This window comes from Parvibaculum sp. (assembly GCF_039680535.1).
GTDB lineage: Bacteria > Pseudomonadota > Alphaproteobacteria > Parvibaculales > Parvibaculaceae > Parvibaculum.
Genome location: NZ_JBDKSS010000013.1, coordinates 1 through 55710, shown reverse-complemented (window position 1 = coordinate 55710; position 55710 = coordinate 1). Strand labels below are relative to the sequence as shown.

Sequence of the window (55710 nt, the reverse complement as noted above, 5' to 3'; positions counted from 1 at the left end):
CCGGTTCAACCGAGAATCGGTCCGGGCGCTCCCTCGGGTTTACTGATTTAACAATAACCCTTGGTAAGCAGCATCAACAGCGATCATGACCATTTCGAGGCAGACTGCACTACTGCGAGGCGCCGGGCACCCCTTCGGTCGGCCGCCCCGTGGGCTCGGGCATGGGACGGAGCTTCGTCCCCTCGGGGAGCTTTTCCGACATGTTGGGTTCGCCAACGATCGAGACGATGAGGCCGCCGCCGGCCAGGAGTCTCTTCGCGACGCGGGCGATGTCCTCCTTCGTCACGGCTTCGATCATGGCGTTGCGGCGATCCACATAATCGATGCCGAGATTTTCGGTCTGGATGCCGATGAGCTCGTTCGCGATCTTGCCGTTGGAATTGAAGCGCAGCGGATAGGAACCCGTCAGATAGGTCTTGGCGTCGGCAAGTTCCTTGTCGGTGACGCCGCCAGCCGCCATACGCGCAAGCTCCTTGCGGATCAGCGATAGCGAAAGACCGACGCTCGCGTTCTTGGTGCCGAGTTCACCCATCATCAGCGCGCCGTGGCGGAGTGGCGCGAGATAGCTCGATACCGAATAGGCGAGGCCCCTCTTCTCGCGCACCTCTTCCATCAGCCGCGAGGAAAAGCTGCCGCCGCCAAGCACATAATTCATGATGAAGGCAGGCACGAAATCCGGATCGGCGCGCTTCAGGCCCTGTCGTCCGAAGATCACGACGCTTTGCGGGAAGGGCCGCTTCTCGACGACAATCCTGTCCTTCGCCGCCACCTTCACTTCCGAGACCTTCGGCAGTTGCGCATGCGCCGGCAGCGCGCCGAAGGTCTTGTCGAGCAGCGCCGCAAGCTCTGCGGGCGTGATCGGGCCGACGACCGCAATCTTCATGTTGTCGCGCGCGAGCACGTTGCGCTTGAAGGCGTGAAGGTCTGCCTGGGTAAGCCCGGCAAGCGACTTCAGCGTACCGTCGCTCGGACGCGCATAGGGGTGGTTGCCAAAGGCCGCCTTGTACCAGCCCTGCGCGGCGATCCAGCCGGGTTCTTCCATGTTCCGCGCAATGATGCTGGCGATCTGGGCGCGGATGCGCTCCACCGCTTCCGGGTCGAAGCGAGGTTTTGTAACCGCCAGCCCGAACAGCGCGAAAGCATCGTCACGCTTATCCGCGAGTGTCTTGAAGCTCGCCTCGAAATAATCCCGATCCTCGGAAAAACTCATGACCGCGCCGGTGGCCGCAAGCTTCTTCTGGAACGTTTCAGAATCGAGATCGCCCGCGCCTTCATCGAAGAGACCGGAGGCCAGATTGGCGAGCCCTTCCTTGCCCCTGGGATCGCTGGCGGAACCGCCCTCCCAGGAAACATTCATGACGATGACCGGCACCGCCGTTTCCTCGACGAGCCACGCCTCGATGCCGCCGGGACTCACCACGCGCTCGATCTTCATCGCTTCCGCAGGCGCGGCGACAAGGACGAAAGCCGCAAACGCGGCACAGAAAGAGAGAAGACGCCGGCGCATCATTTCTTTTCCTCCGGCAGAAGTTCGCCCGTGACCGTGTTTGCCTTGTCGAAAATTCCGTGCGCGGCGGCGAGCACATCCTCGGCGGTGACCGCGCGGATGAAGTCGGGCCACTCGAAGACCTCGCGGGCGGAAACGCCCGTCATCAACGCGCTGCCATAGGTATATGCGAGCGTCTGCTGCGTATCGCGGGCATAGATGTCGCTCGCGACAAGCTGCGTCTTTGCCCGGTCGAGTTCCTCCGCGGAGACCCCGTCCTTCAGAAGACGTGCGATCTCGGCCGCAATCGCCTTTTCGGAATCGGCAAGGTTTCCGCCGAGGCGCGGCAGCGCATAAACGCCGAAATCGCCCGCATCGAGATTGCCGCCGTCGTACCAGGACTGGACCGCGGTCGCGACCTTGTCGCGGACGACGAGCGCCTGATAGAGGCGGCTCGTGGTACCGCCGCCGAGAATTTCAGCGAGAACGTCGAGCGCGGCTGCCGCGCGAGGGCCGGCCTGGGCCTGCGAAGGCGCGGGATAGAAGCGCAACCAGGTGGGCTCCTGTACGCGCGGATCGCGCAGCGTGACACGCTCGGGCGACTGCGGCCACTGGACGGCCGGGCGTTTGGGAACATAGGTCGGAGCACGATCGCCGATGTGGCCGTAATATTTCTCGGCCAGCGGCTTCAGCTCGGCGCCGGTGATGTCGCCCGCGACGATCAGGATGGCGTTGTTCGGCGTATAGAAGCGGCGATAGAAATCGAGCGCATCGGCGGTCGAAAGCTTCTCGACTTCCGCCTTCTCGCCGATCACGTCGCGGCCATAGGGGTGCCTGCCGTAGAGCTTCGCGTTCATCGCGGATTGCAGCAGCGCCACCGGCTCATTCTCGATGCGCATGCGAAGCTCTTCGATGATGACATCGCGCTCGGGCAAGACTTCCTTGTCGGTGAGGCGCAGGCCCGTCATGCGGTCCGCCTCCATCCCCATCACGAGCGGAAGGCGGTCCTTCGCGATCGCCTGGTAATAGGCCGTGAAGTCGTAATTGGTGAAGGCGTTGTCCTGCCCGCCATTGCGGGCGACCGTCTTGGAGAACTCGCCGGGCGCGATCTTCTCCGTCCCCTTGAACATCAGATGTTCGAGGAAATGCGCGAGGCCTGTCTTGCCCGGCGTCTCGTCGGCGGCGCCGACCCGGTACCAGACCATGTGGGTGACGACCGGCGCGCGGTGATCCGGGATGACGAGTACATCCATGCCGTTGGAAAGGCGGAACATTTCCGGCGCTTGCGGATTTGGCGCGACAGGACGCGGATCGGCGCCCGGTTTCGCAGACTGAGCAACCGCCGCGGGCTGCGGCGAAAGCGTCGTCTGCGGTGCGGCGTTCGCACCGGAAGCGACGAGAACGGCCAGAATGGCCGAGGCGGTCAGATGCCGGAGGCGCAGTTCACGGGAAAGAAGCAAGCACTCGCTCCACGGCCGGAGGGGCGGGACGGAGAAGGCTCGCCTTTGGAGGCGAGCCTTCGTTCAACTTCTTTATGATGGATCGATCAGAAGATCGACGACCAGAGGCCGCTGAAGAAACCCGGCTTCTCCGGGGCCCTGGAGGGCGTTTCGCCTTCGGTAACCGGCTTGCCTTGTGCTTCGTTCTGCTCGACGCGCTTCTTTTCGGCCGCCGCATCGACCAGACGCTCATCCGGCGGCGTGCGCTGCTGCCAGAAGAGAATGTCGTCGGTGAGCTTCGCGTCCTTTTCGACCAGCGTGCGCGTTTCGTTGTTCACGACCGCGCGAATATTGGGATCGGCATCCGCAGCGCCCGTCTGGGCCAGCAGGGACTGCTCGCCCGAGCTTGCGTCGCCCGATACGGCTCCGCCTTCCTGACCGGTCAGCGCGGCCTGTGCGCGGGCCGACGGCTGCAAATTCGCTTCCTGCGGCCTCGGCGCGCCGGGCTGCGGGGGACGGAGCGAGAATTCCGGCGGGATGACGAGCGGCGCCTTGGTGACGACCGCGAACTCATCCGGCGCATCCTTGGAATAGCCGAGCGCATCCTTGATGCCGCCGCCGCCGCAACCAGCAAGCGCCAGAGACAGGGCGCCAAGCATACCCAGGCTAAAAATCCGCCTGCTCTTCAGCATTACCGTCATGTCCTTCAGCTTTGGGCCCAGTGCCGCTAGCCCTACCGGGCGTCTCAGGCACGCTCGTCCTAGCGCGCCTCGCCCTGGTCACTCTGTTCGGAGTTAACCGGTCCGAACACACCCGGAAGCACGGATTCCAGCAGGATCAGGCCGACGCCCATCACGATCCAGATATCCGCAACGTTGAAGATATACCAGTAAAAGCCGAAGGCGTGAAAACTAAAAAAGTCTGCCACGGCGCCATAGACGAAGCGGTCCAGAACATTGCCGAGCGCACCGCCGATGACGAGGCCGATGGCCACCGCACTTATCTTCAACTGCGCTTTCGCTAACCATAATCCAAGCCCGCCAACGACGAAGAGGGCGAACAGAATGAGGGCGATGCGACCGATTGTCGTTTCCGCCTGAAAGAGGCCGTAACTCACGCCCTTGTTCCAGGCCATGACGAGGTCGAAGAACGAGGTCACCTGATAGCGGCCCCGACCGGCGATCTCGAAGACATCGAGCATCCACCACTTATGGAGACGGTCGGACGCAAAGCCCAGGACGGCGACAAGGGACCCGAGCCCCGAAAGGGGGCCCCAGACCGGCCTTCCGGCAATGGAGAGCGCCATGGCTTATCCTTTTCGGCGGGCGTCGAATTCCTGAACGGCAGCGGCGTCGCGCGGGGTCAGGTCCGGAAAACCCGGCACGGAGCCCACTTCGGGAAGGATTTTCCATGAGCGCGCGCATTTCTTGCCCTGCGCGAGCTGCGGCACGACGGCGACCCCCGGCACATCCTCCAGCCTGAACGCATCGGCGGGGCCTTCTCCGTCGATGAGCCGGGCCTGAGAGGTGATCGCGATTTCGGCGAGATCGAGACCTTCCATGGCCGCGAGCAGTTCGGCATTCGTGACATAGACATCGGGCGCGGCTTCGAGGCTGGCGCCGATGCGCTTCTCGCGGCGTTCGACTTCCAGTGCGCCGGTAACGACGCGGCGAAGCTCGCGGACCTTGCGCCACTTCTCGGCCAGCGCATCATTGCGCCATTCGGCCGGCAGATCCGGGAAGAGGCGCGTATGAACCGTGCCGTCTTCCGACGGGAAGCGCGTCAGCCATGCCTCTTCCGTGGTGAAGCAGAGGATCGGCGCGAGCCATGCCGTCAGCGACATGAAGAGGTGGTCGAGCACGGTGCGGCAGGCGCGGCGGCGCGTCGACGACAGCGCGTCGCAATAGAGCGCGTCCTTGCGGATGTCGAAATAGAAGGCCGAGAGATCGACCGTCATGAAGTTCGACACCGCATGGAAGACGCGCTTGAAGTCGTAGTCATTGTAGGCCTTGCGAACCAGCTCATCGAGTTCGAACAGGCGATGCAGGATCGCGCGTTCGAGTTCCGGCATGTCCGCAAGCGGCACGCGCTCCGCATCGCTGAAGCCGGTGAGGCTGCCCAGCATGTAGCGGAAGGTGTTGCGCAGCTTGCGATAGGCCTCGACGTTCGACTTGATGATTTCCGGCCCGATGCGCTGGTCTTCCCAGTAGTCGGTGGAGGCAACCCAGAGGCGCAGAATGTCGGCGCCGTTCTGCTCGACGATCTTCTGCGGCACGATGGTGTTGCCGAGCGACTTCGACATCTTGCGGCCCTGCTCGTCCAGCGTGAAGCCGTGAGTCAGAACCTGCTTGTAGGGCGCATGGCCGCGCGTGCCGCAGCTTTCCAGCAGCGAGGAATGGAACCAGCCGCGATGCTGGTCCGAACCTTCGAGATAGAGATCGGCGGGCGAGCGCAGATCCGCGCGATCTTCGAGCACGAAGGCATGCGTGCAGCCTGAATCGAACCAGACGTCGAGAATGTCCGTGACCTTCTCGAAATCGTCGGGGTTGTAGGCCTCACCGAGGAAATAGCTCGCGGGCTTGTCGAACCAGGCATCGGCGCCTTCGGCCTTCACAGCCTCGACGATGCGATTATTGACCGCCTCGTCGCGCAGGATCGCGCCGTCGTTCTTGCCGACGAACAGCGTCAGCGGCACGCCCCAGGCGCGCTGGCGGGAGACGACCCAGTCGGGGCGGCCTTCGACCATCGAATAGATGCGGTTGCGGCCCGCGGCAGGCACGAAGCGCGTCTTGTCGATTTCAGCGAGCGCGATTTCCCGCAGGTTGTTCGTCTCCATGGAGATGAACCATTGCGGCGTGTTGCGGAAGATGAGCGGCGCCTTGGAGCGCCATGAATGCGGATAGGAATGGGTGAGCTTGCCCTGCGAGAGCAGCCTGCCCGCCTTCTGCAATTCCTCGATGACGGCGGCGTTGGCCGTTCCTTCCTTGCCCTGACGGGTCAGCACGAACTTGCCCGCGAAGAGCGGCACATGATCGTAATAGACGCCTTCGGCATTCACCGTGTCGGGAATGCCCTTCTGGCCGAAGCTCGACATCCAGAGCTCGTAGTCGTCCTGACCGTGGCCGGGCGCGATATGGACGAAGCCGGTACCCGTCTCGTCGGTGACGAAATCGCCCGCGAGCAGCGGCACGTCGAACTCATAGCCCTGACCGGCGAAGGGGTGCGCGGTGGTCGCAATCGTCGAAGGATCGACGGCCTGCTTGCGTTCCCATGCGGAAACCTTCGCCGCCTTGAACACTTCATCGGCAAGACCATCGGCCAGCACCAGAAGATCGCCAACCTGCGAAAGGCTGCCCTCGTCCACGGCTTCGATGCGATAGAGGCCGTATCCGATGGTCTTCGAGAAAGCGATGGCGCGGTTGCCCGGAATGGTCCAGGGCGTGGTGGTCCAGATGACGACGCAGGCGCCGTCGAGCTCCGCCGGACCCTTGCGGACCGGGAACTTCACGAAGATCGTGCGCGACACATGGTCGTGATATTCGACTTCGGCTTCGGCGAGCGCCGTCTTTTCGACGATGGACCACATGACCGGCTTCGAGCCGCGATAGAGGCCGCCGCCTTCGCGGGCGAATTTCAGGAATTCCTCGACGATCTTCGCTTCCGCGCCGAAGGCCATGGTGGTGTAGGGATTGTCCCAGTCGCCGGTGATGCCGAGGCGCTTGAACTCAGCCTTCTGGATTTCGATCCAGCCCGCGGCGAAGTCACGGCATTCGCGGCGGAACTCGGACGAGGGAACCTCATCCTTGTTCTTGCCCTTGGCGCGGTACTTTTCCTCGATCTGCCATTCGATCGGGAGACCGTGGCAATCCCAGCCGGGAACGTAATTGGCGTCCTTGCCCATCATCTGCTGCGAGCGGACGACGATGTCCTTCAGCGTCTTGTTGAGCGCATGGCCGATATGGATGTTGCCGTTCGCATAGGGCGGGCCGTCATGAAGGATGAAGGGCTCTCGGCCCTTGGCTTCGAGGCGCAGGCGGCCGTAAAGGTCCATCTTCTCCCAGCGGGCGAGCCATTCGGGCTCGCGCTGCGGAAGGCCTGCCTTCATCGGGAAGGGCGTTTCGGGAAGGAAGATCGTCTCGCGGTAATCGCGGGCGGGCGTTTCGTTATCGGTCTTGCTGTCGCTGGCCATCAGGGTCTCGAGCAGTTCGGGGTTTGCGTCATGGGTTCTCGTCCCGGCCCGAAGCGCTGGATCGGGGCCCTTGGGACCCTCAGCGGCAGGCCGGGCCGCTAATTCGCGCGGGCCCTATGGCAAAACGGCTCAAATGACGCATTTTCATGGGGCGCTTTCTAGCAGCAGGCCCCCTAACAGTCCAGTAAAGGGCATTTATCCCCGGCTCGGGGCAGTGGGTTAGGCTCCGGGCAGGATCGATTTGGAGGAACGGGTCATGGGTTTTCGGGTTCTGGCGCTTTTCCTGGGGCTGATGGCGCTCGCGCTCCCCCTTCCGGCGGGTGCGGGGGCCCGGCTCGACGCCATCCGGGCGGCAGGCGAGCTTCGGATCGGGCTCACCGGGGATTACAGGCCCTTTTCGGCCTTTGAGGGGGCCGAATTTTCGGGGCTCGACGTCGATCTCGGGCGTTCGCTGGCGGCTTCGCTGGGGCTCAAGCCCCGCTTCGTCAAGACGAGCTGGCCGACGCTTTCGGCGGACCTCGAGGCCAGCAAGTTCGACATCGCCATGGGCGGGGTCTCGGTGACGCCCGCGCGGGCGAAGATCGGGCTCTTTTCGGCGCCGGTCCTCAGCGACGGGAAAACGCCGATCACCCGCTGCTCGCTGGTGGAGCGGTTCCAGACGCTCAAACAGATCGACCGCCCCGGCATCCGCCTCGTCGTCAATCCGGGCGGGACCAACGAGAAATTCGCCCGCGCCCATATCCATCGCGCGACGGTGATCCTCCACAAGGACAACAGCACGATCTTCGACGAGATCGTGGCGGGCCGCGCGGACCTGATGATTACCGACGCCGTGGAAACGCGGGTGCAGTCGAAGCTCCACCCGACGCTTTGCGCCGTGCATCCCGACCGTCCCTTCGACCATGCGGAGAAGGCTTACCTCATGCCGAAGGATGAGGAATTGAAACGCGCCGTCGATTCATGGATCGCGGAGGCGAAGCGTTCGGGCGAGTTTGCGCGGGCGTGGAGGAAGTGGGTGGAGTGAAAGCCTGTCACCAACCCAACCGTCATGGCCCGCTTCATGCGGGCCATCCACGTCTGTGCCACACGCCTTGACGAAAGACGTGGATGGCCCGGACAAGCCGGGCCATGACGAGACGAGAGTCCTCAAGCCGGAATGATGCGCTCCACCGCCCTCGCCTTCAGCGCGATCTTGCCGTCGGCATTGGTGAAAGTCGCTTCCACATAGGCCTGCGTCTTCGAGACATTCACCACATGGCCTTCACAGGCGAGAATGCCTTCCGTCACGGGGCGGAAGAAATGCATCTGCAAATCGCTGGTGGTGAAATTCTGGTCGTCCTTCAGCATGGTCATCAGCGCGAAGGAGCAGGTCTGGTCGGCGAGCGTTGCGAGATAGCCGCCGAAGATCGCGACCGGGTTCATGTATTGCTGATCGACGGGCCAGTCGTAGCGGATGCGGCCGGGCTCGATCACGGTGAGCTTACCCGCATAGAGATTGAGCGCCGTCACATGCGGCGGAGCCTTTTCGACCTCGCCCGCCGCGATGCGCTTCAGGATGTTCGACCAGCTCGGCATTACTTCCCCTCGGCTGCGATGCGCGCGGCGCTGGCAAGCATTTCCGGCAAGCCGACGATCTCGTTGTAACGCTGGAAGGTGACGCGGGTATCGTCCGCGGGCAGACCCTCGCCCTTGAGAAGCGTCGCATAGACGTCCTGCAGGCGTTTCGTCACGGCGAGAAGGCTTGCCACCGGGAAGATGGCGATCTTGAAGCCGAGTTCTTCCAGAACCTTCGTCGAGAGATAGGGCGTCTTGCCGTCCTCGACCATGTTGGCGAGCAGCGGCACGCCCTTGAACGTCGTGGTAACGCGTTCAAGCTCGGCCATGTCGCGCGGCGCCTCGATGAAGAGAATGTCCGCGCCCGCCTTGAGGAAGGCTTCGCCGCGCCGCAGCGCCTCGTCGAGATCATGCGTCGCGCGGGCATCGGTGCGCGCCATGATCTTGAAGTCCTTCGAGTTGCGCGCTTCGGCGACGGCGCGGATCTTCTGCGCCGCGTCTTCGGTCGAAACGACTTCCTTGCCTTCCATATGGCCGCAGCGCTTGGGGAAGACCTGATCCTCAAGCTGGATGCATTGCGCGCCCGCCGCCTCGTAAAGCCGCGTCAGCCGCGCGGCATTGAGCGGGCCGCCATGACCATTGTCGCCATCGGCAATGAGGGGCGCAGGCATCGCCGCGTCGGCAATGGCGCGAACGCGGTCGGCCATTTCGGTGGCGGACATGAGGCCAATATCGGGCAGGCCGAGCGTGGAACCGGCGACGCCGAAGCCCGTCATGTAAACCGCGGGGCTGCCTGCCTGCGCGGCGACCTTGGCCGACAGCGCGTCATAGGCGCCGGGCGCGACGATGATGCCGGGTTCGGCGAGAAGCGTGGCGAGAGATTTGGTCTGGGTCATGCTGGGTTCCTCCGGGCGGGGACCATGGCAAAAATGGAGCGGCTTGTCATGGGCTCGACGGATTACCTCGCGTCACGCATGCCCCGCTTCCCGCCTTCGCCCGTCATGCCCCGCTTCAGGCGGGGCATCCACGTCTTCACGGCACCTCGGTAGAAAGACGTGGATGGCCCGGCCAAGCCGGGCCATGACGAAAAACACTCAAAAGCTCGGCGGGCAACAGGCCGAAACGATGACGCAGTCGATGGTGCCGGGATTGCGGAAGCGGTGGGGAAGGCGCGAGTCGAAGTAATAGGCGTCGCCGGGCATGAGCTTGCGCGTCTCGCCGCCCACTGTCAGTTCGATGAGCCCCGAGACGACGATGCCGCTTTCCTCGCCGATATGGGAGAGCATGTCGTCGCCCGTGTCGGCGCCGGGGGCGTAGCGCTCATGCATCATCTGGATGGCGCGGCCCTGCGTGTCTCGCCCGACCAGACGGAAGGAGATGGGCCCGCCCGCGATCTCGCGCAATTCCTTGGCCTGATAAAAAACCCTCGTGCGCGGTTTCAATTCCAGCGTCAGGAAATCGGCGATGGAAATGGGGAAACCGTCGAGCACCTTTTTCAGCGAGCCGAGGGACGGGCTCACCCGATTCTGCTCGATGAGGGAAATGGTACCGTTGGTCACGCCCGCGCGCTTGGCGAGTTCGCGCTGTGAAAGGCCGTGCATGGTGCGGAAGGCGCGGAGCCGCGCGCCGATGTCGGGCATCTCCCCGTCGATATCCAGCGAGGCGGGCATCTGCGCAGCGCCATGGGCGCGGCGGAAATTCCCCGCCGCCGGCTTCGCCGCACTCTTTCCGCTCTTCGTCGCGCCCTTTGCCATGGCGTTTAAAATACTCGACATATAGCCAAAGTCACGCCCGAAACCCCTTGATTTGCCCACGCCTGAGGCTTTGAATTGTAAGGCTTTCGTCAACAGGAGTGACCTTCCATGAGCGCCGACGCCGCCGCGCCGAACGACCTCGAGTCGAACTGGCTGCCCTACACGCCCAACCGCCAGTTCAAGCGCGAGCCGCGCATGATCGCGCGCGCCAAGGGCGTCCATTATTACAAGCCCGACGGCACGGAAGTACTCGACGCCACGGCCGGCCTCTGGTGCTGCAATGCGGGCCATTGCCGCGAAGACATCGTGAAGGCCATCCAGGACCAGGCCGCCGAACTCGACTTCGCGCCGACCTTTCAGTTCGGCCACCCAAAGGCCTTCGAGCTCGCGAGCCGCATCGCGAACCTCGCGCCCGGCGATCTCGACCATGTGCTTTTCTGCAATTCCGGTTCGGAAGCCGACGAGTCGGCGCTGAAGATCGCGCTCGCCTATCACCGCATCAATGGCGAGGCGAGCCGCACACGCCTCATCGGCCGCGAGCGCGGCTATCACGGCGTCAATTTCGGCGGCACGGCGGTGGGCGGCATGGTCGCGAACCGCAAGTGGTACGGCAATCTGGTGGCGGGCGTCGACCACCTGCCCCACACCTATAACCGTGCCGAGCAGGCCTTCACCATCGGTCAGCCGGAATGGGGCGCGCATCTCGCCGACGACTTGCAGCGGCTCATCGACCTGCATGACGCCTCGACCATCGCCGCCGTCATCATCGAGCCGATGTCGGGCTCGACGGGCGTGCTGCCGCCGCCCAAGGGCTATCTGCAGAAGATCCGCGAAATCTGCACGAAGCACGGCATCCTGCTGATCTTCGACGAGGTCATCACAGGCTATGGCCGCCTCGGCTACGGCTTCGCCGCCGAACGCTTTGGCGTGACGCCCGACATCATCACCTTCGCCAAGGGCATCACCTCTGGCACGGTGCCGATGGGCGGCGCGATCGTGCGCAAGCACATCTACGACGCGTTTCAGACCGGCCCCGACCACGCAATCGACCTTTTCCACGGCTACACCTATTCGGGCCATCCGCTGGCCGCTGCCGCGGGCCTTGCGACGCTCGACCTCTATCGCAAGGAAGGGCTTTTCGAAAAAGCCCGGGCGCTCGAACCCTATTTCGCCGATGCGCTGATGAGTCTGAAGAATCACAAGCTCGTCGCCGATATCCGCGTGATCGGCCTTGCAGGCGCGGTCGACCTCGTTCCGGTCGACGGCACGCCGGGCAAGCGCGGCTTCGAAACCATGCGTCACGCCTTCCACCACGAGAACATGATGGTGCGCGTCTCGGGCGACTGCATCGCCTTCTCGCCGCCGCTCATCATCGAAAAGGCGCAGATCGACGAAATCTTCGGACGCTTCCGCAAGGTTCTCGACCACGTCGCCTGAGGCGTTCCTGACCAACGCCTGCTGTTACGCCCTCCGCGCATTCTCCACGCGGAGGGCTTTTTTATCAGCCCTTGATGAGGCCGGTCGCCTTGCCGATCATGCGATCGACAAAGCGCTTGGGGAGAAGCTGCGGAATCGTCCAGTTCTGGAGCCGCTGCGGCACGACGGCGTAGCGCACCTTGGGGTTCTTCACCGTCAGCGCCTTCAGAATGGCGCCGCCGAGGCGTTCAGGCGTGAGGCCTGTTTCGGCGCTCTTGAGGAAGAAGTCGCGAAACTTCACCAGGCTCGGGTAGTAGGGACTGTTCCGATAGGGCGTGATGTCGACCTCTTCGGCCTTTGCCCAGATCTGTGTTTTCACCGCGCCGGGACCGATGACGATGACGTCGATGCCGAAGAGAAGGAGTTCGCGGCGGAGACTTTCGGAGAGGCCTTCAAGCGCGAATTTCGACGCCGCATAGGGGCCGATGAAGGGGGCGGCCTGCTTGCCGCCGACCGAGCTGATATTGACGATGCGGCCCGGCGCGCCCTTGAGCGAGGTATCGGCGCCGAGAAGCGGCGCGAATGCCTGCGTGACGATCAGGGGCCCGGTGAGGTTCACTTCCATCTGCTGGCGGAACTCGTCGAGCGGAAGCTCGAGCAGGGGCCCGGAGACCGCGATGCCCGCATTGTTGACGAGGCCGAAAAGCTTCTCGCCCTTCAAGGCGGCGCGAACCTCATCGGCGCCGCGCTTCACCGCGGCAACATCGGTCACATCGAAGCGGAGCGGCGTGAATTTATCGCCGAATTCCTGTTTGAGACGCTGCGCATCGGCTTCCTTGCGGACGCTGCCGAAGACGTGAAAGCCCGCATTCGTCAGAACCTTGGTCGCGCCCCAGCCGATGCCGGTCGACACACCCGTTACCACCACGCTTTTCATCGCACCCTCCCCCGAAACGCTTCATCAGAAGCGTTTCAAATGTTGCATGGCGCATTTTCGGACGGCGAACCGGGGTCCACTTCGCCTGAAAATGCGCGATGACCGAAAAGAAACAAGTGGTCATTCGGGACTAAAGATCAAGGTCGTAACGCAGCCAATTCGTCCGGGTGGCGAGTTTGTCGTAAAGCGCCTGGGCCGTCACATTGTCCCGCGCGGTCTGCCAATAGAGCCTGAGCCAGCCTTCGGAACGTCCGCAAGCGGCGAGCGCCTCGATGAGGGCGCGGGCCGCCCCCTGTCCCCGCGCCTGCGGAAGGACGAAGAGGTCTTCGAGATAGCAGAGCGGCTTCGGGCTCCATGTGCCCGCATGAAGAAGCGCGTGAGCGAAGCCGAGCGGCCTGTCTTCGCCATCCACCGCGACAAGGCCAATGAGTTCGCCCGAGAGAAGGCGCGCCCATGTGTCCTCGGTCACGTCCGGCGCAAGCGCCGTTTCGTAGAAGGCGAGATAGCCCGCCCACAATTCACCCCATGCGGCGCGGTCGCGCGCTTCGAGCGGGCGGATGGTGAGCGGGCTTTTCTCCATGGGCTCAGGCGATCGTGACGCCGCCATCGATGACGAGCTGCTGGCCCGTCATGAAGGCGCCCGCCTTGCCCGCGAGGAAGACGGCTGCGCCCGCGATTTCATCCGGCATGCCGATGCGCTTCAGCGGCGCGTTCGATGTCGACTTTTCGAGAATGTCGGGATTGTCCCAGAGCGCCTGCGCGAAGCGCGTCTTGATGAGGCCCGGCGCGATGCAGTTCGCGCGCACATTATGATGGCCGTATTCGACGGCGAGATTGCGCGCGAGCTGGAAGTCGGCCGCCTTGGACAGGCAATAGGCTCCGAGCACGGAGGAACCGCGCAGGCCGCCGATCGACGAGATGATGATGATGGAGCCGTCCTTGCGCTCGACCATCTGGGGAATGACCATGTTGCAGAGCCAGTGGTTCGACTTGACGTTGGACGACATGATCTTGTCGAAAGCGTCGTCGGGAATGTCCTTCGAGGAACCGAAGAAGGGGTTCACCGCGGCATTGCAGACGAGAATGTCGATCTTGCCCCAGGTCTTGTTCGTCGTGTCGACGAGGCGCTGAAGGTCGGCCTTGTCCGCGATGTTGCAGGGAACGGCAATGGCCGCGCCCGCATGCTTCGCGTTGATCTCGCCCGCGACCTTGTCGCAGGCATCGGCCTTGCGGCTCGATACGACAACCTTCGCGCCATGCTCGGCTAGGCGATGCACGATGGCCTCGCCGATGCCCTTGGTCGAGCCGGTGACGACGGCGACCTTCCCGGTCAGATCGAATAGCGACATGGCGACTTCTCCCTTTTGATTATAAGTGCGTCAATTCGGTTCTCGCACTGACGAAGCTTTGCTAGTTTAAGCAACGTCACGCGACGGCTGGGGATCTTTTACACCATTGGCGACCGATGCCACAGGCAGGGACCGTTCCCCTCGTCGCGCTGCGAATTTATAGCGAGCGGAGCCTTCATGCGCGGGGGATGGGCATTTCTATCGATCATGGCCGTGAGCGGCGCGCTCGCGGGCTGCCAGACGGCGCCGCTGGCACCAGCGCCGGCGCCCGCTCCCACGCCCACCTATTCGATGGCAAGCACAGACGCGGCGGCGCTGCGCGTTCAGGCCATGCAGAAGAAGGGCGTGGCGCCGATTCCCGGCCGCGAGGTCGGCGCCTATATGGACGGCGTTGAGCACGATCTCATCTCCGACCTGCTGGACCACGGCTTCAGCGTAACGCGTGTTGGCAATTCGGTTCATCTCAACATGGAGAGGGATATCGCCTTCGCCCCGAACTCGACCGCCATCGGGCCCGATGCCGCGTCGGCGCTGAAACGCCTCGCCCGCATTGCAAGGGAACACGACCGTCTGCTGATCGATATTACCGGACACACCGATCAGGCGGGAACGGCAGAGGCAAACCGCAAGGTGTCGGAGGAGCGTGCGCGAAACGTCGCGCAATTCCTGATCGATCAGGGCCTCGACGGAAAGCGCTTCATCCTCCGCGGCGCGGGCGCGCGCGAGCCCATCGCAAGCAACAGGACGGCGGAAGGACGGGCGCAAAACCGTCGTGTCGAGATCAAGCTCTCGCCCTTTACCGATGCGAAGGATAAGAGCTACAGGCGGTCCTTCGCGCCGTGAGCCTCAGGCGCCGAGCAGCGCCTCGATCTCGCTCACCAGCGCCGCGTCGAGCGGGCTGACCTTGCTCGAATAGATGTTCACGAGTTCGCCGCCGGGCCCGATCAGATATTTATGGAAGTTCCAGCGCGGCGCCGCATTCTCACCGCCGACCTCGGCCACCCATTTGTAGAAGGGATGCGCCTCCTCGCCGATCACGGCTTCTTTCGCGGTCAGCGGAAAATCGATGTCGTAATTCACTTCGCAGAATTCGAGAATCTCGGCCTCGGTGCCCGGCTCCTGCGCGCCGAAATCGTTGGACGGCACGCCGATGACGACGAGGCCGCGTGCGCGGTAACGCTCCCATAAACCCTGAAGCTCGCGATACTGAGGCGTGAAGCCGCAACGGCTGGCCGTATTGACCACAAGGACGGCCCGGCCCTCGAATTGCGAAAGCGGAAGCGCCTCGCCCTTGATGGTGCGGAATTCGAAGCGGTGCGCGCTCATGGTTTCCTCCCGATGCCTGACGGACGAGCCTAGCACGGAGATTTTCACTCTTCACCACCTCGGCACCACCGTTAAGATGCCTCCGACAGGGGGTGCCGATGTGCGACACGATGGTGGCAGGGCCGAAGGCGACGAAGAGCGGCGGGCTGCTCTTTGCCAAGAACTCCGACCGCGGGGCGAATGAGGCGCAATACCTTGCCTTCAGCCCTCGCGCGACACATGCGCCCGGGGCCACGCTGCGCTGCACCTATATCAAGATTCCGCAGGCGTCCGAAACCCATGCCGTTCTGCTCTCCCGGCCCTTCTGGATGTGGGGCGCGGAGATGGGCGCGAACGAGCACGGGCTCGTGATCGGCAACGAAGCAGTCTTCGCCAGGATCGCGCCGCAGAAGCAGGAAGCGCTGCTCGGAATGGACCTGCTGCGCCTCGGACTTGAACGGGCGAAGACGGCGGATGAAGCCCTCGACGTCGTCACCGGCCTGCTCGGCCGGTACGGTCAGGGCGGAAACTGCGGCCATCTCGGCAAGCTCGAGTATCACAATTCCTTCCTGATCGCGGATGCGGGCGGAACGGCCTATGTGCTTGAAACGGTGGGGCGCGAATGGGCGGCGGAACGCGTCGAGGGATTTCGCTCCATTTCCAACACTTATACGATCGGCGCGAAGTTCGACCGGGCGAGCGAAGGGCTGGCGCCCCTCGCTCTCAAACGCGGCTTTACGAAGGAGGGCGCGCCTCTCGATGTCGCGGCAGACTTTTCGGACCGGCTGCGCTCGACGCTTGGCCACGGCATAAAGCGCTGGTGCCGGACGACCGACCTGCTCGGCACATCGAAAGGCCACACGCCACAGAGCCTGATTTCGATCCTGCGCGATCACGGCGAAGAGGCGGCGCGAAATCCGGACTGGCGGCCCGACGGCATCATGGGCGGCGGCGTCTGCGCCCATGCCTCATGGGGACCGATCCGCCAATTCGGCCAGACGACCGCCTCATGGGTCGCCGACCTCGCGCCCGGACGCGCCGTTCACTGGGTAACGGGCACCTCTTCGCCTGACACGTCGATCTTCAAACCGGTGTTTTTCGGCTCCGGCTTCGAAGGGGCGGCGCTCCCGGATTTTGGACCCGTTCCGACCGACCGTTTCGATCCGGCGACGCTCTGGTGGCGCCATGAACGGCTGCACCGCGCCGTGCTGGAAGACTACGCGCCGAGGCTCGCGGCCTTCGCGGGTGAGCGCGACCGGCTGGAGGCAAGCTTCTTCGAGCGGGTGGAGGCCCTTCTCGCCGGTGGTGGGAGCGCGGAGGAGGCAGGGCGGCTATCCCGCACAATATGGGCGGAAGCGGCGGAGGCCGAGGAGCGCTGGCTTGCCCGTGTGCAGGCGATGCCGACGCGGAGGGGCAAGAGCGGCTCCCTTCTTTACCGGATGCATTGGCGCGGACTCGCGAAACTGGCCGGAATGCCTGCCTGAGAGCCGCCAGGGCTCTTCCACCATGGTTAACTTTTTCTCAATGCCTCAGCCCCATGCTTCGACTGGAAAAGTTCCATCGGGGACCGCGCCCTTTCGCGCGGGATTGGGCCATGAAGCAGATCAAGCACATCTTCGCCGCCTTGCTCTATATCCTGCCGTCGGCCGGCCTCGCGCTGGCGCTGCCGCTGCCGGAAGTGGCCGGGTTCGATCCGAAGCTCGCGATACTGGCGGGTCTCATTTGCTGCTTCATCGGCATGGAGCTGCACGCCGCCATCGCGCGGGGCTTCGAGCGCCGCAAGGTCAGGCTTGAGCTTGCCGAACTCACCGGCGTCGCTGCCGGTCTTTCACGCGAACTCGATCAGGCCGCCCGCCGCATCATCCAACTCGAACAGCGCGTCGAGCACGAAACGACGGAGCGCATGGAGCGCATCTTCTCAGAAATCCGCGTCATTGAATCGCTGGTGAAGCGGCTCGCCGAAACGCGCGAGGCGCCGCCCATGCCCGTTCCCTCGCAGCTCATCGGCGCGCCCGCCCTGCAGGCAAGGCTCGCCCGGGAATTCGCCGCGCCCGAACCCGACATTTCGACCCTGAGCGACGCCGAGCTTCTGGAAACGATCCGCCGCTCGCTCGAAGCCAACCGCGTCGACCTCTATCTCCAGCCGATCGTCGGCCTGCCCCAGCGCAAGGTCCGCTATTACGAAGGCCTGTCGCGGCTCCGCTCGGAGCGCGGCGCGCTCATCATGCCGCGCGACTACATGCGCGTGGCCGAACCCGCCGGCATGATGCCGACCGTCGACAACATTCTGCTGTTCCGCTGCATTCAGGTCGTGCGCAAGCTCGCCCAGCGTAACAAGAACGCGGGCGTCTTCTGCAACATCTCCGCCTTCTCCTTGCTCGACGGGGATTTCTTCCCGCAATTCGTCGAATACATGCAGCACAATCAGGATCTCGCGCAGCACCTGATCTTCGAGTTCAGCCAATCGACCGTGAACGGCATGGGTCCGATCGAGGAAGAGAGCCTGAGGGCGCTGGCCGATCTCGGCTTCCGCTTCTCGATGGATCAGGTGACGAGCCTCAAGATCAATGCGGCCGAGCTTCACGACCGCAACTTCCGCTTCATGAAGATCTCGGCTGCGACGCTGATTGACGGCGATCACAGCGCGTCCGACATTCACGCCGCCGACATTCGCGAGGTTCTGCGCCGCAACGGCATTCAGCTCATCGTCGACAAGATCGAGACGGAGCGCGAAGTCGTCGATGTGCTCGACCTCAATGTCGAATATGGACAGGGCTATCTCTTCGGCGAGCCGAAGCCGGTCCGCGAGGAAGTGACACGGGCTGCGATCGACGCGGCCATCGCGGCGGCGGCCTGATCTCCCCGAAAGCACCGTCATGCCCCGCTTCAGGCGGGGCATCCACGTCTTGAAGGCCCGGAATTCCCACACCAAAGACGTGGATGGCCCGGACAAGCCGGGCCATGACGTTGAATGACCAATCTCCGGACACCCCTCGGTTGACAGCGCGGGACCCACAGCTATCTTGCCCGCCTACACCCATCCCCGAGGGAGCCGCCCCATGAGCACCGCCCAACTCAAGTCCGTCATCGAACGCGCCTTCGACGAGCGCGATCAGGTGAATACGGGCACCAAAGGCGAAGTGCGCGAGGCGGTCGAGACCGCGCTCAACCTGCTCGACAAGGGCGAAGCCCGCGTGGCCGAGAAGATCGGCGGCAACTGGGAAGTGAACCAGTGGCTCAAGAAGGCCGTTCTGCTCTCCTTCCGCCTCAACGACATGGGCCTCATCGCCGGTGGCCCCGGCGACAACACCCATTGGTGGGACAAGGTGCCGTCCAAGTTCGAGGGCTGGGGCGAGGCCGAGTTCCGCAAGGCGGGCTTCCGCGCCGTGCCAGGCGCCATCGTCCGCCGCTCGGCCTATATCGCGCCGAGCGTGGTGCTGATGCCCTCCTTCGTGAACCTCGGCGCCTATGTCGACGAGAGCACCATGGTCGACACATGGGTCACGGTCGGCTCCTGCGCCCAGATTGGCAAGAACTGCCACCTTTCGGGCGGCGTTGGCATTGGCGGCGTTCTGGAACCGCTGCAGGCGAATCCGGTCGTCATCGAGGACAACTGCTTCATCGGCGCGCGCTCGGAAGTCGTCGAAGGCGTGATCGTCGGCGAGGGCTCGGTGCTCTCCATGGGCGTCTTCATCAGCGCCTCGACCAAGATCATCGACCGCGCCACCGGCGAGATCCATATCGGCAAGGTGCCGCCCTATTCGGTCGTCGTGCCGGGCTCGCTGCCGGGCCGCGCCAACCCGGATGGCTCGCCCAGCCCGAGCCTCTATTGCTGCGTCATCGTGAAAACGGTCGACGCCCAGACGCGCTCCAAGACCTCGATCAACGAGCTGCTGCGCGACTGACCGGCCCGTCACCCCGGCCTCATGCCGGGAATGACAAGTGTTAACGGGGCACCTCCCAAAATTGACCGCGACGATGAGGAGCGGTACACGGGATGACCATGACCGCAGCCTATGACCCGCTTGAGATTGCCATCGAACTGATCCGCTGCCCCAGTGTGACGCCCAGGGACGAGGGCGCGCTGGCGACGCTGGCGGGTTATCTCGCGCCACTCGGCTTTTCCTGCGAGCGCATGCATTTCAGCGACGAGGGCACGCCCGACGTCGACAATCTCTATGCGCGGCTGGGTTCGGGTGGCCCCCATTTCTGCTTTGCCGGCCATACCGATGTCGTGCCCGTGGGCGACGCCGCCGCGTGGTCGGTCGATCCCTTCGCGGGCGAGATCAAGGCGGGAAAGCTTTTCGGGCGCGGCGCCGCCGACATGAAGGGTTCGATCGCGAGCTTCGTCGCCGCCGCCTCCCGCCTCGTGCGTGAAGGCAAGCTCATCGACGGCGAGGGCTCGATCAGCCTCCTCATCACCGGCGACGAGGAAGGCCCCGGCATCAACGGCACGAAGAAAATGCTTCAGGCGCTCAGCGCGCGTGGCGAAAAGATCGACCATTGCCTCGTCGGCGAGCCGACATGCGTTTCGAAGCTCGGCGACATGATGAAGATCGGCCGTCGCGGCAGCATCAATGGCTGGCTCACGGTGCGCGGCACGCAGGGCCATGTCGCCTATCCGCATCTCGCCGACAATCCCGTTCCGCGGCTCCTTGAAATGCTCAGGCGCCTCGACACGCGTGTGCTCGATCATGGCAACGCGCATTTCCAGCCGTCGAATTTCGAGATCACCTCGGTCGATGTCGGCAACGAGACGACGAACCTCATTCCCGGCACCGCGCGGGCGATGATGAACATCCGCTTCAACGACGAGCATACGGGCGCGTCGCTCGAAGCCTGGATGCGCGGCGTCTTCGATCAGGTCATTCAGGAGATGGGCGGCGCTTACGAATTCAGGACGCAGATTTCGGGCGAATCCTTCATCACCCAGCCCGGCGCCTTCTCGACCCTCATCGCCGACGCCATCACGAAGGTGACGGGCCTCGCGCCGGAGCTTTCGACCAGCGGCGGCACGTCGGACGCGCGCTTCATCCGCGCCTATGCGCCGGTCGTCGAATTCGGCCTCGCCAACCAGACCATGCACAAGGCCGACGAGCATGTGCCCGCCGAGGACATCGGCCGCCTTGCCGACATCTATGAGACGATCCTCAGGGGCTATTTCGCGGGCGCCATCGCGTCATGAATCCGAACGACATTGCGCGACATCTAACCGGCGCGTGGCGCATCGCGCGGCGCGATCCGGAAGCCGCGAAATATTTCGATCTCTCCGCCGCGGGTTTTTTCCGCTCCTTTGCGGCGCTCGCGCTTGCGCTGCCGCTGATCCTCGTGGCCAGCGCCGCGCTCTGGCGCATGGGACAGACCATCGACGCGATCGCCGATCTCGACTTCACCTCCTTTGCGACCGTGCAGATGGGCGGAGAGGCGCTGAACTGGATCGTCTATCTCACCGTCATGGCGGCGGTGGCGCGGCATCTCGAACTCGGCGCGAGCTACAGCGCCTATGTCATCACCTTCAACTGGGGCGTGCTGATGACGTCCGGCCTGATGCTGCTGCCGCTGGGGCTTTTCCTCATCGGCATCATCGGCGACGAATTCGCGGTCATGCTGACGCTGCCGGTGTTCCTGCTTGCCGCCTGGTATCGTTGGCAGATCGCGCGCGAAGTGCTGGGCGCGACGCCGTCCGCGGCCATGGCCATTCTGATTCTCGATTTCGTGCTGGGCGCGCTGCTCGATCAGGGATTGAGCCGCTTGCTGCTGACGCCGGTGGGCGCCTAGTCATAATCCACTTTCAGCAGATAGAGCCCGTCCGGCGGGGCGACGGGGCCGCAGGCGGCGCGGTCGCGGGCTTTCAGAGCGCGTTCGAGATCGCGGGCGGTCCATTTGCCTTCGCCGACGAGTTTCAGCGAGCCAACAAGAGAACGCACCTGATTGTGCAGGAAGGAGCGCGCGCGGGCGATGATCTCGATTTCCTCGCCATAGCGCGACACCGATAGTTCATCGAGCGTCTTCACTGGCGATTTCGCCTGGCACTGCATGGAGCGGAAGGTCGTGAAGTCATGCTTGCCGACGAGCACCTGCGCCGCCTCGTGCATCGCGTCCGCATCGAGCGGCTTGTGGACGAGCCAGGCCTGACCGCGATCGAGCGTCAGCGGCGCGCGGCGATTGATGATGCGGTACATGTAATGACGACGGGTGGCGGAGAAACGCGCCTCGAAATCGTCGCCGACTTCCTCGACCTCGACGATGGCGACGGGATGCGGACGCATATGCGCGTTGACCGCATCGCGCAGCGTGTCGGTGCGAACGGGCTCCGGCAGATCGACATGCGCGACCTGGCCCAGCGCATGGACGCCGGCATCGGTGCGGCCTGCGCCGTTCACGCGAATATCCGCGCCGCAAAAGCCCTTGAAGCCCGCCTCGAGCGCATCCTGCACGGAACCGCCATCGGCCTGGCTCTGCCAGCCGACGAAATTCGTGCCGTCATATTCGATGGTGAGCTTGTAACGGGGCATCAGGCGAGCCTTTCGCCGACCGTGAGCGGAAAGCCGCGCAGGAAATCGTCGGCCTTCATCGGCCCCTTGCCCGCACGCTGCAACTCGGCGATTCGGATCGCCCCTTGGCCACAGGCGACAGTGATGCCGCCTTCGATGGACAACACTTCGCCGGGCGCGCCGCTGCCCGCAACGGGCTTCTCGCGCAGCACCTTGATGCGGACGGGCTTGGCCTCGCGCTCCACCTCGAAGAAGGCGCCGGGGAAAGGCGTGAGGCCCCTGATATGGCAATCGAGCGCCGCAGCATCACGCGACCAGTCGATGCGGGCTTCTTCCTTCTCGATCTTCCTTGCGTAGGTGACGCCTTCTTCCGGCTGCGGCGTCGCATGGAGCTGACCGCGTTCGAGGGCGGCGAGCGCGCGCACCATCAGCGAGGCCCCGATTTCCGAAAGCCTGTCGTGGAGGCCTCCCGCCGTCGCGTCGGGCGCGATGGCGACATGCTCGGCAAGAAGCACAGGCCCCGTGTCGAGGCCCACATCCATCTGCATCACCATGACGCCGGTTTCAGCGTCCCCCGCCATGATGGCGCGCTGGATGGGCGCGGCGCCGCGCCAGCGCGGCAGCAGAGAGGCGTGGAGATTGAGACAACCGAGCCGTGGCGCCTCGAGCACGGGCTTGGGCAGGATGAGCCCATAGGCGACGACGATGGCAACGTCGAGGCCGAGATCGGCGAAGGCCTTCTGCTCTTCTTCCGATTTCAGCGAAACGGGAGTGCGGACCGGAAGCCCGTGTTCTGCGGCGAAGCGATGGACCGGCGAGGGCTGCTCGGCCATGCCGCGTCCCGCCTTGCGAGGTGGCTGCGAATAGACGGCCACGACCTCATGGCCGGCGGCGATCAGCTCGGCCAGAACTGACACGGAAAAATCGGGGGTGCCCATGAAGGCGAGACGAAGGGTCATGCGCGCCTTCTGCCGGCCCTCAGGCCGGTTCCTTTTCCTGAAACTTCTTCGCCTTGGTGAGCTTCTTCAGGATCATCGAGCGCTTGAGCTTCGACAGATGGTCGATGAAGAGGACGCCCTTCAGGTGGTCCATTTCGTGCTGGATGCAGGTGGCGAGCAGCCCCTCGCAATCAAGCTCGCGGATCTCGCCCTGATAGTCGAGGAAGCGCACGCGGCATTCGGCCGGACGGTCCACGTCCTCGTAAAGCTCCGGCACCGAGAGGCAGCCTTCCTCATAGGTCGCGTATTCGTCCGAGGTCCAGATGATCTCAGGATTGATGAAATAGCGCGGCTGCGGCGGCTCGCCTTCGCGGGCGAGATCCATGACGATGACCTGCTTCGGCACGCCGATCTGGATCGCAGCAAGGCCGATGCCCGGCGCGTCGTACATCGTCTCAAGCATGTCGTCCATGAGACGGCGCAGCTCGTCATCCACCCGTTCGACGGGCTTCGAGACCTGCTTGAGGCGCGGATCGGGCGCGGTGAGTATTTCGCGGATAGCCATGGGCCTTGAGATAAGCTGCCGGGCCGCAGCGGTCAAGAATCGGCTATAGTTGCCGAAATGTTCCCGTCATATTCGAGCCGGCGATACGGAGAGAAAATGGAAAACTGGGCCTCCTATACCGGCATTGCGAGTGCCGCCTTCAGCGCGATCGCCGCAGTCTTCGCCATCCTCGCGTTCCTTCGAAGCGGCAAGGCGGCTGGCGACAACGATCTGGCGACAGCCATTCGGACCGAGGCCGACCGGCTGAGAGCCGACAACGCGCTCCAGTCGCAAAGCGTTCGCCAGGAGATCGGCGAGAATATCCGCGGCTTTCAGGATTCCTTCGTCCAGAAGCTCGACAACGGCATCGAAGCCATCCGCGCACCCATCGCCGTGATCGGCCAGAAGCTCGATCAGGACATTGCGAGGATGGGCCTTGAGGCGGCCGAAAACCGCGAGGCGCTGCGCCTCTCGATCGGCGAGAAACTCGACGCCGCCAATGCGCGCTCCCAATCCGCCGCGCGGGAACTACGCGAGGAGCTGACCGGAAATTTTACAAAGACGAGCGAGCAGCTCGCCACGACCCTGCTCCAGCTCGGCGAACACCAGAAGGAGCGGCTGGACAAGGTGGCGCTGGAACTCGGCAACATGGCGGAGAAGCAAACGCTCGCCCAGGAGAGCCTGCGCCAGGGCGTCGAGAACCGCCTCGACGCGCTACGGACCGAGAATTCCGCCAAGCTCGACGAGATGCGCCAGACGGTGGACGAAAAGCTGCAAACCACGCTGGAAAAGCGCCTCGGGGAATCCTTCCGCACGGTCAGCGAACAGCTCGAACGCGTTTATCAGGGCCTTGGCGAGATGCAGAATCTCGCGACAGGTGTCGGCGATCTCAAGAAGGTACTCACCAACGTCAAGACGCGTGGCACATGGGGCGAGGTGCAACTCGGCATGTTGCTGGAGCAATTCCTTTCACCCGAGCAGTTCATCAGGAACGCGCAGGTCAAGAATGGCAGCGCCGAGCGCGTCGAATACGCGATCCGTTTCACGGGCCGCGACAGCGATGATCTTCTGCTTCTGCCCATCGATGCCAAGTTCCCTCAGGAGGATTATGAGCGTCTGATCAATGCGACGGAAAGAGCGGACATCTCCGCCGTCGACGAAGCATCCGCGGCGCTTGAGATGCGCGTTCGCAGCTTCGCCAAGTCGATCTCGGACAAATATATCAATCCGCCGGTGACGACGGATTTCGCGATCCTCTTCCTGCCGACAGAAAGCCTTTTCGCCGAAGTCCTGCGCAGACCGGGCCTCTTCGAAATGCTCCAGCACGATTATCGCGTGACGCTGGCAGGACCGACGACGCTTGCCTCCATCCTCAACGCCTTCCAGATGGGGTTCAGATCGCTGGCCATTCAGAAGCGGTCCAGCGAAGTCTGGCAAGTTCTCGGCGCCGTGCGCACGGAGTTCCAGAAACACGGCAAGGTCGTGGAGAATCTGAAGCGACAGCTCAATGCCGCCACCAATACCGTCGACGCGCTCGGCACGCGCACACGCGCGATGCACCGCACCTTGAAGAATGTCGAGATCCTGAGCGACGCAGACTCGACCAACCTGCTGGGCCTGAACACGCCGGATGCCACCCTGGGCGACGAGGAGGAAGAGGCCGGTTCTGCGGATATGGATCAGGATCGACCGCTGCTCTGAGACGGGAAAATGTGAATCAGGGCGAATGGAGAAGCTCATGCGCATTCTCGCCATATCGGGAAGCCTGCGGAACGCGTCGTCGAACACGCAACTTCTGCGCGCTCTGACGGCTCTCGCACCCGAAGGCGTCGAGGTCTCGCTTTATAACGGCATCGGAGACCTGCCGCATTTCAATCCCGATCTCGACGGCGAGGCGGCACCGGGCGCCGTCACCGACTTTCGCGCCGCGCTCGCGGGCGCGGATGGTGTAGTCTTTTCAAGCCCGGAATATGCGCATGGCGTTCCGGGCGTGCTGAAGAACGCGCTCGATTGGGTGGTCGGAAGCGGAGAGTTCTACGAAAAGCCCGTCGCCATCATCAATGCGAGCCCGCGCGCGGTTCATGCGCTGGCATCGCTCACGGAAACGCTGACCATGATGGCGGCGCGGATCGTGCCCGAAGCGTCGATTGCCGTTCCGCTGCTCGGCCGCGCCATGCCGGAGGGCGGGATTGCGGCAGATGCCGAGATTGCGGATGTGCTACGAAAAGCAGTGTCAGATTTCGCGCAGGCGATCGGGCGTAACTAGAACGGTCGTCGCGATTTCATTGCGGCGGCAAGCGTTCCATCGTCAAGATAGTCGAGTTCACCGCCGACCGGCACACCATGCGCGAGGCGCGAGATGATGACGCCCGTGCCCTCGAGGCGATCGGTGATGTAATGCGCGGTCGTCTGGCCATCGACGGTTGCATTCATCGCAAGGATCACTTCCTTGATGCCATTCTTTGCGACACGCTCGGCCAGCGAGCCGATGTTGAGATCGTTGGGACCGACGCCGTCGAGCGCTGAGAGCACGCCGCCAAGCACATGGTAGCGGCCCTTGTGGACGCCCGCGCGTTCGAGCGCCCAGAGGTCGCCCACTTCCTCCACCACGCATAGCGTCGTCGGTTCGCGTGTCGGGTCCGTGCAGATGGCGCAAGGATCCTGCGTATCGACATTGCCGCAGATGGAGCAGACGCAGGCCTTTTCCGCCGCATCCGCCATGGCGACGGCGAGAGGCGCGAGCAGCGTCTCTTTCTTCTTGATGAGCTGGAGCACGGCGCGGCGCGCGGAACGTGGGCCGAGACCCGGCAGCTTCGAGAGAAGCTGGATCAGCCGTTCGATTTCTGGTCCGGTTACCGGCATGTGAAGTCTTCACTCCAATCGTCATGCCCGGGCTTGACCCGGGCATCCAGAGCCGCAAATGCAGTGCCCGATATGCTGGATTGCCGGGTCAAGCCCGGCAATGACGAGGTAAGTATCCCGCTGCTCGAAACACCGGCCATCAAAGACTGAAGCCGGGCGGAAGCGGCAGACCGCCGGTGACGGCTTTCATCTTCTCGGCGGCTTCCCGGTCGGCCTTGGCCTTCGCATCGGCGGCTGCGGCGACGATCAGATCTTCGAGGATTTCGCCCTCGCCTTCCTTCAGAAGGCTCGGATCGATCGAAACGCGCTTCACGGCGCCCTTGCCGCCCATCACCACGCGCACCAGACCGCCACCCGCGCTGCCTTCGACCTCCAGCGCTTCGAGTTCGGTCTGCAAGGCCTCCATCTTCGACTGGAGAGCCTTTGCCTGCTTCATGATGTCGGTGAAGTTCTTCACGCTACTCAATCCATATATTCGTCGGGAGTAAAATCGTCCGAGCCGAGTTCATCGGCGCTGGCGGACACGACTTCGCCGCTCGGGGCAAGTGGTATGACCGGCAACTCGTCGGCACGCGGATCACGCACATGGACGATTTCGGCGCCGGGGAATGCGGCAAGCGCGGCCTTGACCAGCGGGTCGGCGCGGGCGTCGTCTTTCAGCTTCTGCTCGCGCGTCGTCGCCTGCTCTTTCAGCGTCGGGGCGCCTTCCTCGCGCGAGAGCGAGACGACCCAGAGCGCGCCGGTCCAGCGCTTCAGGCGTTCGGAAAGTTCTGTGGCGAGGCTGCCCGGCGCGCCTTCGAGAAGGCGGATCTCGATGCGGCCCTGCTCGAAGCGCACGAGGCGCACGCCGGTTTCCAGCGCATGCTTGAGCTTGATGTCGCGCTTCTCGGCCAGCAGCGCGATCACATCCTCGAAGCGCTTGAGCGTCGGGCCCTGCGTCGCAACGGCGGGCGCGGGCTCATAGGATTGCTGCGGACTCTGCTGTGCCTGGCCGCCAGCGACGGAGCGCAATTGCGCGCGTTCGCCGCCACCGCCGCCGCCCGAGGGCGCAGCGCCCGGCGCGGGCCGCGAGAGGGCGCCGCCACCCTTCAACTGCTCGATGAGTTCTTCCGGTCCCGGCAGATCGGCGACATAGGCGATCCGCACCAGCACCATTTCGGCGGCCGCGATGGGGCGCGTCGCGCCCTGCACTTCCGAGAGCCCCTTGAGCAACATCTGCCAAGTGCGCGAAAGAACGCGGATGGGAAGCCGCGCCGCCATGTCCTGACCGCGCTGGCGCTCCGTCTCCGACATGGCGAGATCGTCTGCCGCGCCCTGCACAAGTTTCAACCGCGTCAGCCAATGGACGAGATCGGCGAGATCGGAAAGCACGACGGCGGGGTCGGCACCGACATCATATTGGGCGCGAAGCTCGTTCAGCGCGCCCGCCACGTCGCCCTTCATCACGAAGTCGAAGAGATCGAAAATGCGCGCGCGGTCGGCAAGGCCCAGCATGTCGCGGACTTCGGACTCGTGAATGAACGCCTCGCCCATCTGGCTGCCATGCGCGATGGCGCGGTCGAGCAGGGAGAGCGAATCGCGCGCGGAGCCGTCGGCGGCACGCGCGATGAGCTTCAGCGCCGCTTCCTCGACCTCGACATTCTCTTTCTTCGAGATGCGCCCGAGAAGCCCCGACAACTCATCGACAGAGAGGCGGCGCAGATCGAAACGCTGGCAGCGCGAAAGCACCGTCACCGGGACTTTCCGGATTTCAGTCGTCGCGAAAATGAACTTCACATGCGCCGGCGGTTCCTCAAGCGTCTTCAGAAGGCCGTTGAATGCGGCCTTCGAGAGCATGTGGACTTCGTCGATGATGTAGACCTTGTAGCGCGCCGAAACCGGCAGGTAGCGCACGCTTTCGATGATCTCGCGAATGTCGTCGATGCCGGTGCGGGAAGCCGCGTCCATTTCCATCACGTCGACATGGCGGCTTTCCATGATCGCTTCGCAATGGACGCCGAAACCGTCCATATGGATCGTCGGCGCGGTCACGCCCGGCTTTTCGTAGTTCAGCGCCCGGGCGAGGATGCGGGCGGTCGTCGTCTTGCCGACGCCGCGAACGCCCGTGAGCATGAAGGCATGGGCGATGCGGCCCGTCTCGAAGGCGTTCGAGAGGGTGCGGACCATGGCTTCCTGGCCGACGAGATCCTCGAAGCTGGAGGGGCGATATTTGCGGGCGAGGACCTGATAGCCGGAGGCCTGCTGGCGCGCGGGCTTTGCCTCTCCGCCCAGGAGCGCGAAACCGGGCTCCTCGGCAGGGTCCGGCCGGTGCGGCTCGTCTGCCAAGAGCGCCGGATTTTCCTCGCTGCCGTCCATGAGCGCCTTTCAGGAAAATTAGGTGGGAGGCTGGACGAACGACCCGAGCCGAACTCGTTACGGCTGCTTCCTTCCGGACCTGACCGGGTTGGCGAGGGACTCGTCCATCGCCAACCTCCCGAGGCGACTATATCAGGGGAATCGATCCTCATTGCAAGGGCGCGCGTTTCCGGCGGAAATCCGCAGCTTCCGGGGGCCGTGCCGCCCCGCATCGGCATTGAGCCCGCCTCCGGCCTGTGCCACCCTGCCGCCCACCGAATTCTCCATCAGAAACGTCAAAAAGCGGACTTGCCTATGGGCCTTCCTGAAAATCCGAACATCTTCGCCAATAACCCGCTGGACCGTGCGAGCTACCGGCGGACCGACAAGGCATGGATCGCCGAGCAGATGGCCGATCCGCAGAGCCTTTTCGTGCCCTTCCGCAAGCTTGAGCCCTTCATCCTGCCGGAAGCGCAGCCGGGCGACGGCAAGGATGTCGGCTGGCTCCGCATGGGGCTGCTGAAGGAACTCGCAGGGCCCGATCCGCTGGTGATCTTTCTCGGCATCAACCGGCGCGGAAAATCGCTCTTTGCCGCCGACGTCACCGGCCTCAAGGACGCGGAGAACCATCCCGCGCTCAAGGGCCTCGGCGCTTTCGAGGAGCTGCGCGGCCTTGCCATGTCGGGCGACATCACGCCGACCGAGCTCGCAATCCTCGCCCAGGCGAAGAGCATGATCGACTGGCACCTGCGCCACGGCTTCTGCTCGGTCTGCGGCACGGCGAGCGAGTTCATGGAAGCGGGCTACAAGCGGCAGTGCCCGTCCTGCAAGGCCGAGCATTTCCCGCGCACAGACCCCGTCGCCATCATGCTGGCGACCTACAAGGATTCCTGCTTCCTCGGCCGCCAGAAGATCTGGCCGAAGGGCATGCATTCGGCGCTGGCGGGCTTCATCGAGCCGGGCGAATCGATCGAGGAAGCTGTGGCCCGCGAGCTTCACGAGGAAGCGGGGCTCAAGGTTTCCCACGTCACCTATCATTCGACGCAGCCCTGGCCCTATCCCTCGTCGCTGATGATCGGCTGCCATGCGGTGGCTGATACGGACGAGTTCAAGATCGACGGGATCGAGCTTTCGGCGGGCCGCTGGTTCACCCGGGCGGAAATTCAGGCCGTGCTGGCGGGCAAGGGCGATGGAAGCTTCTGGCTCCCGCCGCCCTTCGCCATTGCGCATCAGCTGGTCAAGGCCTTCGCCGAAGAGAAGGTCTGAAGCGGAAATCCGGCGGCTGCTATTTCGGGCAGTCGCCGATCCGCTTGTGATCGATCTTCATGGTCATGACCTGCGACGCGCCGTCGACCGAGCTCGTCGTCCGAGCTTCCTGGACCATATGGCTCGAACTCTCGAAGGTCATGGTGCCGGCAGTGGTCATCGAACCGCCCATGTCTGGCACCGCGCATTCGCTCGTGAAGTGAAAGACGTTGCCGACCCACTTGCCCGAGGTCTTGCAGTTATCCATGTCCTCGCCTTCCGGGCGCAGCATTTCCTCGGCGGATTGCTTGACGTCCTCCGGTGTGAAGCATTCCTTGTCGGTAAAGGTGTTTGTCCCCATCGTCATGGTGCGCTCCCAAAGACCGGGCGCCATCTGCGGCGGGGCGGCAATGGCCGAGACAGGCAGCAGCAGCGCCGTCACCGAAATCAAAATCGCTTTTTTCATATAGGTCCTCCAAACGGCCTGCGCATGGACGGCGCAGATTTGCGGCGCGGAACCTAGCACGCATCACTCGAGGCAAGACAGAACCGTCCGAACTTTAAATTGTGTGCGGACAATTTGTATCGAGACAATCGGTGCTTCAGCGGCCGGTGACCGCCAGCTCGCGCCGATAGGGATGCGACTTGTAAATGCCGAGAATCTTCAGCTCGGTGGTAAAGAATTCCAACTCTTCCAGCGCAAGACGGACATTGCGCGAAGCGGGATGCCCTTCGATATCGGCATAGAACTGGCTCGCGCTGAACGTGCCCTCGAGCTGGTAGCTTTCGAGCTTCGTCATGTTGACGCCATTGGTGGCAAAGCCGCCCAGCGCCTTGTAGAGCGCCGCGGGCACGTTCCGTACACGGAAAATGAAGCTGGTGATCACCGGACCTTCCTCGGGCTCGGCGTCGTTCGGCTCCTTCGCCATGATGAGGAAGCGCGTCGTGTTGTGCGCGGCGTCCTCGATGTCCCGCTTGAGAATGTCGAGGTCGTAGATGCCGGCTGCAAGCTCGGAAGCGATGGCGGCGCGGCTCTTGTCGCCGGCATTGGCGATTTCGCGCGCCGAGCCCGCCGTATCCGCCGCGACGACCGGCGTGAGCCCAAGCTCGCGGATCACCTTGCGGCACTGGCCGAGCGCCATGACATGGCTCTGGATCGTCTTCAGACCGCCGAGCGACGCACCCTTCACGCCGAGCAACTGATGACGAACGCGCAGGAAATGCTCGCCGACGATATAGAGCGACGAATCCGGCAGCAGGTGATGAATGTCCGCGACGCGGCCCGCGACCGAGTTCTCGATCGGCAGCATGGCGAGACGCGCCCTGCCCTCGTCGATCGCCGAAAAGACGTCCTCGAAGGTCGCGCAAGGCAGCTCCACCATGTCCGGGAAGGCTTCATGGCAGGCGATATGCGAATTGGCGCCGGGTTCGCCCTGAAAGGCGATGGTGTTTTCGGGACTTGCGGGAGAAGAGCTCATGGCGTCTTTCATGCGGCGGCGCCGTGACCGAGGGCCGCGCGCGCCTTTTCGAGGTCGGCGGGAGTATCGACACCGAGAGGAACGGTGTCAACGAGCGCCACTTCTATGGACATCCCAGCTTCCAATGCGCGGAGCTGTTCAAGCTTTTCGCGCCGCTCCAGCGGCGACGGCGCGAGCGAGACGAAACGCGCGAGCGCGGCGCGGGAATAGCCGTAAAGTCCGATGTGGTGGTAATGCGGCCCGTCGCCATAGGGCGCAGTCGCCCGCGTGAAATAGAGTGCGCGGCCGGAGCGCGCGCCATCGGGCAGCGCAATCACCGCCTTCACCACATTGGGGTTGGTGCGCTCCTCCTCGACCTTGATCTCGCAGGCAAGCGTCGAGATGTCGGCGCCGGTTTTCACCAATGCTTCGGCGGCCCGGCGCACAAGGTGAGGATCGAGGGTCGGCAGGTCGCCCTGCACATTAAGGATGACCTCGTGACGGCCCTCGGGGTCGACGCCCTTGAGCGCCTGCCAGATGCGGTCCGAGCCCGAGGGAAGGTCGGGGTCCGTCAGCACCGCCTCGCCGCCCGCAGCGACGACCGCTTCCGCAATCTCCCGCTCGGCCGCAGCGACCACGACGCGCCCCAGGCAGGCCTCGCAGGCACGGCGCCAGACCTGGACGATCATGGGCTGACCGGCGATGTCGGCCAGCGGCTTGCCGGGAAGCCTCGTCGAGGCCATGCGGGCGGGAATGACGATAATCGGCTCGGCGGACATGGGGTGCCTCTGCTCGGATGGCGGTCTCGAATTTGCGGGCCGGGCCCGGCGGATTCCGGCCGACGCGGCTGCGACGGAACGCCGCACCACGGGCCCGCTTCGCCGCCTCGTTCCCGAAGGATCGACCCCGCCCGGGGGCTTGCGAATGCGAGAACTTATACGGCTTGCGGCGCAGAGGCGGAAGCGGCTAATCTCCGCGCCAATTGCGGGGTAGGGCAAGGGTGGGCGCGCCTCTTCGGGCGGTTTTCCAGACCTCTGCGCCCCGACTTCGTGAATAGACATTCCGTAAACGAGCCGGGCGGAGCGAGAGCCGATGGATAGTTTTGAACTCAACAAAATCGCAGGCGCAGTGCTGTTTTCTGTGCTCGTCGTGCTCGGCGTGAAAAACCTCGCCGACTACATCTATAAAGTGGAGCCCGCCAGCCCGAAGGCTTTCGTCGTCGAAGGCGTCGCTGCTGCGGGCGGCGAAGGCGGCGCAGCCGCTGCCGCCGCGCCGGTAGAGGAACCCCTCCCCGTCCTGCTCGCCAAGGCCGACAAGGCCAAGGGCGAAGCCCAGTCGAAGAAGTGCCAGGCCTGCCACAACCTGCAGGAAGGCGCCGGCGCCAAGATCGGCCCGGATCTCTATGCCGTGGTCGGCCGTCCGGTCGCCAGCGCTGCCGGCTTCGCCTATTCGGAGGCGATGAAGAAGAAGGGCGGCAAGTGGACCTTCGAGGAACTCTTCCACTTCGTGAAGGATCCGCGCGGTTATGTCTCCGGCACGGCGATGTCGTTTGCCGGCATCAAGGATCCGCAGCAGCGCGCAGACCTGCTCGCCTACCTGAACACGCTTGGCTCAAACCTGCCGCTTCCGGCACCTGAGGCTGCGCCCGCCGCGGCGGCAAAGCCGGCGGAAGCCAAGCCCGCGAAGTAATCATCCGGCTCGCCGGACCTGATCGAAGCGCCCGGAAGAAATTCCGGGCGCTTTTTTCTTGCGCAGAATTCATCAGCCTTTGCGCCAAGGCTCGCGCTAGTCTCAAAAAATGGCCACAATGGCTGACAAGTCTCGAAGCATGACGGCGCGAAGCGATCGCCGCCGCACATGCGACTTCGGAGGGGAAATGACGTTCAGCAAGGCCGCGTTCGTACTGGCGCTCACGATGTCCGTCGCCAGCGCATCTGGAACGGTGTCCGCCCATGCGGCCGACACATCCGCTGAACGCCACGGCGCTTCGCTTTTCGGCGACCTCAAATACGGCCCCGGCTTCAAGCATTTCGACTATGTGAACCCGGACGCCACCAAGGGCGGCGAGCTGCGTTACGCCGCCATCGGTACCTTCGACAGTCTCAATCCCTATATCGTCAAGGGCGAGGTCGGCGCGGGCATCAGCTTCATATATGACACGCTGCTCGAACCCAGCATGGACGAGCCGGGCGCGGAATACGGGCTCATCGCGGAGACGATCTCCTACCCATCCGATTTTTCATCCGTCACCTTCAAGCTGCGCAAGGAAGCGCGCTTTCAGGACGGCACACCCGTCACGCCCGAAGACGTCATCTGGACCTTCGAGACGCTGAAGAAGCTTCACCCCTTCTATGCCGCCTATTACCGCAACATCGAGAAGGCCGAAAAGATCGGCGCGAACGCCGTGCGCTTCGTCTTTTCGGCCAAGGGCAACCGGGAGCTGCCGCAGATTACCGGCCAATTGCCCGTCCTGCCCAAGCACTACTGGATGGCCAAGGACGCCAAGGGCCGCGCACGCGATATTTCGCAAACGACGCTCGAAGCCCCGATCGGAAGCGGCCCCTATCGCATTGCCGAGGTCTCACCGGGACGTTCCATCGTTTACGAGCGCGTGAAGGATTATTGGGCGAAGGATCTGCCCGTCAAACGCGGCACCAACAATTTCGACCGCCTGCGCTTCGACTATTACGGCGATCCCATCGTCGCCTTTCAGGCGTTCAAGGCAGACCAGGTCGATCTTCGCGTCGAGACCAGCGCGAAGAACTGGGCGACGGGCTACGACTTTCCCGCTGTCCGGGACGGGCGCGTGAAACGCGAAGAAATCCGGATGCAAAATCCGGCCGGCATGCAGGGCTTCGCCTTCAATCTGCGCCGTGAGCTCTTTCAGGACGAGCGCGTCCGCGAGGCCTTCAACTGGGCTCTCGATTTCGAGTGGCAGAACAAGAATATCTTCTCCGGGCAATATGCGCGGTCGGACAGCTACTTCGCCAATTCCGAGCTTGCCTCGCGCGGCGCGCCGCAGGGCCTCGAACTCGAAATGCTGAAGCCCTTCGAGAAGGAGCTTCCGCCAGAACTTTTCACGGCGCCCTATAGCAATCCGAAGACCGATGGCAGCGGCAACAACCGGGCCAATCTGCGCCGTGCGGCGGAGCTTCTCGACGCTGCGGGCTGGAAGATCGCCAACGGCACGCGCATGAAGGACGGGAAACCGCTCGCCGTCGAATTCCTGCTCGCCGATCCGCAATTCGAGCGTGTCGTCGCGCCCTACAAGCAATCGCTCGACAAGCTCGGCATCAAGGTGACGCTGCGCAGCGTCGACACGGCGCAATATCAAAATCGCCTCGACAATCGCGACTTCGACATCGTGGTCGAGAGCTTCGGCCAATCGCTTTCACCGGGCAATGAACAGCGTGAATTCTGGGGCTGCGAGGCGGCCAAGCGCGCGGGAAGCCGGAACGTCATCGGCATTTGCGATCAGGTCGTCGAGAAGCTCATCGACCGCGTGATCTTCGCCAGGAGCCGGGAGGAGCTTGTCGCGGCGACCCGTGCGCTCGACCGTGTCCTGCTCTGGCGTCATTACCTCGTGCCGCAATGGTATTCGCCTTTCGCCCGTGTCGCCTATTGGTCGCGACTGACGCACCCCGCAAAGATGCCGGCCTACGCGATCGGCTTTCCCGACATCTGGTGGTACGACGCGACCGCGAAAAAAACGCCGCCGAAGCCATGACATCGAAGTTCGATCTCCCGCGCCGCGACGTGCTCGGCCTTCTGGGTGCGAGCCTGGGGCTGAGCCTGCTGCCGGTCCCGTTGCGCGCGCAGACGGCAGGCGCAGACACGGCGCGCCTGCACGGGCTTTCGATCTTCGGTCAGCTCAAATATCAGCCGGGCTTTACGCATTTCGATTATGCGGCGCCCGACGCGCCCAAGGGCGGCACGCTTTCGCAGACGCCATCCACCGGCGTCTATAACGCCTCGCTCCTGAGCTTCGATACCCTCAACGGCTACATCCTCAAGGGCGACGCGCCGCCCGGCCTCAAATATGTCTTCGACACGCTGATGACGCGCGCCCTCGACGAGGAGGACGCCGTATATGGGCTTGCCGCCGAGAGCGTCGAAATCCGCGACAAGGGCAACAGGCTTCTGTTCCATATGCGTGAGGCCGCGCGCTTTCACGACGGCTCGAAGCTCACCGCCGAGGATGCGGCCTTCTCGTTCAATCTGCTGAAGGCGAAAGGCCATCCGCTCATCGCGCTCAATCTGCGCGAGATGAAGGAGGCAAAGGCGCTCGACGCGTCGACGCTCTCCATCGTCTTCACCGGCAACCAGACGCGCGACCTCCCGATCTACCTCGCGGGAGAACTGCCGATCTTCTCCAAGGCCTGGTACTCTGCTCACGCATTCGACGAAGCGACGCTGGTGCCGCCGCTCGGCAGCGGCCCCTACAGGATTGGTGACTTCAAGGCCGGGTCGTTCATCGCCTATGAGCGCGTCGCTGATTACTGGGCGCGCGATCTCAATGTGAATGCCGGCCAGTGGAACTTCGACAAGCTCCGCTTCGACTTCTATCGCGACCGCACTGCCGCCTTCGAGGCCTTCGCCTCCGGGCAATACAGGTTTCGCGAGGAATTCACCTCGAAGACATGGGCAACGCAATATGATTTCCCCGCCGTCAAGGACGGCCGCGTGAAGCGCGAAACGCTGCCCGACCACACGCCCTCCGGCGCACAAGGCTGGTTCATCAATACGCGGCGAGAAAAATTTGCGGACCCTCGCGTTCGCGAGGCGCTGACCATCGCCTTCGACTTCGAGTGGACCAACAAGAATCTTTTCTACGATCTCTATCTGCGCACGACGAGCTTCTTCGAGAATTCGCCGATGCGCGCCGAGGGCATGCCATCGCCCGAAGAGCTGAAGCTGCTCGAACCATGGCGAACGAAGCTGCCGGAGACTGTCTTCGGCCCCGCCTATGCGCCACCCGCCACCGACGGCAGCGGGCAGGATCGCAAGCTTCTGCGGCGCGCGATGGGCCTTCTCGATCAGGCCGGCTGGAAGATCGTCGATGGCGTCCGGAAGAATGCAAAAGGCGAGGCGCTGACCGTCGAGTTTCTCGGTGACGACCCGATCCTTCAGCGCATCGAAGGCCCCTACATCAAGAACCTGAAGCTTCTCGGCATCGCGGCGCAATCGCGGCTGGTCGATTCCGCGCAGTACCAGAAGCGGCTCAAATCCTTCGACTTCGATCTCACCGTACAGCGCTATTCGCTGGGCCTCACGCCGGGTATCGAGATGCGCGGCTATTGGGGGTCTGAATTTGCGAAGGCCGATGGCAGCCGCAATCTCTCCGGCATCGAGAACCCGGTCATCGACGTGCTGATTGAAAAGGTCATCGCCGCCCCGACGCGCGAGGAACAGATTGTAGCGGCCCGCGCCCTCGACCGCGTGCTGCGCGCCGGGCAATACTGGATTCCGCAATGGTACAAGGCGAGCCATGCGCTTGCCTATTGGGATATCTTCGCCCGCCCGGCAACGCTGCCGAAATATGATCGTGGCGTCGAACGCTGCTGGTGGTTCGACGCGGCCAAGGCAAAGAAGCTCGGGATCGAGGGTTAGACATGGCGGCTTACATCGCGCGGCGTTTACTGCTGATGATCCCGACCATTCTCGGCATCATGTTCATCAGCTTCGTCATCGTGCAATTCGCGCCGGGCGGACCCATCGAGCGCATCATCGCGCAGCTCTCAGGCACCGACGTCTCGGCGACGGCGCGCATCGGCGGCACGGGTAGCGACTTCGCGCAAGGCGCGGGCGGCGCGGCGGACGCGGCGCTCAACAGCAAATATCGCGGCGCGCGCGGCCTCGACCCGGAATTCATCAAGCAGCTCGAAGTGCAGTTCGGCTTCGACAAGCCCTGGTATCAGCGCTTCGGCAAGATGATCTGGGACTATTCGCGCTTTCACTTCGGCAAGAGCTATTTCCGCGACACGGGCGTCCTCGACCTCATTCTCCAGAAGATGCCGGTGTCGATCTCTCTCGGTCTCTGGACAACGCTGCTCACCTACCTGATTTCCATTCCGCTCGGCATCAGGAAGGCGGTGCGGGACGGATCGCGCTTCGACCTGTGGACGAGCGGGGTCATTATCGTCGGCTATGCCATTCCGGGTTTTCTCTTCGCGATCTTCCTGATCGTGCTTTTCGCGGGCGGTTCCTACTGGTCGATCTTTCCCTTGCGCGGCCTCACCTCCGACAACTGGTCGGGACTGTCGCTTGCCGGAAAGGTTCTCGACTATCTCTGGCACATCGTCCTGCCGGTCACAGCCATGACGATTGGCGGCTTCGCGACCTCGACGCTGCTGACCAAGAATTCCTTCCTCGACGAGATCCGCAAGCAATATGTAACGACGGCGCGCGCCAAGGGGCTGACCGAGCAGCAGGTGCTTTATGGTCACGTCTTCCGCAATGCCATGCTCATCGTCATCGCGGGATTTCCCGGCGCCTTCATCGGCGCATTCTTCTCGGGCTCCATTCTCATCGAAACGATCTTCTCCCTCGATGGGCTTGGCCTTCTCTCCTACGAGTCGATCGTCAATCGCGACTATCCCGTCGTCTTCGCCACGCTTTACGTCTTCGGCCTGCTCGGCCTCGTCGTCGCGCTGATCTCGGACCTTACCTATACATGGGTCGATCCGCGCATCGACTTCGAGTCGCGGGAGGTCTGAGGCGATGCCATTCGGAAGGCGCTTCATCCTCAGCCCGATCAACAAGCGGCGCTGGCGCAACTTCAGGGCGAACAGGCGCGGCTACTGGAGCCTGTGGCTTTTCCTTGCGCTGTTCTTCATCTCGCTCTTCGCCGAATTCATCGCCAATGACCGGCCGCTTTTCATCTCCTTCAAGGGCGGCATCTATGCGCCGGTCTTCGTTTCCTATCCGGAAACGACATTCGGCGGCGAGTTCGAGACGGCGGCGGATTACCGCGATCCCTATGTGCAGAAGCTGATCGCGGATGCGGGCGGACATATCGTCTGGCCGCTCATCCGCTACGACTACCGGACCATCAACCTCAACCTGCCGGTCCCAGCACCCGCGCCGCCTTCCTCCGAGAACTGGCTCGGTACGGACGATCAGGGCCGCGATGTCGCGGCGCGCCTCATCTATGGCTTCCGCATCTCGGTTCTCTTCGGACTTATCCTCGCAGCCGCATCCTCGGTGATCGGCGTCGCCGCCGGCGCCGTGCAGGGCTATTTCGGCGGCTGGACCGATCTTCTCTTCCAGCGTTTCATCGAAATCTGGACCAGCGTGCCGACGCTCTATCTGCTCATCATCCTCGCGGCCATGTTCGAGCCGAGCTTCTGGCTCTTGCTCGGCATCCTGCTCGCCTTCAACTGGACGTCGCTTGTCGGCCTCGTTCGCGCTGAATTCCTGCGCGGGCGCAATTTCGAATATGTGAAGGCCGCGCGCGCGCTCGGACTTGGCGACGGCGTCATCATCTTCAAGCATCTGCTGCCCAACGCGATGGTCGCGACGATCACCTTCATGCCCTTCATCCTCAACTCATCGATCACGACGCTGACCTCGCTCGATTTTCTGGGGTTCGGCCTGCCGCCCGGATCGGCCTCGCTCGGCGAATTGCTGGCGCAGGGCAAGGCGAACCTTCAGGCGCCCTGGCTCGGCCTCACCGGCTTCTTCTCCATCGCGATCATGCTGAGCCTGTTGATCTTCATCGGCGAGGCGGTGCGCGACGCCTTCGATCCGCGCAAGGTGCTCGAATGAGCGAGACGAAACCACTCGTCGAAGTGAAAGACCTTTCCGTCGCATTCCGCAGCGACGGGACGGAAACGCTCGCCGTCGACCGCATCTCCTTCGACATCATGCCGGGCGAGACCGTCGCGCTGGTGGGCGAGTCGGGCTCGGGGAAATCCGTCTCCGCGCTCTCGATCCTCCAGCTTCTGCCCTATCCGCAGGCGTCGCACCCCTCGGGCGAAATCATTTTCGAGGGAAAGAATCTCGTCGGCGCGAGCGAGCCGGACTTGCGCAAGGTGCGCGGCGACCGCATCACCATGGTCTTTCAGGAGCCCATGACCTCGCTCAATCCGCTGCACACGATCGAGCGCCAGGTGGGCGAAGTGCTGACGCTGCACAAGGGACTACGAGGCGCAGCCGTCCGCGCCCGCGTGCTCGAACTCCTCACAAAGGTCGGCATTCCCGATCCCGAAACGCGGCTCGGCGCCTATCCGCATGAGCTTTCCGGCGGTCAGCGCCAGCGCGTGATGATCGCCATGGCGCTCGCCAACGAGCCCGATCTTCTCATCGCCGACGAGCCGACGACGGCGCTCGACGTGACGGTGCAGGCGCAGATCCTCGAACTGCTGAACGATCTCAAGCGCGAAATGGGCATGGCCCTTCTCCTCATCACGCATGATCTCGGCATCGTGCGAAAGATGGCCGACCGCGTCTTCGTGATGACCGGCGGCGAGATCGTCGAGCGCGGAGCGACCGAAGACGTTTTTACCCATCCGAAACACGCCTATACGCAACGCCTTCTCGCCTCGGAGCCCAAGGGCCGCGCGCTCGGCGCGCCCAAGGACGGCCCGCTCATCATGGAAGCCGACGATCTGAAGGTCTGGTTTCCGATCAAGGCGGGTTTCCTCAGAAAGACGGTCGGGCATGTGAAGGCGGTGGACGGCGTTTCGATTTCCGTGCGCGAAGGGCGCACCATCGGCATCGTCGGCGAGTCCGGCTCGGGCAAGACGACGCTCGGCCTTGCGCTGCTGCGCCTCATTTCGAGCGAGGGCAGTATCCGCTTTCAGGGGCAGGCGATCGACGCGCTGAGGTCGAAGGAACTCCGCCCGCTTCGCCGCCACATGCAGATCGTCTTTCAGGACCCCTACGGTTCGCTCTCTCCTCGCCTGTCGATCAGCCAGATCGTCGAGGAAGGATTGATCGTCCAGAAGATCGGCGCGACCGCGAAAGAGCGCCGCGCCATCGTCTCGAAGGCGCTGGAGGAAGTCGGCCTCGACCCCGCCATGCAGGACCGCTATCCGCATGAATTCTCCGGCGGCCAGCGCCAGCGCATCGCCATTGCCCGCGCCATGGCGTTGAAGCCACGCTTCGTCATGCTGGACGAGCCGACCTCCGCGCTCGACATGTCGGTACAGGCGCAGATCGTCGATCTGCTGCGAGAGCTGCAGCGCAGGCACAATCTCGCCTATCTCTTCATCAGCCACGACCTGCGCGTCGTGCGCGCGCTCTCCGACGACATCATCGTGATGCGCGGCGGCAAGGTGGTGGAAAGCGGCACGGCGGACGAGATTTTCGAGCAGCCGAAAAGCGACTACACGAAGGCGCTGCTCTCCGCCGCCTTCGAACTCAGGACCGCGCCCGAAGGCATCGTCGCGACCTAGCGCCGGGGCAGCCGCCTGATTGTGGTCACATGGCCTGCCGTGCGCGAGATCCGCGCCATGGCGATGTCGAGCCGCTCGATCACGACGCGCATCTGGAAGCCGCTCGCATGGATCATGCGTTCCGCATCCACCATGATGCCGACATGGCCCTTCCAGAAAACGAGATCGCCACGCGCAAGCGTCGTGAAATCGATGGGCTCCGGAAGGCGCTCGCCCAGCGTCGCCTCTTGCATGTCGGTGTCGCGCAAGGAGGAAATGCCCGCCCGCTCCAGCGATGCCTGAACAAGGCCCGAACAATCGACGCCTGTGCTTTCGCGCCCGCCCCAGAGATAGGGCGCGCCAAGATGCTCCTCTGCGACGGAAACGAAATCGCGCACGAAGGCGTCCACCGGCGCGAGATGCGCCGTGAATATCCAGCCGCCGCGCTCGATTTCACTGAAGTCGCCCTTCGCGCCGACGACCTTCACCTTGGCGTTGAGAGCGAGCGGCGTCGCGGGCCTGCTTTTGAGATCGGCGCGCGGATAGACGAAGGTGCGCAGCGCGGCCACGACATGGCTGGGCTTGTAGGGATGCGGCGCCAATGCCTTCGCATCGACATAGCCGACATAATCGTCATGCGCGGACTGTCCCCATGCGAACCCGCCCCTTTCTTCATAGACGCGGAAATTTTCGCCGAAGAGAAGCTGCGTATCCATCGGCGCATCCGCGTCGGGACGTTGCAACAGCGGCACGCAAGGCAGCTTCACCTGCCGGTCTTCACCATCGACGAAGCGATCCGACTTCACCTCGCCGCGCAGATAGGCGGCGGCAATGTCGTCGCGATAGGGATTGATGCGGCGGTCTGGTCCGGTGGCGCGGCTCATGCCTCGAGCCTCCCGGCGACGGAGGTGACGAGATCGGCAAAGTCGCGCAGAAAGACGGAGCCCTTCACGGTGCGCTGCACCAGCACGTTGCGGCGGTCCGCCTCGTCGCGCTTGCGCTTCAGAAGATCGAGCTGCCCCAGCGCATCGAGCGCACGGGTAATGGCGGGCTTCGACACATTGAGGGTGCCCGCGAGCCCGCGCACGGTATGCGGCGGCGAAGTGAGATAGACGGTGAGGAGGATCGCGAACTGCCGCGAGGAAAGATCGGGCCCCTCGCGCCGGACGGTTTCCAGAACCACGTCCTGCCACAGTGCGAGCGCCTGCACCGGCTTCAATTCCAGCGTCATCGGCTTTGTGCCCCCAGATCCGTTTCGGCCCCGGATCAGTCTAGAGCGCAGCCGGAAAAAGCGGAAATGATTTTGGGCGCCCCGCGATCATGCGGGAGGCGCGAAGCGATCCTTCAACACGGTATAGAGCGCGCGAATGGCCTGCGCCTCGCCGCCCACGGGACGACCGGGCTTCGGCTTCGGCGCCCAGCCATAGATGTCGAAATGGACCCAGGACTTGGCGCTCCCGACGAAGCGGCGCAGGAAAAGCGCCGCGGTTATCGAACCGGCAAAGGGACTGTCACCCGCATTGTTGACGTCGGCGATCTTGCTATCGATCGAGCTGTCGTAAGGCTGCCAAAGCGGCATGCGCCAGAGCGGATCGGCCTCGGATGCCGCGGCCGCCGCGATCTCGGCGGCAAGCACATCGTCATCCGTATAGAAGGGCGGCAGATCGGGGCCGAGCGCGGTGCGCGCCGCGCCCGTCAGCGTCGCCATGTCGATGAGCAGTTCCGGCTCTTCGGCGTCCGCGTCGGCCAATGCATCGGCGAGCACGAGACGGCCTTCCGCGTCGGTATTGCCGATCTCGACGGTGAGGCCCTTGCGGCTTCTGAGAATGTCGCCCGGACGGAAAGCGTCGCCCGCCACGCTGTTCTCGACGGCCGGGATCAGCACACGCAGCCGGACATCGAGCTTCGCCCCCATGACAAGCGCGGCGAGCGCCAGCACATTGGCGGCGCCTCCCATGTCCTTTTTCATCAGCAGCATGGCGCTCGACGGCTTGAGGTCGAGGCCGCCCGTGTCGAAGCAGACGCCCTTACCCACCAGCGTGACCTTGGGCGCATCGAACCGCCCCCAGGTCAGATCGATCAGCCGCGGCGCGACGGCAGCCGCGCGCCCCACCGCATGGATCATCGGATAATTGCGTTCGAGAAGCTCGTCGCCCTCGATCACGCTCACCTTCGCATCGTGAGCCTCGGCAACCGCTTCAACGGCGGCGGCGAGATCGGCGGGGCTCATGTCGTTCGTCGGCGTGTTGATGAGATCGCGCACGAGGAAAATGGCTCGCGCGACGCGGCTCACCTCTTCGCCATCGACCCCTTCCGGCAGAACGAGGCGCGGAAATTCGCGCGTCTTGCCGCTATAGCGCGTGAAAGCATAGGTACCGAGCGCGAAGCCAAGCGCGGCTTTTTCGGGTGTCTCGCCAAGCGCCCCCACGAGGCGATAGGTCTGGACGGGCAGCACGGTCGCCAGGGCGCCGGTGACGAAGGGATCGGACCCATCGCCGATCCCGAGGATTGCGCCAGACAATCCGCCCGAGCCATCCGGCAGCAGCAGCACCTTGCCCGCTTCCGCCTTGAATCCCGACGTCTCGACCCAGGCGGCGCCTGCCCCCGCATGCTCGGCCGCCCAGTTGTTCAGATCGGCCGACCGCACCAGCCAGACCGGCGTCGCGGCGGCATCCTTTTTCGTGACGAAGATTTCAAGCATGGCTGGTCCAATAATGGCGTCGCGTTCGCGCAGCCGAAACCTTATAGAGTGGAAGGATTAGCCGCAACGGGCGCCGGTTCGGGCGCAGGGATGCAAGGAAAGGGGAGAGCGGAATGCAGGATTTCGAACTCGTCATCGGCGACAAGAACTGGTCGACCTGGAGCCTGCGGCCCTGGATACTCATGAAGGTTGCGGGCATTCCCTTCCGCGAAGCGCATATCCGCCTGCGTCAGGAAGACACCAAGGCACAGGCGCTTTCGCATTCGCCGTCGGGCCTCGTTCCGGTGCTCAAGTGGGACGGCAACATCGTTTCCGACTCCCTCGCCATCTGCGAAACCCTCGCCGACCTCTTCCCCGAGAAGACGCTCTGGCCGACAGACCTGCTTGAACGAGCGCAGGCGCGGAGCGCGGCTTGCGAAATGCATTCGGGCTTCACGGACCTCCGCCGCGACATGCCCATGGACATCATCAATCGCCATCCAGGCGAAGGGCACAGCGAAGGCGCGCTCGGTCATGCACGGCGCATCGCGGACATCTGGCGCACGCTACGCAGCCGCTATGGGCGCCAGGCAAAGGTGGATGACGGATTCCTTTTCGGCCACTTCACCATCGCCGACGCGATGTATGTGCCGGTGGCGACGCGCTTCCGCACCTATGGCGTCGACCTCGCAAAGCTCGGCGATGACGGACTTGCGAAGACCTACATGGATCGCCTGCTGGCGCTCCCCGCCTTCCTCGAATGGGAAGAAGGCGCAAGGCGCGAAATGGCCGCCCGCGCCTGAGCATCACTTCTCCGGCAGCACGCCCTCCTCGCGATAGAAGCGGGCGGCTCCCGGGTGGAGCGGGATCGGGAGATTGGCGACCGCTTCAGCCATGAGCTGGCGTCGGAGCGCCTCCTCCGCCGCCTTGTCATGTTTCTTCGGCAGGGGCGGCGCTTCATCGGCAGCCGGAAGGAACTCCCGATTGCCCGGTTCGAACAGAGCCTTCGTCATATCGTGAACCACGGCGCTATCGGCATTTGCATTGCAGATCCAGACCGCGCCAAGGGCCAGCGTATCGAGGGCAGGCATGAACCGATACGCCTCCCCTTCGATATGTGCGGCGCTCAATTCGCCATGAGATTCGATGAGCCTTGCCGTCGCCTCGCCATCTATGGGAACGAGATCGATCGTGCCTCGCGCAGCGAGATCGGCGACAAGGGGGTCGGGGACCGCCGCGATCAGGAAGAATGCGTCCAGCTGTCCGTGGAGCATCATGTCCGATGCGCGCTCGGGGTCCTCGCGAAACAGTTCGACATTCTTCGCCGTCAAACCATAGCCACGCAGGATGGCCAGAGCGACATCGGCCGTCCCGGACCCTTTCCCGCCGAGCGATACGCGCTTGCCCGCGAGATCGGCCATCGAACGAATGTTCGCGCCGCGGCTCGCGACGAGATGCACGGCCTCCCGGCGAATGCCCGCGATTGCCCGCAGATTGGCGAGACGCCTTTCGCCGCCGAAGGGCCCCGACGCGCGCCACGCCTCGACGAGCGTTGTCGAACGAACGAGGGCCGACTCGAAATGCCCGGCGCTGACCGCCCGCACATTCGCAACCGAACCTGCCGAGGACTTGACGACCGCCACGAGCCCCTCGACACCGCAGGGACTCGCCGGCTCGCAAGGCCCCGCATCCGGCGGACGGCTGATGATCGCCGCGAGCCTGCGGCCGAGGCCAAAATATGGACTGTCGGAAGCGCCCGCGCCGATGCGGATGAAGGTGATCTTTTCCCCGCCCTCGTCGAGGGCGACGGGTGCGCGCTCATAAAGCAGGGCGAGAAAACCCGCGATCAGGACCGCCACAGCGCCGCCGATGGCCCATCCGGCAAGCGGATGCTTCACGGCCTCCCGCATCCGGTTCATGAGGCTCGACCAGAGGTCCATCCGCTACGCCTCCCCTCTCCATCTTCCAGGCAGCATCGTCCCCGACGCTACCGTCAGCTTGCCAGAGTAGCGCCGAAAAGCGAGGCAATCCGCCGAAACTTATAATTAAGGCTTTCTTGACCGGTGCTCGGTCAAAATCGCCTCGATCAGTAGAGGTCCAAGTCAGGGCACATAGACCTATGGACAAAATCACGAAATCCAGAGTCCGCATGAGGACAACCCGGCTTCTCATGGCGTCGACCGCTCTCGCAGCGGCGCTCGCGCTTTCGGCCTGCGCCACGACCGACGGTCCGAGCGCCGACGCAAGCAAGGCCAGCCAGTCGTCGCCGGACAAGGCCGCAAGCAGCGGAACCTCCACGAAAGACGCCGCGGCGCTGCGCGAAGCGGCGATCACCTCGACCAAGACGGAAGATTACGTCTCGGCTGCCGCCTATTGGGGCAATCTCTACGAGCGCCAGGAAGACGATCCCGACACTGCGGTCAACTATTCCAAGGCGCTGCGCCAGATAGGCTCCATCGATCAGGCCGGAACCGTCATGCAGCGCGCCAAGGCTCTTCACGGCGAGAGCGCGGAAGTGCAGGCCGAGTATGGCAAGGTGCTGGCCGCGAGCGGTCACGCCGATCAGGCCGTACCGGTGCTGAACCGGGCCGCCGAGCTCGCGCCGAAGGATTGGACGATCCTCTCGGCCGCCGGCGTCGCGCTCGACCAGACAGGCCGCTATGGCGAGGCGCAGGAGAAATACAAGGCGGCGCTGAAGCTCGATCCGGGCAATCCCTCCGTCCTTACCAATCTCGGCCTCTCCTACGCCCTGCAGGGCGATCTCGATCATGCGGAACAGACGTTGAGGCAGGCAGTTGCCGACCCCCGCGCGACCGCCAGCGCGCGACAGAATCTCGTCGTCGTGCTCGGTCTCAAGGGCAATTTCGATGAAGCCTCGCGCATCGCCCGCGCCGATCTTCCGCCGGAAGTCGCGGAGAACAACATCGCTTACCTGCGCGAAATGCTGACTCAGCCCGCGCTCTGGAAGCAGATGGAACAGCTGGACAAGCCGGCAGCGAGCGCAGCGGCGGATCAGGTCTCCGAAATGCCGCCGGCGACCACCACCTCGCTCCACTGACGGAGCGAAATCCGAACATGAAAAAGGCGCCTCGCGAGGCGCCTTTTTATTGCCGATAGCGCCCTTGCCGCTCAGGCGAGGTGCAGCACCTTGATGACCGCCGGGCCGAGAATGACGCAGAAGAGCACAGGCAGGAAGAAGGCGATCATCGGCACGGTCAGCTTCGGCGGCAGCGCCGCGGCTTTCTTCTCGGCCTCCATCATGCGCATGTCACGATTTTCCTGCGCCATGACGCGGAGCGCCGTTCCAAGCGGCGTACCGTAGCGCTCTGCCTGAATGAGGCTTGTCACCACCGCCTTCACGCCGTCGAGCCCCGTGCGCCGCGCCAGGTTCTCATAGGCCTTGCGTCTTTCGGGCAGATAGGAAAGCTCGGCCGTCGTCACGGTGAGTTCCTCTGCAAGCTCGACGGACTGGCTGCCGACTTCATTGGCGACTTTCTGGAACGCCGCCTCGACCGACATGCCGGATTCGACGCAGATCAGCAGAAGGTCAAGCGCATCGGGGAAGGCTTTCTTGATCGATTCCTGCCGCCGCGAGATCACGTTCTGCACGAAGACATTCGGTAGATAGAAGCCGAAGAAGGCGCCGGCTCCGGCAAGAAAGAGACGTCCCATCGTCCCCTGGCCAAAGCTGTTGACGAAATGAAGGTAGCCAAGCACGACCAGAAAGAGGACCGGCGGCATGACGAAGCGGAAGAAGACGAAGGTGTAGATAGGCCCCTGCCCGCGAAAGCCCGCCTGACGAAGCTTTTCTTTCACTTCTTCGTTTTCGAGCATGCGCGCATGCGCGAATTTCTCGACGATCTGCTTCGTAAAGCCCTTCGGTGTCTGACGCAGACGGTTCTTCTCCATCTGCATCTGCTCACGGTGACGCTGGCGCAGCGCCTCGCGCTCCGTCGCAGCAGCCTTCATGCGCGCACCGAGCTTGTCGGTCTGCAGCAATGGCATGGCCAAGGTCAGGATGGTCGCGAAAGCCGCAACAGCGACCAGAAGCATCACGCCGTTCTCGACATTGAATGCGTCTGCAATCATGTAGTACATGGCGCGCCTCAGAAGTTGAAGTTGATCATCTTGCGCATGACGAGAACGCCGATGCCCATCCAGCACAGGCCGCCGACGATGATCATGTGACCGGGCCGCGTGGTAATGAGCGGTTCGAGATAAGTGGGCGCCGAGAAATAGAGAATGCTCATGACGCCCGGCGGCAGAATGCCGATGATCGCCGCGGAGGACTTCGCCTCCTGGGAGATCGCGACGATCTTGGCGCGCATGCGCTTGCGGTCGCGCAGCACCTTCGAAAGGTTGCTCAGCGCCTCAGCGAGATTGCCGCCCGTCTTCTGCTGGATGGCGAGAACGATCTGGAAGAAATTCACCTCGGCAAGAGGTACGCGCTCAAAGACCTTTGAAAGCCCCTGGTCGAGCGTGACGCCGACGCGCTGTCCCTCGACGAGATCCCGGAATTCGGTCCGCACCGGCTCGGCCGATTCCATGGCAATGATCCTGAGGCAATCGTTGATCGGGAGACCTGCCTTGACGCCGCGCACGATCACGTCGATCGCGTTGGCGAATTCTTCCAGAAACGCCTTCTGGCGCCGCGACGTGATAATCGCAAGAACCCAGCGCGGCAGGCCGAAACCGCCCGCAAAGGCCGCTCCAATGCCGATCAGAGGCGAATAGCCCATGAACATGACGAGTGCCGCGCAGACCAGACCCGAAATCGCGCTCAGCATGTAGAAGTTGCGCGGGGTCATCTCCAGGCCGGCACGATCGAGACGCAGGCGAAGCGTGACCTTCTGCTGCGCTTTCTGGCGCTGCTCGATGGTCTTCAGCGTTTCCTGAACCTGCTTGCGCCGCTTGTCGGCGCCATCCGCCTCCGACTCCGCCGACCGTCCGCGGCCGCGCTCATTGCCGGCAACGCGGGCCATACGCTTCGAAGTTTTGTTGTCGCCGCCGACAAAGGCGAAGCCCAGCCCGCCGATGCAGATTGCGGCCAGCATGGCGATACCGATCACGAGAAGAGTTGTCTGGTCCATGGTGTCGCTCCTCAGCCTTGAGCGCGATCAAGCGCAGCAGCAAGCGCATGGTGCTGGTTGTAATAACGCGCGCGATCCCAGAAAGCCGGCCGGGCGATACCCGTGGACTTGTGCTTGCCCTTCAGCTTGCCGGTCTCGTCTTCGCCCTCGATGTCATAGACAAAGAGATCCTGCGTGATGATGACGTCGCCTTCCGTGCCGAGAACTTCGGTGATGTGAGTGATGCGACGCGAGCCGTCGCGCAGACGCGCGGCCTGAATGATGACGTCGATCGATCCGGTGATCATCTCGCGAATGGTCTTCGAGGGCAGATTGTAGCCGCCCATGGTGATCATGCTTTCGAGACGCGACAGGGCTTCGCGCGGGCTGTTCGCGTGGAGCGTTCCCATCGAGCCGTCATGGCCGGTGTTCATCGCCTGCAAGAGGTCGAATGCCTCAGGCCCACGAACCTCGCCGACGATGATACGTTCGGGACGCATGCGCAGGCAGTTGCGCACGAGTTCCGTCATGGTGATCTGACCTTGGCCTTCAAGGTTCGGCGGCCTTGTTTCCAGACGCACCACATGGGGCTGCTGAAGCTGCAATTCGGCCGCGTCTTCGCAGGTGATGACGCGCTCGTCGGTATCGATATGGGCCGTAAGGCAATTGAGAAGCGTCGTCTTGCCGGAGCCCGTACCGCCGGAGATCAGGACATTGCAGCGCACCTTGCCGATGATGCCCAGAACTTCCGCGCCTTCTTGCGAAATCGATTTGTACTCGACGAGATTCTGCAGAGTGAGCTTGTCGCGGCGGAACTTACGAATGGTGAGCGCGGGGCCGTCGATCGCCAGCGGCGGCACGATGACGTTGACGCGGCTACCGTCGGGCAAGCGCGCGTCGCAGATCGGGCTTGCTTCGTCGACGCGGCGGCCGACCTGGCTCACGATGCGCTGACAGATGTTCATCAGCTGGCTGTTGTCGCGGAAGCGAACATTGGTCAGCTCGACCTTGCCGCCGACTTCGATGAAGGTGCGATCTGCGCCATTGACCATGATGTCCGCGATGTCGTCGCGGGCGAGCAGCGGCTCCAGAGGGCCGTAGCCCAGAACGTCGTTGCAGATGTCCTGAAGCAGGGCTTCCTGCTCGGAAATCGACATGACGACATTCTTGATCGACAGGATCTCGTTGACGATGTCACGGATCTCTTCGCGTGCGCTTTCAGAATCGAGCTGCGCGAGCTGCGTGAGGTCGATCGTATCGATCAGCGCATTAAAGATCGTCGTCTTGATCTGGTAGTAGTTTTCCGAGCGCGTGTCCGCAGGCTTCGCGCGCGGCGGTGCTGGAGGCGTCGCATTGCGCGCCGCAGCGGGCTTTACCGCCGCTGCGGAAGCCACCTCGGCCGTCGGCGCCGCGCTCGCTGGCGCGGGAGCGACAGGCTTGCGGGGAGCCGACTGGGTATCGTTGCGCCGTCCAAACACGCGTTACTCCTCCGGATCAGCCCTTGCGGGTCAGCCGCTTCAGGAATGGGAAGATCGAGGAACCGGCAGGCTTGGCAGGCTCCGCCTGACGGCCGCAGAGCTGCTTGGCGAGAAAGCGGAAGCCTTCCGTCGTCTTGCCCTTGGGATCGAGTTCCTCGACCATCTGGCCGTTATTTGCCGCCGTGCCGAAAAGCGCCGGATTGAAGGGCAGAACCAGCGTCGGTTCGACACCGATTGCCTGCGCAAAATCCTTCACCGGGATTTCGGGCCGCTTCGGTACGCCGACCTGATTGATGACCACATGTGGGATGGCATCATTGGCGCGCAGCTGCCTCGCCAGATCGATGATGTTCTTGGTGTTGCGCAGGCTTGCGAGATCCGGCGTCGCCGTGATGACGATATCGTCCGCCGCCAGAAGCAGCTTCTTCGTCCAGCCGGACCAGACATGCGGCAGGTCTATGACGACGCAAGGCACCGTCGAACGCACGATCTCAAGCACGGACTCACACGCTTCGCCATCCATATCGAACTCGCGGTCGAGCACTGCGGGTGCCGCGAAGAGGCTCAGATGATCCGAGCACTTCACCAGGAGGCGATCGAGAAGCACATCGTCGAGACGTTCGGGCGTCGTCAGCGCATCCGCGATGCCTTGCGCCGGATCCTGATTGAAGTCGAGGCCGGCGGTGCCGAAAGGAAGATCGAGATCGGTGATGATCACATCTTCCTGCATGCGGGTGGAAATGCACCAGCCGACATTATGCGCGATGGTGCTCGAACCCGTACCGCCCTTTGCGCCCATGAAGGCGATGGACCGGCCGATAGGCGGTGCATCCGGATCGGCATAGAGGCGCGATACCGCCTCGACGATCTGCATCGGCTGAAGCGGAGTCACCAGATACTCGTTGACGCCCTGGCGGATCATCTCGCGATAGACGGAGACATCGTTCAGATGGCCGACAACAACGACCTTCGTGCCCGCATCGCAGACTTCAGCAAGCGCGGCGAGATCGGAAAACAGCTCTGCGCCACCGCGTTTCGTCTCGACGAGAATGAGATTGGGCGTTCCGTTCTGCTGATACTGCTCGACAGCCGCCTTGATGCCACCCATGTGAACCGTCAGATGCGCCTTGGCGAGGCGCCGGTCTTCACCGGCGCGCTGGATGGTGCTCCCGGTCTCGGGCAGCTCACAGAAAGCATGGATCGTGATCCGGGGCACGGGCTTCATGACCGGCGAGGGGCTATCCTCTTCCGGCATCGGCGGTGCTTCCATCGCTTGCTTACGCGCTGTGCTCATTTGCTGACCTCACTCACCGCTGCAGAGTCGTGTTCGTCACGCTTTGTCGCAGTGACTTCACCCTTGCGATATTTTCTCAGGACTTCCGTCGAACGCTGCGCGTCCCTTGGCGTCATGTCACGCGGCGCAACCAGATCGCCCGGATCGGCGACGAGCACGGCGAGATTGTTCTGGCTGGCGCAACCGAAATTGGGTGGCACACCATTGGCCGGGTCATTCGCGTAGTCGGTCGACCAGTCTCCGCAGGCGCTCGGCGTTGCGACATAGCGATTGTAGGAAAGAATGATCGGCGCCTCCGCGCTGGATGCCGACGCCCGATAGGAGGTGTAGCTCACCGCATCCGCCGAAACGCCCTTGTCCGACAGCGTGTCGCGAATATCGACGAGCACGTTCATCGCCGTCGTGGTGTTGGCGGAACCGGACGGCGTCGACACGGTCAGCGCTCCATGTCCGCGCTCCTTGTAAGCGGCGGCGAAGGCGGCCACATCATGGCGTTCCTGATCGGTAAGGCCCGCTTTCGAGCGCGGCGCGGGAACGCTCAGCGTCGGCACATCGCGATCGACCGAGATCGGATGGCGGTATTCAGCTTCCTGATAGGCCATTTCGGCCCCGTTGAATCCACCTGCGCAGCCGGCGACCGAAAGGGCGATGGCGGCGGGCAGCACGTGCCGCACAATACGGAAGGACAGCATATGACTCATTTTGTCCACGGCTCCCATCAATCCACCACGAACCCGACCGGGCCCTTCAACTTCTTGTCCGTCGGCGCATTTCCGTTGGTGCCGTAGGTCGCGTTAAGCCGGCCCATCAGCACCGTGTCCATGTCGCTGGCCGGGGCGTAACCATCCGTCGGCAGCGCGATCTTCTTGCGGTTCGTCGGGTCGACGATATAGGGCGTCACGACGACGACGAGTTCTGTCTCGTTCTTCTGGTAATCCCGACTCCGGAAGAGCGCGCCGAGAACGGGCACATCCTTCGCTCCGGGCACACCGTCGATGTTCTGCTTCGTCTTGTCGGAGAGGAGGCCCGCCATGACCAGAGACCCGCCGGAGGGAAGTTCGAGTGTCGTTTCGGCCCGGCGCACATTGAGGCCGGGAATGCTCATGCCCTGCGCCACGATTGCACCCGACGTCGTCAACTCGCTGACCTCGGTGGAAATCTTGAGACTGATCCGGCCTTCGCTGAGGACGACCGGCGTGAAGGCGAGGCCGACACCGAAGGGCTTGTACGAGACGGTGATGTTGCCCTGCTGATCCTTCGAAACCGGGATCGGGAACTCGCCGCCCGCGAGGAACTTGGCGCCTTCGCCCGAGATAGCCGTGAGCGTGGGCTCCGCAAGCGTGCGAACGAGGCCATTCTCCTCGAGCGCCTTGAGCGCCGCGCCGATTGTGGTGTTGCCCGCGGTGAGGCTCGTGCCTGCCGTCGAAAGACCGCCAACCTGGCCACCCTGGATGGTGAAGGGATTGTCGGTGGCGACCTTCACAGCAAGGTTGCCGATATTACCGACGGCCGAAAGATCGATACCGAGCTGCTTGATGACATTGCGCTGCATTTCCGCAACGGTCACCTTCAGCATGACCTGCTCCTTGCCTTCGACGGCAAGCATGTTCAGCACCTGCTCTGTCTTGCCGACATAGCGTTCCGCGAGATCGCGCGCCTTGTCGGCGTCGCTCGCGTTGGCCACCGTGCCCGACAGAACGATGTGATCGTTCATCGCCTGAACATCGACTTTCGCGTCGGGGAAATAGTGACGGAGCGCATCGCGAAGTCCGGTGAGGTCGCGCTCGACGCGGATTTCGAGGTTTAGAATCTGCTGCCCCTTGTCATTGAAGAAAAAGGCATTGGTCTGCCCGACGGTGAGACCGATGAGATAGGTGCGCGTCGCAGAGCGCACCACGGCGTCGACGACCTTGGGGTCCGAGACGAGAACGTCACGCGCGGCAACGGGCAACTCGACGATGGCAGCCTTGTTCAGACCGAGCACCACCGAGCGCGATGTCTTTCCGGAACCGCCGGTCTCAATCCTGACATAGTCCGCATTGCTCACCGCCGCATTTGCGGGAACAGCGACAACGAAAGCAGCAAAAATCGTCACCAGCAGGCGGCTTGCGCGCAGAATGCTCATGATCTTGCCTGTGACCATACCCATGACGCTCACCTCACCCGCACCGTTTTTTCCGCGCCGTACCGCACGACCCGGATCATCGCACTTTCGGTTTTGGCGGTCGTATCGTCGGGGACCGCCTTGTCGGCCTCGGCAATGCTCCGGAGAGAGAGCGAAACGCTGCCATCGACCTGCGCGGCCGCGAGCACCTCGACCTGCTGGCCGCTCAGTTCGAGCGTCGCCGTCCGGCCGACAGTCGCCTGATCACCTTCTTCCTTGAAACGCTGATCGACGGCGAGGACGCGAACATTGCGAAGAATCGTTTCCGCTCGGGCAATGTCCTTGCCTTCGACCCCGCCCTCACGGACCTTATGGGTCAAGATCACATCGACATGATCGTTAGGGAGGATGAAGCCGCCGGCGCTCGTTTCCGCGGCAACGGGAACAGCGACGGCCCGCATGCCCGGCGCGATCAGTGCGGACATGAAGCCGCCCTTGTCCAGGCTGACCAGCTTCGTCTCGATGATCGGTTCGCCGTTCGACAACGTGGCGCGCGCGACGCTGCCTGCGAACTGGTCGATGGCATTGGGCTTCGCAGCCTTCGTGACAAGTTCAGGGGCGACCGGCCCATCGGGCCATGCCTGCCAGCGCAGACTGCCTGCCGTTACGCGCTCGCCGCGCTCGATATTCGAAGCAGCAACCAGCACCTCGACGGCGGGAGCCGCCGCGACAGGTTCGGCTTTCTCGGACTTGTGCGAGACAAGACCACGCGCCAGCAGCGCCGCAAGACCCGCCGCCACCACCGCCAGAATCAACACACCCATGCGTGCCGCGTTCACGTCTCAGTTCCTTTCGTCCGGTGCGACAAACCTGTCCACCAAGGCATTCTCAGACTCTCATCCCAGAGAGATCACCATCCGGAAGACATCCGTATCCGGAAATACAATCAGCCCAGCCGCAGCCAGCGCGAGCCCGTAGGGCACGCCTTCCTTGCGATCATGCAGCCGTGCGATCCAGTTCACGCGGAAGAGGAAGGCCGGAAGCGGCATGTTTCTGTAGAAGAGGACCAGCATCGTTAGCGCGCCTCCGAAGATGCTCGCGACAAGGAGATAGGGCAGCGCTTCACCCCAACCGATCCAGAGAGAGGCTGCGGCCACGAACTTGGCGTCTCCGCCGCCGATCCAGCCCATGGCGAAGAGCGCCATTCCGATCAGCAGCAACGCAAATCCCGCCGAAGCATGCAGCCCGACTTCAGCGAGCGGCATGCCCACGATCGGCGCAACGGCGAAGAAAGTGAGAGCGAGACCCAGGGTCAGCCAGTTCGGGATCGTCATGGTCGTAAGATCGCGAATGCCTGCGAAGATCATCGCGGCCGCGAAAACGACAATCGGCAATATGCTCAGCACAACAACGCCCCGATTTGTTTTGGCGGACCGGCAGACATCTGCCGATCGACATTTCTTCCGTTCGTTCCAGATATTGAACGGGAGCCGTAAATTTGGCGTAAACAGCGGCTTTCATTGGTGAACGAAGCGTTAAAAACAAAACCGCCAGATCCCGTTGCCAGGATCTGGCGGCTTTCACGCGTCTTTCCGTTGACAGTGTGCGACGAGCGCACCCCGCGCTGTCGGACAAGCTTACTTCAGCTTGTCGTCGATCGCGGTGAACTTCGCGTTGAGGTCGGTGCCCAGCGTCGTGACGATCGTGGCGATCGCAACGGCGATGCCAGCGGCGATCAGGCCGTATTCGATCGCGGTCGCACCGGATTCATTCTTCGCAAAAGCTTTCAGAAACTGACCCATTACAAGTCTCCTTCACATATGTGACTTCTCGACAGCATCAATCTCCTCAGCCCCGCCGGGAGATGGCCCGCTCTCGGGCTGATTAGGAGCCTAGCCCGCCTTCATTACTTGAGTACTAACAATCGCGTTCGAGTTGCCTAAAATTCGGCATATTTTGCTGCTATTTATAATATTGATCATGTATCCATAAGTATTCGCCCACTCGAAGAAGAAGACCTGTTCGGCGTAAATCTGCAGGCCAAACACTGACAGTTGAATCACGGTTACTCATTGGTTAATCGACGGCACAGCGGCGCAAAAGACAGTCAGCGCGCCGGCAATGCGCGGCGCGCTGAACAGATTCCAACTGGCGGGAAAGGTGTCGGCTCGCCTCAGCGAGATTCGCAGATGCGGCGCAGCGCAGCTTCGTTCTTGATCCAGAGCCCCGGATAGTCGCGCTCGGCGATTTCGAGGCGGACAAGCTCGGCAATGGCGCCTGCAACGACTTCTTCAGTGGTGGAAAGACGATCCGCGAGTTCGCGATGGCGCGGCAAACGCGGCACGATGAGGCCCCCTCGCGCATCGCCCTGTGCGCGCGGCTCCGCCAGCGCAAGAAGCTCCGCG

At 63.4% G+C, this 55710-nt stretch carries 54 protein-coding genes and 1 other RNA gene; 19 read left to right on the top strand and 36 right to left on the bottom strand.

All coding sequences use genetic code 11. The features are described 5' to 3' along the window. Positions 1–109: 109 nt before the first annotated feature. The 5 genes from ABFC66_RS07310 to ileS form a co-directional block, all read right to left on the bottom strand. Positions 110–1510 (bottom strand): pitrilysin family protein, encoded by a 1401-nt coding sequence (locus ABFC66_RS07310; RefSeq protein WP_346740291.1) that lies wholly within the window; start codon positions 1508–1510, stop codon positions 110–112. After that, a complete protein-coding gene (locus ABFC66_RS07305) occupies positions 1507–2946 on the bottom strand; it encodes a pitrilysin family protein (protein WP_346740290.1) in 1440 nt (479 codons plus the stop codon). The genes ABFC66_RS07310 and ABFC66_RS07305 overlap by 4 nt, the downstream gene beginning before the upstream one ends. A gap of 86 nt (positions 2947–3032) precedes the next feature. Continuing rightward, positions 3033–3584 (bottom strand): DUF3035 domain-containing protein, encoded by a 552-nt coding sequence (locus ABFC66_RS07300; protein WP_346740289.1) that lies wholly within the window; start codon positions 3582–3584, stop codon positions 3033–3035. Between the two features lie 101 nt (positions 3585–3685). Further along, on the bottom strand, positions 3686–4231 hold the full coding sequence (gene lspA / locus ABFC66_RS07295; protein ID WP_346740288.1) for a signal peptidase II: 546 nt from the start codon (positions 4229–4231) through the stop codon (positions 3686–3688). 3 nt (positions 4232–4234) lie between these two features. Beyond that, positions 4235–7114, bottom strand: coding sequence for an isoleucine--tRNA ligase (gene ileS, locus ABFC66_RS07290; RefSeq protein WP_346740287.1), 2880 nt, complete (start codon positions 7112–7114; stop codon positions 4235–4237). Positions 7115–7370: 256 nt separating this feature from the next. Between ileS and ABFC66_RS07285 the strand changes: the two genes are divergently transcribed. Further along, positions 7371–8138 (top strand): transporter substrate-binding domain-containing protein, encoded by a 768-nt coding sequence (locus tag ABFC66_RS07285; protein WP_346740286.1) that lies wholly within the window; start codon positions 7371–7373, stop codon positions 8136–8138. A gap of 122 nt (positions 8139–8260) precedes the next feature. Here the strand turns inward: ABFC66_RS07285 and ABFC66_RS07280 are convergent, their stop codons facing one another. The 3 genes from ABFC66_RS07280 to ABFC66_RS07270 form a co-directional block, all read right to left on the bottom strand. Continuing rightward, the gene (locus tag ABFC66_RS07280; protein WP_346740285.1) at positions 8261–8689 is read right to left on the bottom strand and encodes a PaaI family thioesterase; all 429 of its coding nucleotides are present in this window, start codon (positions 8687–8689) and stop codon (positions 8261–8263) included. Next, complete coding sequence (locus ABFC66_RS07275; protein WP_346740284.1) at positions 8689–9564, bottom strand: isocitrate lyase/PEP mutase family protein; 876 nt, start codon at positions 9562–9564, stop codon at positions 8689–8691. Before ABFC66_RS07275 ends, ABFC66_RS07280 begins: the two co-directional genes overlap by 1 nt. A gap of 198 nt (positions 9565–9762) precedes the next feature. Beyond that, a complete protein-coding gene (locus ABFC66_RS07270) occupies positions 9763–10308 on the bottom strand; it encodes a cupin domain-containing protein (protein ID WP_346740908.1) in 546 nt (181 codons plus the stop codon). A 222-nt stretch (positions 10309–10530) separates the two neighbouring features. Between ABFC66_RS07270 and ABFC66_RS07265 the strand changes: the two genes are divergently transcribed. Next, entirely contained in the window at positions 10531–11859 is a 1329-nt protein-coding gene (locus ABFC66_RS07265) for an aspartate aminotransferase family protein (RefSeq protein ID WP_346740283.1), read from the top strand. 64 nt (positions 11860–11923) lie between these two features. On the opposite strand, the gene ABFC66_RS07260 is transcribed toward ABFC66_RS07265, so the two are convergent. From ABFC66_RS07260 to ABFC66_RS07250, 3 genes are all read right to left on the bottom strand, one after another. Next, on the bottom strand, positions 11924–12775 hold the full coding sequence (locus tag ABFC66_RS07260; RefSeq protein ID WP_346740282.1) for an SDR family oxidoreductase: 852 nt from the start codon (positions 12773–12775) through the stop codon (positions 11924–11926). A 130-nt stretch (positions 12776–12905) separates the two neighbouring features. Next, positions 12906–13355 (bottom strand): GNAT family N-acetyltransferase, encoded by a 450-nt coding sequence (locus ABFC66_RS07255; protein ID WP_346740281.1) that lies wholly within the window; start codon positions 13353–13355, stop codon positions 12906–12908. A 4-nt stretch (positions 13356–13359) separates the two neighbouring features. Then, positions 13360–14124 (bottom strand): SDR family oxidoreductase, encoded by a 765-nt coding sequence (locus tag ABFC66_RS07250; RefSeq protein ID WP_346740280.1) that lies wholly within the window; start codon positions 14122–14124, stop codon positions 13360–13362. A gap of 177 nt (positions 14125–14301) precedes the next feature. Between ABFC66_RS07250 and ABFC66_RS07245 the strand changes: the two genes are divergently transcribed. Beyond that, on the top strand, positions 14302–14967 hold the full coding sequence (locus ABFC66_RS07245; RefSeq protein ID WP_346740279.1) for an OmpA family protein: 666 nt from the start codon (positions 14302–14304) through the stop codon (positions 14965–14967). A 3-nt stretch (positions 14968–14970) separates the two neighbouring features. Here ABFC66_RS07245 and ABFC66_RS07240 read toward each other — a convergent pair whose 3' ends face one another. Next, on the bottom strand, positions 14971–15450 hold the full coding sequence (locus tag ABFC66_RS07240) for a glutathione peroxidase (protein WP_346740278.1): 480 nt from the start codon (positions 15448–15450) through the stop codon (positions 14971–14973). Between the two features lie 98 nt (positions 15451–15548). Here ABFC66_RS07240 and ABFC66_RS07235 point away from each other — a divergent pair, with 98 nt between their 5' ends. The 5 genes from ABFC66_RS07235 to ABFC66_RS07215 all read left to right on the top strand — a co-directional run bounded on the left by ABFC66_RS07235 (position 15549) and on the right by ABFC66_RS07215 (position 21207). Continuing rightward, entirely contained in the window at positions 15549–16913 is a 1365-nt protein-coding gene (locus ABFC66_RS07235) for a hypothetical protein (RefSeq protein WP_346740277.1), read from the top strand. A 110-nt stretch (positions 16914–17023) separates the two neighbouring features. Further along, a complete protein-coding gene (locus ABFC66_RS07230; protein WP_346740276.1) occupies positions 17024–18286 on the top strand; it encodes an EAL domain-containing protein in 1263 nt (420 codons plus the stop codon). Between the two features lie 202 nt (positions 18287–18488). Then, the gene (dapD, locus tag ABFC66_RS07225; protein ID WP_346740275.1) at positions 18489–19334 is read left to right on the top strand and encodes a 2,3,4,5-tetrahydropyridine-2,6-dicarboxylate N-succinyltransferase; all 846 of its coding nucleotides are present in this window, start codon (positions 18489–18491) and stop codon (positions 19332–19334) included. Between the two features lie 92 nt (positions 19335–19426). After that, positions 19427–20614, top strand: coding sequence for a succinyl-diaminopimelate desuccinylase (gene dapE / locus ABFC66_RS07220; RefSeq protein ID WP_346740274.1), 1188 nt, complete (start codon positions 19427–19429; stop codon positions 20612–20614). Next, positions 20611–21207: a hypothetical protein gene (locus ABFC66_RS07215; protein WP_346740273.1), complete on the top strand. Its 597-nt coding sequence runs from the start codon at positions 20611–20613 to the stop codon at positions 21205–21207. Before dapE ends, ABFC66_RS07215 begins: the two co-directional genes overlap by 4 nt. Here the strand turns inward: ABFC66_RS07215 and truA are convergent. The 3 genes from truA to def are packed head-to-tail and all read right to left on the bottom strand — an operon-like array spanning position 21204 to position 23426. Further along, positions 21204–21944: a tRNA pseudouridine(38-40) synthase TruA gene (gene truA, locus ABFC66_RS07210; RefSeq protein WP_346740272.1), complete on the bottom strand. Its 741-nt coding sequence runs from the start codon at positions 21942–21944 to the stop codon at positions 21204–21206. The genes ABFC66_RS07215 and truA overlap by 4 nt on opposite strands. Continuing rightward, a complete protein-coding gene (gene fmt / locus ABFC66_RS07205) occupies positions 21944–22882 on the bottom strand; it encodes a methionyl-tRNA formyltransferase (RefSeq protein WP_346740271.1) in 939 nt (312 codons plus the stop codon). The genes truA and fmt overlap by 1 nt, the downstream gene beginning before the upstream one ends. A gap of 19 nt (positions 22883–22901) precedes the next feature. Then, positions 22902–23426, bottom strand: coding sequence for a peptide deformylase (gene def, locus ABFC66_RS07200; RefSeq protein WP_346740270.1), 525 nt, complete (start codon positions 23424–23426; stop codon positions 22902–22904). A gap of 96 nt (positions 23427–23522) precedes the next feature. Between def and rmuC the strand changes: the two genes are divergently transcribed. Together rmuC and ABFC66_RS07190 are read left to right on the top strand one after the other, a co-directional pair. Beyond that, a complete protein-coding gene (gene rmuC / locus ABFC66_RS07195; protein WP_346740269.1) occupies positions 23523–25106 on the top strand; it encodes a DNA recombination protein RmuC in 1584 nt (527 codons plus the stop codon). A 37-nt stretch (positions 25107–25143) separates the two neighbouring features. Beyond that, a complete protein-coding gene (locus tag ABFC66_RS07190) occupies positions 25144–25671 on the top strand; it encodes an NADPH-dependent FMN reductase (RefSeq protein WP_346740268.1) in 528 nt (175 codons plus the stop codon). Here ABFC66_RS07190 and recR read toward each other — a convergent pair. From recR to ffs, 4 genes are all read right to left on the bottom strand, one after another. Beyond that, on the bottom strand, positions 25668–26267 hold the full coding sequence (gene recR, locus ABFC66_RS07185) for a recombination mediator RecR (protein WP_346740267.1): 600 nt from the start codon (positions 26265–26267) through the stop codon (positions 25668–25670). The genes ABFC66_RS07190 and recR overlap by 4 nt on opposite strands. Before the next feature lie 139 nt (positions 26268–26406). Next, a complete protein-coding gene (locus ABFC66_RS07180; protein WP_346740907.1) occupies positions 26407–26724 on the bottom strand; it encodes a YbaB/EbfC family nucleoid-associated protein in 318 nt (105 codons plus the stop codon). 5 nt (positions 26725–26729) lie between these two features. Then, positions 26730–28622, bottom strand: coding sequence for a DNA polymerase III subunit gamma/tau (locus ABFC66_RS07175; protein ID WP_346740266.1), 1893 nt, complete (start codon positions 28620–28622; stop codon positions 26730–26732). Between the two features lie 22 nt (positions 28623–28644). Next, an RNA gene (ffs, locus tag ABFC66_RS07170) (signal recognition particle sRNA small type) lies at positions 28645–28741 on the bottom strand. Between the two features lie 175 nt (positions 28742–28916). Between ffs and nudC the strand changes: the two genes are divergently transcribed. Further along, positions 28917–29867 (top strand): NAD(+) diphosphatase, encoded by a 951-nt coding sequence (nudC, locus tag ABFC66_RS07165; RefSeq protein WP_346740265.1) that lies wholly within the window; start codon positions 28917–28919, stop codon positions 29865–29867. A 19-nt stretch (positions 29868–29886) separates the two neighbouring features. Here the strand turns inward: nudC and ABFC66_RS07160 are convergent, their stop codons facing one another. From ABFC66_RS07160 to ABFC66_RS07150, 3 genes are all read right to left on the bottom strand, one after another. Next, entirely contained in the window at positions 29887–30312 is a 426-nt protein-coding gene (locus ABFC66_RS07160; protein ID WP_346740264.1) for a DUF3617 family protein, read from the bottom strand. 136 nt (positions 30313–30448) lie between these two features. Continuing rightward, positions 30449–31324 carry a prephenate dehydratase gene (locus ABFC66_RS07155; RefSeq protein WP_346740263.1) on the bottom strand — a complete coding sequence of 292 codons (876 nt, stop codon included), beginning with the start codon at positions 31322–31324 and terminating at the stop codon, positions 30449–30451. Positions 31325–31332: 8 nt separating this feature from the next. Then, positions 31333–32082 carry a 3-deoxy-manno-octulosonate cytidylyltransferase gene (locus tag ABFC66_RS07150; RefSeq protein WP_346740262.1) on the bottom strand — a complete coding sequence of 250 codons (750 nt, stop codon included), beginning with the start codon at positions 32080–32082 and terminating at the stop codon, positions 31333–31335. A gap of 313 nt (positions 32083–32395) precedes the next feature. Between ABFC66_RS07150 and ABFC66_RS07145 the strand changes: the two genes are divergently transcribed. From ABFC66_RS07145 to ABFC66_RS07120, 6 genes are all read left to right on the top strand, one after another. Next, positions 32396–32992, top strand: coding sequence for a cytochrome c family protein (locus ABFC66_RS07145; protein ID WP_346740261.1), 597 nt, complete (start codon positions 32396–32398; stop codon positions 32990–32992). Positions 32993–33179: 187 nt separating this feature from the next. Beyond that, positions 33180–35030 carry an extracellular solute-binding protein gene (locus ABFC66_RS07140; protein WP_346740260.1) on the top strand — a complete coding sequence of 617 codons (1851 nt, stop codon included), beginning with the start codon at positions 33180–33182 and terminating at the stop codon, positions 35028–35030. Beyond that, the gene (locus ABFC66_RS07135; RefSeq protein WP_346740259.1) at positions 35027–36913 is read left to right on the top strand and encodes an extracellular solute-binding protein; all 1887 of its coding nucleotides are present in this window, start codon (positions 35027–35029) and stop codon (positions 36911–36913) included. The genes ABFC66_RS07140 and ABFC66_RS07135 overlap by 4 nt, the downstream gene beginning before the upstream one ends. Before the next feature lie 2 nt (positions 36914–36915). Next, a complete protein-coding gene (locus ABFC66_RS07130; RefSeq protein ID WP_346740258.1) occupies positions 36916–38019 on the top strand; it encodes a microcin C ABC transporter permease YejB in 1104 nt (367 codons plus the stop codon). 4 nt (positions 38020–38023) lie between these two features. After that, complete coding sequence (locus ABFC66_RS07125; RefSeq protein WP_346740257.1) at positions 38024–39070, top strand: ABC transporter permease; 1047 nt, start codon at positions 38024–38026, stop codon at positions 39068–39070. After that, positions 39067–40701, top strand: a complete 1635-nt coding sequence (locus tag ABFC66_RS07120; RefSeq protein ID WP_346740256.1) for an ABC transporter ATP-binding protein — start codon at positions 39067–39069, stop codon at positions 40699–40701. The genes ABFC66_RS07125 and ABFC66_RS07120 overlap by 4 nt, the downstream gene beginning before the upstream one ends. Here ABFC66_RS07120 and ABFC66_RS07115 read toward each other — a convergent pair. The 3 genes from ABFC66_RS07115 to ABFC66_RS07105 form a co-directional block, all read right to left on the bottom strand. After that, positions 40698–41564, bottom strand: a complete 867-nt coding sequence (locus ABFC66_RS07115; protein WP_346740255.1) for an NlpC/P60 family protein — start codon at positions 41562–41564, stop codon at positions 40698–40700. The genes ABFC66_RS07120 and ABFC66_RS07115 overlap by 4 nt on opposite strands. After that, complete coding sequence (locus tag ABFC66_RS07110; protein ID WP_346740254.1) at positions 41561–41911, bottom strand: MarR family transcriptional regulator; 351 nt, start codon at positions 41909–41911, stop codon at positions 41561–41563. Before ABFC66_RS07110 ends, ABFC66_RS07115 begins: the two co-directional genes overlap by 4 nt. An 87-nt stretch (positions 41912–41998) precedes the next feature. Next, complete coding sequence (locus ABFC66_RS07105; protein WP_346740253.1) at positions 41999–43381, bottom strand: leucyl aminopeptidase family protein; 1383 nt, start codon at positions 43379–43381, stop codon at positions 41999–42001. A 113-nt stretch (positions 43382–43494) separates the two neighbouring features. Between ABFC66_RS07105 and ABFC66_RS07100 the strand changes: the two genes are divergently transcribed. Next, positions 43495–44163, top strand: a complete 669-nt coding sequence (locus ABFC66_RS07100; RefSeq protein ID WP_346740252.1) for a glutathione S-transferase family protein — start codon at positions 43495–43497, stop codon at positions 44161–44163. Positions 44164–44166: 3 nt separating this feature from the next. Here the strand turns inward: ABFC66_RS07100 and ABFC66_RS07095 are convergent, their stop codons facing one another. Continuing rightward, entirely contained in the window at positions 44167–45300 is a 1134-nt protein-coding gene (locus ABFC66_RS07095) for a TAXI family TRAP transporter solute-binding subunit (RefSeq protein WP_346740251.1), read from the bottom strand. Between the two features lie 230 nt (positions 45301–45530). Here ABFC66_RS07095 and ABFC66_RS07090 point away from each other — a divergent pair, with 230 nt between their 5' ends. Then, positions 45531–46418 carry a tetratricopeptide repeat protein gene (locus ABFC66_RS07090; RefSeq protein WP_346740250.1) on the top strand — a complete coding sequence of 296 codons (888 nt, stop codon included), beginning with the start codon at positions 45531–45533 and terminating at the stop codon, positions 46416–46418. Between the two features lie 71 nt (positions 46419–46489). Here the strand turns inward: ABFC66_RS07090 and ABFC66_RS07085 are convergent, their stop codons facing one another. The 10 genes from ABFC66_RS07085 to ABFC66_RS07040 all read right to left on the bottom strand — a co-directional run. Beyond that, positions 46490–47458: a type II secretion system F family protein gene (locus ABFC66_RS07085; protein WP_346740249.1), complete on the bottom strand. Its 969-nt coding sequence runs from the start codon at positions 47456–47458 to the stop codon at positions 46490–46492. 8 nt (positions 47459–47466) lie between these two features. Then, positions 47467–48450, bottom strand: a complete 984-nt coding sequence (locus ABFC66_RS07080) for a type II secretion system F family protein (RefSeq protein ID WP_346740248.1) — start codon at positions 48448–48450, stop codon at positions 47467–47469. A gap of 11 nt (positions 48451–48461) precedes the next feature. Beyond that, positions 48462–49907, bottom strand: a complete 1446-nt coding sequence (locus ABFC66_RS07075) for a CpaF family protein (RefSeq protein WP_346740247.1) — start codon at positions 49905–49907, stop codon at positions 48462–48464. A 16-nt stretch (positions 49908–49923) separates the two neighbouring features. After that, entirely contained in the window at positions 49924–51201 is a 1278-nt protein-coding gene (locus ABFC66_RS07070; RefSeq protein ID WP_346740246.1) for an AAA family ATPase, read from the bottom strand. Continuing rightward, entirely contained in the window at positions 51198–51902 is a 705-nt protein-coding gene (locus ABFC66_RS07065; protein WP_346740245.1) for a CpaD family pilus assembly protein, read from the bottom strand. The genes ABFC66_RS07070 and ABFC66_RS07065 overlap by 4 nt, the downstream gene beginning before the upstream one ends. 17 nt (positions 51903–51919) lie before the next feature. Further along, complete coding sequence (locus ABFC66_RS07060) at positions 51920–53350, bottom strand: type II and III secretion system protein family protein (RefSeq protein ID WP_346740244.1); 1431 nt, start codon at positions 53348–53350, stop codon at positions 51920–51922. Positions 53351–53355: 5 nt separating this feature from the next. Further along, the gene (gene cpaB / locus ABFC66_RS07055) at positions 53356–54144 is read right to left on the bottom strand and encodes a Flp pilus assembly protein CpaB (RefSeq protein WP_346740243.1); all 789 of its coding nucleotides are present in this window, start codon (positions 54142–54144) and stop codon (positions 53356–53358) included. A gap of 57 nt (positions 54145–54201) precedes the next feature. Then, positions 54202–54711 (bottom strand): prepilin peptidase, encoded by a 510-nt coding sequence (locus ABFC66_RS07050; protein WP_346740242.1) that lies wholly within the window; start codon positions 54709–54711, stop codon positions 54202–54204. Positions 54712–54942: 231 nt separating this feature from the next. Next, a complete protein-coding gene (locus tag ABFC66_RS07045) occupies positions 54943–55107 on the bottom strand; it encodes a Flp family type IVb pilin (RefSeq protein ID WP_346740240.1) in 165 nt (54 codons plus the stop codon). Between the two features lie 371 nt (positions 55108–55478). Further along, positions 55479–55710, bottom strand: a 232-nt coding sequence (locus ABFC66_RS07040) for a helix-turn-helix domain-containing protein (RefSeq protein ID WP_346740239.1), incomplete at its 5' end; no start/stop codon positions are given.

Excerpts from the sequence above, each read along its gene's own strand:
- ABFC66_RS07310 (WP_346740291.1), bottom strand. The coding sequence starts at position 1,510 with ATGATGCGCCGGCGTCTTCTCTCTTTCTGTGCCGCGTTTGCGGCTTTC.
- ABFC66_RS07300 (WP_346740289.1), bottom strand. The coding sequence starts at position 3,584 with ATGCTTGGCGCCCTGTCTCTGGCGCTTGCTGGTTGCGGCGGCGGCGGC.
- lspA (WP_346740288.1), bottom strand. The coding sequence starts at position 4,231 with ATGGCGCTCTCCATTGCCGGAAGGCCGGTCTGGGGCCCCCTTTCGGGG.
- ileS (WP_346740287.1), bottom strand. The coding sequence starts at position 7,114 with ATGGCCAGCGACAGCAAGACCGATAACGAAACGCCCGCCCGCGATTAC.
- ABFC66_RS07285 (WP_346740286.1), top strand. The coding sequence starts at position 7,371 with ATGGGTTTTCGGGTTCTGGCGCTTTTCCTGGGGCTGATGGCGCTCGCG.
- ABFC66_RS07280 (WP_346740285.1), bottom strand. The coding sequence starts at position 8,689 with ATGCCGAGCTGGTCGAACATCCTGAAGCGCATCGCGGCGGGCGAGGTC.
- ABFC66_RS07275 (WP_346740284.1), bottom strand. The coding sequence starts at position 9,564 with ATGACCCAGACCAAATCTCTCGCCACGCTTCTCGCCGAACCCGGCATC.
- ABFC66_RS07270 (WP_346740908.1), bottom strand. The coding sequence starts at position 10,308 with ATGCCCGACATCGGCGCGCGGCTCCGCGCCTTCCGCACCATGCACGGC.
- ABFC66_RS07265 (WP_346740283.1), top strand. The coding sequence starts at position 10,531 with ATGAGCGCCGACGCCGCCGCGCCGAACGACCTCGAGTCGAACTGGCTG.
- ABFC66_RS07260 (WP_346740282.1), bottom strand. The coding sequence starts at position 12,775 with ATGAAAAGCGTGGTGGTAACGGGTGTGTCGACCGGCATCGGCTGGGGC.
- ABFC66_RS07255 (WP_346740281.1), bottom strand. The coding sequence starts at position 13,355 with ATGGAGAAAAGCCCGCTCACCATCCGCCCGCTCGAAGCGCGCGACCGC.
- ABFC66_RS07250 (WP_346740280.1), bottom strand. The coding sequence starts at position 14,124 with ATGTCGCTATTCGATCTGACCGGGAAGGTCGCCGTCGTCACCGGCTCG.
- ABFC66_RS07245 (WP_346740279.1), top strand. The coding sequence starts at position 14,302 with ATGCGCGGGGGATGGGCATTTCTATCGATCATGGCCGTGAGCGGCGCG.
- ABFC66_RS07240 (WP_346740278.1), bottom strand. The coding sequence starts at position 15,450 with ATGAGCGCGCACCGCTTCGAATTCCGCACCATCAAGGGCGAGGCGCTT.
- ABFC66_RS07235 (WP_346740277.1), top strand. The coding sequence starts at position 15,549 with ATGTGCGACACGATGGTGGCAGGGCCGAAGGCGACGAAGAGCGGCGGG.
- ABFC66_RS07230 (WP_346740276.1), top strand. The coding sequence starts at position 17,024 with ATGAAGCAGATCAAGCACATCTTCGCCGCCTTGCTCTATATCCTGCCG.
- dapD (WP_346740275.1), top strand. The coding sequence starts at position 18,489 with ATGAGCACCGCCCAACTCAAGTCCGTCATCGAACGCGCCTTCGACGAG.
- dapE (WP_346740274.1), top strand. The coding sequence starts at position 19,427 with ATGACCATGACCGCAGCCTATGACCCGCTTGAGATTGCCATCGAACTG.
- ABFC66_RS07215 (WP_346740273.1), top strand. The coding sequence starts at position 20,611 with ATGAATCCGAACGACATTGCGCGACATCTAACCGGCGCGTGGCGCATC.
- truA (WP_346740272.1), bottom strand. The coding sequence starts at position 21,944 with ATGCCCCGTTACAAGCTCACCATCGAATATGACGGCACGAATTTCGTC.
- fmt (WP_346740271.1), bottom strand. The coding sequence starts at position 22,882 with ATGACCCTTCGTCTCGCCTTCATGGGCACCCCCGATTTTTCCGTGTCA.
- def (WP_346740270.1), bottom strand. The coding sequence starts at position 23,426 with ATGGCTATCCGCGAAATACTCACCGCGCCCGATCCGCGCCTCAAGCAG.
- rmuC (WP_346740269.1), top strand. The coding sequence starts at position 23,523 with ATGGAAAACTGGGCCTCCTATACCGGCATTGCGAGTGCCGCCTTCAGC.
- ABFC66_RS07190 (WP_346740268.1), top strand. The coding sequence starts at position 25,144 with ATGCGCATTCTCGCCATATCGGGAAGCCTGCGGAACGCGTCGTCGAAC.
- recR (WP_346740267.1), bottom strand. The coding sequence starts at position 26,267 with ATGCCGGTAACCGGACCAGAAATCGAACGGCTGATCCAGCTTCTCTCG.
- ABFC66_RS07175 (WP_346740266.1), bottom strand. The coding sequence starts at position 28,622 with ATGGACGGCAGCGAGGAAAATCCGGCGCTCTTGGCAGACGAGCCGCAC.
- nudC (WP_346740265.1), top strand. The coding sequence starts at position 28,917 with ATGGGCCTTCCTGAAAATCCGAACATCTTCGCCAATAACCCGCTGGAC.
- ABFC66_RS07160 (WP_346740264.1), bottom strand. The coding sequence starts at position 30,312 with ATGAAAAAAGCGATTTTGATTTCGGTGACGGCGCTGCTGCTGCCTGTC.
- ABFC66_RS07155 (WP_346740263.1), bottom strand. The coding sequence starts at position 31,324 with ATGAGCTCTTCTCCCGCAAGTCCCGAAAACACCATCGCCTTTCAGGGC.
- ABFC66_RS07150 (WP_346740262.1), bottom strand. The coding sequence starts at position 32,082 with ATGTCCGCCGAGCCGATTATCGTCATTCCCGCCCGCATGGCCTCGACG.
- ABFC66_RS07145 (WP_346740261.1), top strand. The coding sequence starts at position 32,396 with ATGGATAGTTTTGAACTCAACAAAATCGCAGGCGCAGTGCTGTTTTCT.
- ABFC66_RS07140 (WP_346740260.1), top strand. The coding sequence starts at position 33,180 with ATGACGTTCAGCAAGGCCGCGTTCGTACTGGCGCTCACGATGTCCGTC.
- ABFC66_RS07135 (WP_346740259.1), top strand. The coding sequence starts at position 35,027 with ATGACATCGAAGTTCGATCTCCCGCGCCGCGACGTGCTCGGCCTTCTG.
- ABFC66_RS07130 (WP_346740258.1), top strand. The coding sequence starts at position 36,916 with ATGGCGGCTTACATCGCGCGGCGTTTACTGCTGATGATCCCGACCATT.
- ABFC66_RS07125 (WP_346740257.1), top strand. The coding sequence starts at position 38,024 with ATGCCATTCGGAAGGCGCTTCATCCTCAGCCCGATCAACAAGCGGCGC.
- ABFC66_RS07120 (WP_346740256.1), top strand. The coding sequence starts at position 39,067 with ATGAGCGAGACGAAACCACTCGTCGAAGTGAAAGACCTTTCCGTCGCA.
- ABFC66_RS07115 (WP_346740255.1), bottom strand. The coding sequence starts at position 41,564 with ATGAGCCGCGCCACCGGACCAGACCGCCGCATCAATCCCTATCGCGAC.
- ABFC66_RS07110 (WP_346740254.1), bottom strand. The coding sequence starts at position 41,911 with ATGACGCTGGAATTGAAGCCGGTGCAGGCGCTCGCACTGTGGCAGGAC.
- ABFC66_RS07105 (WP_346740253.1), bottom strand. The coding sequence starts at position 43,381 with ATGCTTGAAATCTTCGTCACGAAAAAGGATGCCGCCGCGACGCCGGTC.
- ABFC66_RS07100 (WP_346740252.1), top strand. The coding sequence starts at position 43,495 with ATGCAGGATTTCGAACTCGTCATCGGCGACAAGAACTGGTCGACCTGG.
- ABFC66_RS07095 (WP_346740251.1), bottom strand. The coding sequence starts at position 45,300 with ATGGACCTCTGGTCGAGCCTCATGAACCGGATGCGGGAGGCCGTGAAG.
- ABFC66_RS07090 (WP_346740250.1), top strand. The coding sequence starts at position 45,531 with ATGGCGTCGACCGCTCTCGCAGCGGCGCTCGCGCTTTCGGCCTGCGCC.
- ABFC66_RS07085 (WP_346740249.1), bottom strand. The coding sequence starts at position 47,458 with ATGTACTACATGATTGCAGACGCATTCAATGTCGAGAACGGCGTGATG.
- ABFC66_RS07080 (WP_346740248.1), bottom strand. The coding sequence starts at position 48,450 with ATGGACCAGACAACTCTTCTCGTGATCGGTATCGCCATGCTGGCCGCA.
- ABFC66_RS07070 (WP_346740246.1), bottom strand. The coding sequence starts at position 51,201 with ATGAGCACAGCGCGTAAGCAAGCGATGGAAGCACCGCCGATGCCGGAA.
- ABFC66_RS07065 (WP_346740245.1), bottom strand. The coding sequence starts at position 51,902 with ATGAGTCATATGCTGTCCTTCCGTATTGTGCGGCACGTGCTGCCCGCC.
- ABFC66_RS07060 (WP_346740244.1), bottom strand. The coding sequence starts at position 53,350 with ATGGGTATGGTCACAGGCAAGATCATGAGCATTCTGCGCGCAAGCCGC.
- ABFC66_RS07045 (WP_346740240.1), bottom strand. The coding sequence starts at position 55,107 with ATGGGTCAGTTTCTGAAAGCTTTTGCGAAGAATGAATCCGGTGCGACC.